General features: G+C 58.0%; 51 protein-coding genes and 5 pseudogenes (1 of these 56 running past the window's edge). 47 read left to right on the top strand and 9 right to left on the bottom strand.

The genetic code is table 11. The features are described from left to right. From AO268_RS28875 to AO268_RS28860, 5 genes and pseudogenes are all read right to left on the bottom strand, one after another. Window positions 1-8489 carry the 5' portion of a hemagglutinin repeat-containing protein gene (locus AO268_RS28875; protein WP_257154482.1) on the bottom strand. It extends 9013 nt beyond the left edge of the window, so the window shows 8489 of its 17502 coding nt (coding positions 1-8489); the start codon lies at window positions 8487-8489; its stop codon lies off the left edge, out of view. Then, complete coding sequence (locus AO268_RS28870) at window positions 8489-8788, bottom strand: two-partner secretion domain-containing protein (RefSeq protein ID WP_099170629.1); 300 nt, start codon at window positions 8786-8788, stop codon at window positions 8489-8491. Before AO268_RS28870 ends, AO268_RS28875 begins: the two co-directional genes overlap by 1 nt. A gap of 13 nt (window positions 8789-8801) precedes the next feature. Then, on the bottom strand, window positions 8802-8960 hold the full coding sequence (locus tag AO268_RS32815) for a hypothetical protein (protein ID WP_176561422.1): 159 nt from the start codon (window positions 8958-8960) through the stop codon (window positions 8802-8804). A 113-nt stretch (window positions 8961-9073) separates the two neighbouring features. Further along, a pseudogene (locus AO268_RS28865) lies at window positions 9074-9856 on the bottom strand (ShlB/FhaC/HecB family hemolysin secretion/activation protein); the annotation flags it as partial. Between the two features lie 15 nt (window positions 9857-9871). After that, window positions 9872-10966 (bottom strand): annotated as a pseudogene (locus tag AO268_RS28860) (ShlB/FhaC/HecB family hemolysin secretion/activation protein); the annotation flags it as partial. A gap of 284 nt (window positions 10967-11250) precedes the next feature. Between AO268_RS28860 and AO268_RS33395 the strand changes: the two are divergent. From AO268_RS33395 to AO268_RS28805, 12 genes and pseudogenes are all read left to right on the top strand, one after another. Beyond that, window positions 11251-11523: pseudogene (locus tag AO268_RS33395) on the top strand (tyrosine-type recombinase/integrase); the annotation flags it as partial. Window positions 11524-11723: 200 nt separating this feature from the next. After that, on the top strand, window positions 11724-12989 hold the full coding sequence (locus tag AO268_RS28850; protein WP_257154476.1) for a hypothetical protein: 1266 nt from the start codon (window positions 11724-11726) through the stop codon (window positions 12987-12989). Window positions 12990-13657: 668 nt separating this feature from the next. Beyond that, window positions 13658-14392 carry a hypothetical protein gene (locus AO268_RS28845; RefSeq protein WP_099170627.1) on the top strand — a complete coding sequence of 245 codons (735 nt, stop codon included), beginning with the start codon at window positions 13658-13660 and terminating at the stop codon, window positions 14390-14392. 114 nt (window positions 14393-14506) lie between these two features. Further along, complete coding sequence (locus AO268_RS28840; RefSeq protein WP_099170626.1) at window positions 14507-14722, top strand: AlpA family transcriptional regulator; 216 nt, start codon at window positions 14507-14509, stop codon at window positions 14720-14722. 12 nt (window positions 14723-14734) lie between these two features. Continuing rightward, entirely contained in the window at window positions 14735-15586 is an 852-nt protein-coding gene (locus tag AO268_RS28835; RefSeq protein WP_099170625.1) for a ParA family protein, read from the top strand. Further along, window positions 15576-15773, top strand: a complete 198-nt coding sequence (locus AO268_RS32535; protein WP_141562853.1) for a hypothetical protein — start codon at window positions 15576-15578, stop codon at window positions 15771-15773. The genes AO268_RS28835 and AO268_RS32535 overlap by 11 nt, the downstream gene beginning before the upstream one ends. Then, window positions 15766-17055, top strand: a complete 1290-nt coding sequence (locus tag AO268_RS28830) for a ParB family protein (protein ID WP_099170624.1) — start codon at window positions 15766-15768, stop codon at window positions 17053-17055. Before AO268_RS32535 ends, AO268_RS28830 begins: the two co-directional genes overlap by 8 nt. Further along, on the top strand, window positions 17052-17612 hold the full coding sequence (locus AO268_RS28825; protein WP_099170623.1) for a DUF2857 domain-containing protein: 561 nt from the start codon (window positions 17052-17054) through the stop codon (window positions 17610-17612). Before AO268_RS28830 ends, AO268_RS28825 begins: the two co-directional genes overlap by 4 nt. Before the next feature lie 3 nt (window positions 17613-17615). Beyond that, complete coding sequence (locus AO268_RS28820) at window positions 17616-18713, top strand: STY4528 family pathogenicity island replication protein (protein ID WP_099170622.1); 1098 nt, start codon at window positions 17616-17618, stop codon at window positions 18711-18713. 144 nt (window positions 18714-18857) lie between these two features. Then, on the top strand, window positions 18858-19592 hold the full coding sequence (locus tag AO268_RS28815) for a PFL_4669 family integrating conjugative element protein (protein ID WP_099170621.1): 735 nt from the start codon (window positions 18858-18860) through the stop codon (window positions 19590-19592). A 2-nt stretch (window positions 19593-19594) separates the two neighbouring features. After that, the gene (locus tag AO268_RS28810) at window positions 19595-20089 is read left to right on the top strand and encodes a DUF3158 family protein (protein ID WP_099170620.1); all 495 of its coding nucleotides are present in this window, start codon (window positions 19595-19597) and stop codon (window positions 20087-20089) included. Continuing rightward, window positions 20086-20487 carry a single-stranded DNA-binding protein gene (locus AO268_RS28805; protein WP_099170619.1) on the top strand — a complete coding sequence of 134 codons (402 nt, stop codon included), beginning with the start codon at window positions 20086-20088 and terminating at the stop codon, window positions 20485-20487. The genes AO268_RS28810 and AO268_RS28805 overlap by 4 nt, the downstream gene beginning before the upstream one ends. Before the next feature lie 112 nt (window positions 20488-20599). Here the strand turns inward: AO268_RS28805 and AO268_RS28800 are convergent, their stop codons facing one another. Beyond that, window positions 20600-21847 (bottom strand): DUF1173 family protein, encoded by a 1248-nt coding sequence (locus AO268_RS28800; RefSeq protein WP_099170618.1) that lies wholly within the window; start codon window positions 21845-21847, stop codon window positions 20600-20602. 389 nt (window positions 21848-22236) lie between these two features. On the opposite strand from AO268_RS28800, the gene AO268_RS28795 reads away from it, so the two are divergent. The 4 genes from AO268_RS28795 to AO268_RS28780 all read left to right on the top strand — a co-directional run bounded on the left by AO268_RS28795 (window position 22237) and on the right by AO268_RS28780 (window position 24570). Further along, on the top strand, window positions 22237-22629 hold the full coding sequence (locus tag AO268_RS28795) for a hypothetical protein (RefSeq protein WP_099170617.1): 393 nt from the start codon (window positions 22237-22239) through the stop codon (window positions 22627-22629). A 78-nt stretch (window positions 22630-22707) separates the two neighbouring features. After that, window positions 22708-23427 carry a DUF5983 family protein gene (locus AO268_RS28790; protein ID WP_099170616.1) on the top strand — a complete coding sequence of 240 codons (720 nt, stop codon included), beginning with the start codon at window positions 22708-22710 and terminating at the stop codon, window positions 23425-23427. 299 nt (window positions 23428-23726) lie between these two features. Beyond that, window positions 23727-24200 (top strand): STY4534 family ICE replication protein, encoded by a 474-nt coding sequence (locus tag AO268_RS28785; protein ID WP_099170615.1) that lies wholly within the window; start codon window positions 23727-23729, stop codon window positions 24198-24200. Between the two features lie 76 nt (window positions 24201-24276). Continuing rightward, window positions 24277-24570 (top strand): hypothetical protein, encoded by a 294-nt coding sequence (locus AO268_RS28780; protein ID WP_099170614.1) that lies wholly within the window; start codon window positions 24277-24279, stop codon window positions 24568-24570. A 46-nt stretch (window positions 24571-24616) separates the two neighbouring features. Here the strand turns inward: AO268_RS28780 and AO268_RS28775 are convergent, their stop codons facing one another. Beyond that, entirely contained in the window at window positions 24617-25258 is a 642-nt protein-coding gene (locus tag AO268_RS28775; RefSeq protein ID WP_099170613.1) for a glycoside hydrolase family 25 protein, read from the bottom strand. Between the two features lie 149 nt (window positions 25259-25407). On the opposite strand from AO268_RS28775, the gene pilL2 reads away from it, so the two are divergent. The 24 genes and pseudogenes from pilL2 to AO268_RS28655 all read left to right on the top strand — a co-directional run bounded on the left by pilL2 (window position 25408) and on the right by AO268_RS28655 (window position 47613). Further along, window positions 25408-25899 carry a PFGI-1 class ICE element type IV pilus protein PilL2 gene (pilL2, locus tag AO268_RS28770; protein ID WP_099170612.1) on the top strand — a complete coding sequence of 164 codons (492 nt, stop codon included), beginning with the start codon at window positions 25408-25410 and terminating at the stop codon, window positions 25897-25899. Then, window positions 25896-26531 (top strand): hypothetical protein, encoded by a 636-nt coding sequence (locus AO268_RS28765; protein WP_099170611.1) that lies wholly within the window; start codon window positions 25896-25898, stop codon window positions 26529-26531. The genes pilL2 and AO268_RS28765 overlap by 4 nt, the downstream gene beginning before the upstream one ends. 3 nt (window positions 26532-26534) lie before the next feature. Next, window positions 26535-27269, top strand: a complete 735-nt coding sequence (locus tag AO268_RS28760) for a TIGR03759 family integrating conjugative element protein (RefSeq protein WP_099170610.1) — start codon at window positions 26535-26537, stop codon at window positions 27267-27269. Continuing rightward, on the top strand, window positions 27254-27820 hold the full coding sequence (locus AO268_RS28755; RefSeq protein ID WP_099170609.1) for a transglycosylase SLT domain-containing protein: 567 nt from the start codon (window positions 27254-27256) through the stop codon (window positions 27818-27820). Before AO268_RS28760 ends, AO268_RS28755 begins: the two co-directional genes overlap by 16 nt. Beyond that, window positions 27817-28233: an integrating conjugative element protein gene (locus AO268_RS28750; protein ID WP_099170608.1), complete on the top strand. Its 417-nt coding sequence runs from the start codon at window positions 27817-27819 to the stop codon at window positions 28231-28233. The genes AO268_RS28755 and AO268_RS28750 overlap by 4 nt, the downstream gene beginning before the upstream one ends. A 1-nt stretch (window position 28234) precedes the next feature. Further along, window positions 28235-30280, top strand: a pseudogene (gene traD / locus AO268_RS28745) (type IV conjugative transfer system coupling protein TraD); the annotation flags it as partial. 10 nt (window positions 30281-30290) lie between these two features. Continuing rightward, window positions 30291-31034, top strand: a complete 744-nt coding sequence (locus AO268_RS28740) for a TIGR03747 family integrating conjugative element membrane protein (protein ID WP_099170606.1) — start codon at window positions 30291-30293, stop codon at window positions 31032-31034. A gap of 155 nt (window positions 31035-31189) precedes the next feature. Continuing rightward, complete coding sequence (locus tag AO268_RS28735; RefSeq protein ID WP_099170605.1) at window positions 31190-34135, top strand: DEAD/DEAH box helicase; 2946 nt, start codon at window positions 31190-31192, stop codon at window positions 34133-34135. A gap of 215 nt (window positions 34136-34350) precedes the next feature. Beyond that, complete coding sequence (locus AO268_RS28730) at window positions 34351-34695, top strand: integrative conjugative element protein, RAQPRD family (protein ID WP_099170604.1); 345 nt, start codon at window positions 34351-34353, stop codon at window positions 34693-34695. After that, window positions 34682-34921, top strand: coding sequence for a TIGR03758 family integrating conjugative element protein (locus AO268_RS28725; protein ID WP_099170603.1), 240 nt, complete (start codon window positions 34682-34684; stop codon window positions 34919-34921). The genes AO268_RS28730 and AO268_RS28725 overlap by 14 nt, the downstream gene beginning before the upstream one ends. Window positions 34922-34998: 77 nt before the next feature. Continuing rightward, a complete protein-coding gene (locus AO268_RS28720; protein WP_257154481.1) occupies window positions 34999-35298 on the top strand; it encodes a TIGR03745 family integrating conjugative element membrane protein in 300 nt (99 codons plus the stop codon). A gap of 13 nt (window positions 35299-35311) precedes the next feature. Then, on the top strand, window positions 35312-35704 hold the full coding sequence (locus tag AO268_RS28715) for a TIGR03750 family conjugal transfer protein (protein ID WP_099170601.1): 393 nt from the start codon (window positions 35312-35314) through the stop codon (window positions 35702-35704). Continuing rightward, window positions 35701-36360, top strand: a complete 660-nt coding sequence (locus AO268_RS28710; RefSeq protein WP_099170600.1) for a PFL_4703 family integrating conjugative element protein — start codon at window positions 35701-35703, stop codon at window positions 36358-36360. The genes AO268_RS28715 and AO268_RS28710 overlap by 4 nt, the downstream gene beginning before the upstream one ends. Next, window positions 36357-37196, top strand: a complete 840-nt coding sequence (locus AO268_RS28705; protein WP_099170599.1) for a TIGR03749 family integrating conjugative element protein — start codon at window positions 36357-36359, stop codon at window positions 37194-37196. Before AO268_RS28710 ends, AO268_RS28705 begins: the two co-directional genes overlap by 4 nt. Further along, entirely contained in the window at window positions 37186-38568 is a 1383-nt protein-coding gene (locus AO268_RS28700; protein WP_099170598.1) for a TIGR03752 family integrating conjugative element protein, read from the top strand. The genes AO268_RS28705 and AO268_RS28700 overlap by 11 nt, the downstream gene beginning before the upstream one ends. Then, window positions 38549-38959, top strand: coding sequence for a TIGR03751 family conjugal transfer lipoprotein (locus AO268_RS28695; RefSeq protein ID WP_099170597.1), 411 nt, complete (start codon window positions 38549-38551; stop codon window positions 38957-38959). The genes AO268_RS28700 and AO268_RS28695 overlap by 20 nt, the downstream gene beginning before the upstream one ends. Then, a complete protein-coding gene (locus tag AO268_RS28690; RefSeq protein WP_099170596.1) occupies window positions 38959-41787 on the top strand; it encodes a conjugative transfer ATPase in 2829 nt (942 codons plus the stop codon). The genes AO268_RS28695 and AO268_RS28690 overlap by 1 nt, the downstream gene beginning before the upstream one ends. A 65-nt stretch (window positions 41788-41852) precedes the next feature. Beyond that, the gene (locus tag AO268_RS28685; RefSeq protein ID WP_099170595.1) at window positions 41853-42164 is read left to right on the top strand and encodes a type II toxin-antitoxin system RelB/DinJ family antitoxin; all 312 of its coding nucleotides are present in this window, start codon (window positions 41853-41855) and stop codon (window positions 42162-42164) included. Further along, window positions 42161-42463 (top strand): type II toxin-antitoxin system RelE/ParE family toxin, encoded by a 303-nt coding sequence (locus tag AO268_RS28680; protein ID WP_099170594.1) that lies wholly within the window; start codon window positions 42161-42163, stop codon window positions 42461-42463. Before AO268_RS28685 ends, AO268_RS28680 begins: the two co-directional genes overlap by 4 nt. 446 nt (window positions 42464-42909) lie before the next feature. Next, the gene (locus AO268_RS28675) at window positions 42910-43155 is read left to right on the top strand and encodes a DUF6124 family protein (protein WP_099170593.1); all 246 of its coding nucleotides are present in this window, start codon (window positions 42910-42912) and stop codon (window positions 43153-43155) included. Between the two features lie 318 nt (window positions 43156-43473). After that, window positions 43474-44409 carry a TIGR03756 family integrating conjugative element protein gene (locus AO268_RS28670; protein ID WP_099170592.1) on the top strand — a complete coding sequence of 312 codons (936 nt, stop codon included), beginning with the start codon at window positions 43474-43476 and terminating at the stop codon, window positions 44407-44409. Between the two features lie 3 nt (window positions 44410-44412). Beyond that, window positions 44413-45768, top strand: a complete 1356-nt coding sequence (locus tag AO268_RS28665) for an integrating conjugative element protein (RefSeq protein WP_099170591.1) — start codon at window positions 44413-44415, stop codon at window positions 45766-45768. Window position 45769: 1 nt separating this feature from the next. Further along, window positions 45770-46111: a hypothetical protein gene (locus AO268_RS28660; RefSeq protein ID WP_099170590.1), complete on the top strand. Its 342-nt coding sequence runs from the start codon at window positions 45770-45772 to the stop codon at window positions 46109-46111. Next, complete coding sequence (locus AO268_RS28655; RefSeq protein ID WP_099170589.1) at window positions 46108-47613, top strand: conjugal transfer protein TraG N-terminal domain-containing protein; 1506 nt, start codon at window positions 46108-46110, stop codon at window positions 47611-47613. Before AO268_RS28660 ends, AO268_RS28655 begins: the two co-directional genes overlap by 4 nt. A 5-nt stretch (window positions 47614-47618) precedes the next feature. Here AO268_RS28655 and AO268_RS28650 read toward each other — a convergent pair whose 3' ends face one another. After that, the gene (locus AO268_RS28650; protein WP_099170588.1) at window positions 47619-47972 is read right to left on the bottom strand and encodes a DUF3742 family protein; all 354 of its coding nucleotides are present in this window, start codon (window positions 47970-47972) and stop codon (window positions 47619-47621) included. 222 nt (window positions 47973-48194) lie between these two features. On the opposite strand from AO268_RS28650, the gene mobH reads away from it, so the two are divergent. The 3 genes from mobH to AO268_RS28635 all read left to right on the top strand — a co-directional run bounded on the left by mobH (window position 48195) and on the right by AO268_RS28635 (window position 51080). Then, the gene (gene mobH / locus AO268_RS28645; RefSeq protein ID WP_099170587.1) at window positions 48195-49838 is read left to right on the top strand and encodes a MobH family relaxase; all 1644 of its coding nucleotides are present in this window, start codon (window positions 48195-48197) and stop codon (window positions 49836-49838) included. A 514-nt stretch (window positions 49839-50352) separates the two neighbouring features. Next, entirely contained in the window at window positions 50353-50601 is a 249-nt protein-coding gene (locus AO268_RS28640) for a DUF6124 family protein (RefSeq protein ID WP_099170586.1), read from the top strand. A 218-nt stretch (window positions 50602-50819) separates the two neighbouring features. After that, window positions 50820-51080, top strand: coding sequence for a hypothetical protein (locus AO268_RS28635; protein ID WP_099170585.1), 261 nt, complete (start codon window positions 50820-50822; stop codon window positions 51078-51080). 61 nt (window positions 51081-51141) lie between these two features. Here AO268_RS28635 and AO268_RS28630 read toward each other — a convergent pair whose 3' ends face one another. Further along, entirely contained in the window at window positions 51142-51633 is a 492-nt protein-coding gene (locus tag AO268_RS28630; protein ID WP_176561421.1) for a hypothetical protein, read from the bottom strand. Between the two features lie 270 nt (window positions 51634-51903). Between AO268_RS28630 and AO268_RS28625 the strand changes: the two genes are divergently transcribed. The 4 genes and pseudogenes from AO268_RS28625 to AO268_RS28610 form a co-directional block, all read left to right on the top strand. Then, window positions 51904-52098: a hypothetical protein gene (locus tag AO268_RS28625; protein WP_099170584.1), complete on the top strand. Its 195-nt coding sequence runs from the start codon at window positions 51904-51906 to the stop codon at window positions 52096-52098. 138 nt (window positions 52099-52236) lie between these two features. Beyond that, entirely contained in the window at window positions 52237-54657 is a 2421-nt protein-coding gene (locus AO268_RS28620; protein ID WP_099170583.1) for a TerB N-terminal domain-containing protein, read from the top strand. Further along, the gene (locus AO268_RS28615; RefSeq protein WP_099170582.1) at window positions 54654-55949 is read left to right on the top strand and encodes an ATP-binding protein; all 1296 of its coding nucleotides are present in this window, start codon (window positions 54654-54656) and stop codon (window positions 55947-55949) included. Before AO268_RS28620 ends, AO268_RS28615 begins: the two co-directional genes overlap by 4 nt. Continuing rightward, window positions 55924-57576: pseudogene (locus AO268_RS28610) on the top strand (DEAD/DEAH box helicase); the annotation flags it as partial. The gene AO268_RS28615 and the pseudogene AO268_RS28610, both read left to right, overlap by 26 nt. Window positions 57577-57671 lie beyond the last annotated feature (95 nt).

The raw sequence follows: 57671 nt of genomic DNA, 5'->3' as shown, positions 1-57671 counted from the left end.
TCACCTAACAGCTTGCCTCTACGCAGTTCCATCGCCGTGAGAGTCAGGTCCATGTCGCCCTTGGCTGAAACTTCACCACCCTCGCTGGCGTTCAGAGATTGGGCCGTCAACTCCAGGCGGCCCTGACTGTTGATCAGGCCTCCAGCACTGGTGTCCAGGGCCATGGCTTTGAGGGTCAAAGCGCTGGTGCCGAGCAAGCTGCCGCCTTGGTTGTTCAGATTGCCGGTGTTGACAGTCAACGCTTGCGTGGCATTGATCAGACCTTGTTGCTGGTTATTCAGCAGGCCTGCGCTAGTCACTTCAAGGTTGCTACGACTGGTTAAGGTGCCGCCGCTGTTATCAACAGAAGCGGCATTAGCGATGAGGCTGGCAGCGCCGATCATCCCCTTGACGTTGCTCAAAGCCTGGTCGATACGCAAGGACAGGCCTTGGTTGCTGAGGAGTCGGCCATTGCTGTTATCCAGGTTTCGAGCCGCTAGATTGAACGCCTGGGCACTGGAAATTTCGCCACCAGCATTGTTCACGCCATTAAGGTTTTTGAGTACAAGCGGCCCGGCCGCGTTGATCAGTCCACCTCGGTTGCTCAACTGACCGTTGTTCAAGTCCAGTGTCAGGCGAGTGTTGCTGAACAGCTTGCCATCCTGCTGGTCGAGACCATTGACGTTAGCGGTCAAAGCCTGGACGCTACCGATGCTACCGGCGCCGTTGTTCAGTCGATCAGCCTGCAGATCCAGGGTGTCACCGCTGTTGAGGCGCCCTTTGATATTGTCTATCACACCGGTTTGGATAGAGACCGCCGCTTTACCGCTGATCACCCCTTGCTGGTTGCCCAGGCTGGCACTGCGCAGATGTAGGGTACTATCGGTCACTACCTGGCCGCTCTGGTTATCCACCAAGCCTGTCAGGCCCAGCTCCAGCGCTTGTGCACTGGAAACACTGCCCTCCCGGTTGATCAAGCTGGCCGCATTGACACCCAGACGACCTTCACTGCTGAGCAGACCCTGGGTGTTGTTCAGCTCACCCTTGAGCTCAAGCTGTAGCAACTGCTGTGCGAGTATTTTACCGCCGCTGTTATCCAGGTTTTGCCCGCTGAACATCAAGCGCTGAACACTGAGCTGGCCCTGATTACGGTTAAGTAGCTTCTCAACGGTAAGATTCAGTGCCTGCCCAGCAGAAATCCGCCCGGCGTCGCTGTTATCCAGCGTTTGCCCCGTTATATTCAGTTCGGCAGTGCTCGCCAACTCGCCGCCTCGGTTGTCGACACTGCCCGTCTCAAGTTTCAGTGCTTTTGTTGCGCCTACCAGGCCTTTACGGTTATCCAGGGACGTAGCATGCACCTCAAGCGCTGTGGCGCTGATCAACTGCCCTTCCTGGTTATCTACGTTGTCGACAGTGGCGCTAACCAAAGCCTTGCCCTTCACTTCACCACCACGGTTATCCAACTTGGCAGATGACAGCAACAAACTGCCATCGGCGGTCAAGGTGCCCCGCTGGTTATCGATCAATTGGCGAGCGGAAAGCTCTAGGCGCCCACGACTGCTGAGCAGGCCATCGCTATTGTCCAAACGAGCACTGTCACTGTTAACCGTAGCGGCGCTGATCACCCCTTTAGCGTTGCCCAGGGCGTTATCCACCTGGAGGGACAACCCCTGATTACTGATCAACTTACCGCCGCCGTTATCCAGATTACGTGCCTTTAGGATAAGGGCTTGCTGACTGGAGATCTCACCGCGCTGATTGTTCACATCAACCAGGTTTTTCAACATCAACAACGGTGCGTTGATCAGACCGCCCAAGTTGTTTAACTGACCGTGATTAACGTCCAGATTGAGCTGCGTGTTGCTGAACAGCTCACCGCCCTGCTGGTCCAGACCAGCCAAATTAGCCATAAGATTTTTGGCGCTGGCGATACGCCCAGTGTTAGTCACTTGGGTGGCCGTCAGATCCAGGCTATCGGCACTGGTGACACGGCCATCGTTATTGAGCACACCGGTTTTCAGCGCTAGCGCACCTCGGCTGTTGAGAAGTCCCTTCAGGCCGTTGTCCAGTTGTGCACTACGCACGTCAAGGCGGCCATCGGTCTCCACAACACCGGCTTGGTTGGTAATAGCGCCGCTGGTCGTGAGCAATAGATCGGCCGCAGAAGAAACCGCCCCTGCGTTGTTGTTCAGGGTCGTGCTGACCAGTTGCAACGCACCTTCACTGCTGATCTGTCCAAGCTGGTTATCCACGCGCCCATCCAGCTCGGTGCCGGGGGCGGCAGTCAACGCGATATTCAGTGACTGTTGCCCGGCAAAGGTGCCTTGGGCATTGTCCAGGCGTGCCCCATTGAAGCGACTGTCCCGAGCGAACACCATGCCTTTGGCCTGGTTGATCACATGGGTCATGGCCAGTTCCAGAGTGGTGCCAGCCAAGAGTTTGCCGCCACTGTTATCAAGGCGTTGCCCCCTCAGATCAACGCTGCTCTGGCTAGAAATTTCGCCTGCTTGGTTGTCCACGCGGTCGATAGCTAGTGTCAGCGCTTTTGTAGCGCCTACCAAACCACCGTTTCGGTTATCCAGAGAGGTGGCGGTCAGACTCAAATCGCCCCTAGCCACCAATTCGCCGCCCTGTTGAGCCAGTACCTCAACAGTGGCCGTCAGATCACTTTCGCTAGCAATACGACCACTGGCGTTTTGCACCTCATCGGCGTTCAGTCGCAAGGGTCCTGTGGCACTGATCAAACCCTTTTGATTGGATAACTGTTGTCCGGTGTAACCCAGGCTTGACCTGCTGCTGAGCAGGCCTAACTGGTTGTCTAGCTGCCCCACGTTGAGTTGCAGGTCCTGCTGGGCAAGGATCGTTCCGCTGCGGTTATCCACGTTTGCACTGTGCAGAGTCAGCAAACCTTGCCCAGTCAGCCGTCCTTCGCGGTTATCCAGGCTACCTGTCCGCAGTTCCATAGCCCCCTTGGCAAGCACCCGGCCTTGAGTCTGATTGTCCAGTACCCCTTCAATATTCGCGTTCAGTTGGCCGTTACTGACCAAGCTTCCGGCGTGGCTGTTATCAAGGCTTGCAGATCTGACCTCTAATAGGCTTCCAGCGCCGAGGGTACCGCCCTGATTGCCCACGGCCCCTTTGATCCTCAAGTCCAGGCTGGTATCGCCCAACACTTGCCCCTTGGCATTGCTCAGACGGTCAGCTGTCAACTGAGTGCGCCCTTTGCTGACGATCTCACCTTGATCGTTAAGCAGGTCCTCTTTGAGGGTCAGCCGCGCATCCGAAGAGCTGCTGATGCCACCCTCACGGTTGTCCAAACGTGTCACATCGAGCTCAAGCCCTGCTGCCGATATCAGCCCTTTGACGTTCAGTAACGCCTTCTCAAGCTTGAGGGATAAAGCTTGATCACTGAGCAGATCGCCGCCGCTGTTATCCAGACTATTAGCGGTCAACGTGAATGCCTGTGCGCTGGAGATTTCACCATTGCGGTTGTCGACACTGCTCAGATTTTTCAGCAGCAACACCCCTGGGGAATTGATCAAGCCATCGGCGTTATTCAGCACCCCATGGTTCATGTCCAGGGTCAACGCGCTGTTACTGTAAAGCTCACCGGCACCGCGCTGGTCCAGGCCAGTGATGCTAGCTTTGAGGTCTTGGGCACTGGCGATACGGCCTTTGAACCGATTGTCCACAGTGGTCGCAGTCAGGTCCAGGCGGTCAGCACTGGTAACGCGACCCTGATGCTGGTTGAGCAAGACTCCGGTTGTCAGTTGCAACGCACCATCCGCTACGATCCGGCCCTGAGTATTGTCGACACTGGCCCCGGCCAATGTTGAGGTACCGGCGCTGAGCACGTCACCATTCTGATTGCTAATAGCGCCATCAGTTGTCAACAACAGTGGCCCACCACTGCTGATACGCCCGCCATCGTTAATCAGGCTAACGCCTTGCAATTGCAATGCTACGTCGCTACGTACGATGCCCTGAGTGTTATCCAAACTTCCGATGTGAGTCAGGTTGCGTTTGGCGTAGAGATTGCCCTGTGCGCCATTATTCAGCTCGCTGATTTTGAGCGTGACATCCTGCTGCCCGGAAATCAGGCCTTTGAGTTGGTTGTTCAGCCTGTCGAGGGTCAGTTGAATAGTGCCGTTGGCCAGTACACGACCGGCGCCGCTGTTATCCAACTGTCGTCCTGTCAGGTTCAGCTTCGTGACGCTGGAGACTTCACCACCACGGTTGTCCAGTTGGTCAATGGCCAGGTCCATGGCCTTGCCCGAATTGAGCAAACCGGCCTGACGGTTATCCAACTCGTCGCTCTTGACCTGCAACTGACCTATTGAGGTGATACTGCCACCTTGGTTATCGACTTTGCCCACGACCAACTGCACATCGGCTTTGCCAGTAATTCGTCCCTTGACCTGGTTATCCAGGCTCTCGGCCTTCAGCAGCAATGCACCATCGGCGGCTAGCAGCCCAGTCTGGTTGAGAAAGGCGCTCGCAACTTGTGCCGTCAGGGCACCATCGCTAGTGAGTTTCCCGTCGCTGTTGTCGAGGCTGTCGGCGTTAATGGTAAGGAGCTTTCCGGCAGCCAGTGCGCCATTGCGATTGCTGATGGCTCCCTGGCTGCTCACATCCAGCTGCTTATCACCCTGGATTCGACCCTGTTGGTTGTCCAGTGTGCCCACCGCCAGAATCGACTGCTGTCCAAGGAGTTCGCCGTGACGATTACTCAGTAAGCCATCGATGTTGAGGTTCAGGTCGGAGCTGGCGTTCAGCTTCCCGCCTTGATTGTCCAGGCTGCCGCTGTTCACCTGTACAGAGGCGGCCGATATCAACCCACGGGTGTTGTCCAGGGCTCGAGCAATACGCAAGGTGAGCGCCTGCTGACTGAGTACCTTGCCGTCCGTGGTATTCAGAGCCGCTGCCGACAGTTCAAAGGCACCGGCACTGGAAATTTCACCTTTCTGGTTATCGACTGTGGCGAGGTGCTTAAGCACTAATCGCCCAGGAGCATTGATCATCCCACTCTGGTTATTAAGATGGCCGTTTTGAAGGTCCAGGCTTACGTCCGCCTGACTGGAGACGTGCCCACCACCGCTGTTGTCCAGCGCCGTAACCTTCACCCCGAGATTGGCCGCACTGCTCAAACGACCACCTCGATTGCTCAAGGTGCCGGTGTTGATCTGCATTTCACCGATACTGGCCAAGGCCGCCCTATCGTTGGATAAACCGGCGGCATCAAGAACCAGTAGCCCATCACTTTTGAGTGAACCCTGGGTGTTATTCACCTCTCCGGCGAGCACCATCCCCAACTGGTGCTTGGCATAAAGGCTCCCCCCCGTACTGTTGTCCAGCGTCCTCCCGGCGAGTTGTAATTGCCGCTGAGCTGCGATGCTCCCCTTGAGCGAGTTTTTTAGCCGCATCACGGTCAGGTGTAAATCACCATCGGCCAGCAAACGCCCAGCGTTACTATTGTCCAACTGCCGCCCCGTCAGACTCAAGTTGCCGGCCGTTGAAAGCTCTCCGCCTTGGTTGTCCAGAGCATCGACATTCATATCCAACCCTTTGCCCGCGCTAAGCAGACCACCATCACGATTATCCAGGTGGGTAGCGTTGAGTTTGAGCACACCAACGGTGGCGACCCGACCGCTGCGGTTGTCTAGTTGGGCCGCGTTCAAAGTCAGATTAGTTTTACTGGTAATACGGCCCTGCGCCTGGTTGTCTAGGCTGTCAACAGCCAGGAGTAGATCCGTCCCAGCCCCCACCAACCCCGCTTGATTGAACATTTCCCCTGCAATACGCGCCGTCAGCGTCGCGTCACTGGTCAGTGTGCCGCCACGGTTGTCCAGGCTGGCACTGCCAACGCTCAGATTACGTCCGGCCGCGAGTAAACCTGCCTGGTTGCTGATTGCACCGCTTGTGCGCAGGTTGAGCGTCGAATCGCCCTGGACTTGACCCTGATCGTTACTCAGTGTGCCAAGGACTAGCCCCAGATCCTTGCCAAGCAACTTCCCACTACGGTTATCAACCTGCGCATCAACCTGCAGAGTTAGCCCCTCTGCCGCGCTGAAGGTTCCGGATTGGTTGTTCAGGCTACCGGCCCTAACATCTAGAATCTTGGCCGAAACCAAGCCTTTGGCGTTGTCCAATACACGAGCAATTCGCACGTTCAAGGCTTGCTCACTGAGCAACCGGCCTGCGCTATTGTCGATCTGATCAGCAACCAGCTCGAAGGCTCGGACACTGGAAATTTCACCGCCCTGGTTATCGACAGTGTTGAGTTGGGTCAGCAGCAATTTCCCTGGTGTACTAATCAAGCCTCCCAGGTTATTCAGGTGACCTCGGTTGAGGTTCAGGCTCAGATCGCCCTTGCTGGAGAGTTGACCGTTAGCACTGTTATTGAGGCTGCCCAGCGTCAACTGTGCATTTGAGTCGGCACTGACACGACCGCTTTGGTTATCAAGCAATCCCCCGACACGAGCGTTGAGGCGGTCGCGACTATGCACTTGGCCGCGCTGATTGTTGATCAGGCTGGCAACATCAATATCCAAGCCCGTAGAGGTAATCAGGCCTGTACCGTTATTTAAGGTCTGTGCGATGCGCAGCCCCAAAGCCTGATCACTGAGCAATCTGCCGCCACGGTTGTCCAGACTCTGTGCTGCCAGATCAAAACCGTGAGCACTGGAGATTTCACCACCACGATTATCGACACTGTTCAACTGAGTCAGCGCCAATTGGCCACTGGCATTGATCAAGCCACCGCTGCGGTTATCGAGGTGGCCATTGCTTAGATCCAGGCTTAGATCGCTGTTACTGTAGATTCGTCCCTGATCATGCTGATCAAGGCTGGTGACATGAGCACGTAGGGTACCGGCACTGGTAATCGCTCCTCCTTCGCGGTTATTGACCGCTCCGGCATTCAATTCAAGGGCCTGACTGCTGGTCAGTACGCCACCCTGCTGGTTGTCCAGCGCGCCGACTGAGATCCCTGTGGAACCGATGGCTTCGATTCGCCCCTGCTGCTGATTGGCGAGAGTACCGCTCAATGTGATTCCGAGTGTACCTTGACTGGTCAGCAATCCCTTTTGACTGTTATCCAGCGATCCGGCGTTCACGCTTACCGCTTGGTTTGCTGTAAGGCGACCGCCCTGGTTATTAATGTGTGCAGTTGCATTCAAGGTCAATGAATGCCCTGCTGACACCAGCCCCGCGACATTATCCAGGGTCGCCACCTGCAAACTAGCCAGACCGAGGCTCGACAGTTCGCCGTTGCGGTTATTCAACTGGCCAACGTTTGCGCTAAGAGCACCGTCGCTGGCGACCAGGCCGGTGGTGTTCAGCACTTGATCGGCTTTGAGGTCGAGGCTGTCTGTGCTCAACACACGGCCTTTGTTCTGGTTGTCCAGAGTGCCCGCATTAATGGTAACGAGTTGTTTTGCGCTGAGAGTGCCGCCCTGGTTGTTCAGGGTTTGTGCTGCGCTGACGTCCAGGTTACGGCTGGCGACCAGGCTGCTGCCGCTGTTGTTGATGGTTTGCGCGCTGAGCTTGAGATCACCGTTGGTATTACGGCTCAGATCCAGATTGACCCCAGCCTCGACAATCCCGCTGTTAGTCAACTGCCCGCCGCTAATCAACGTAATGCGATCACGGGCGCTCAGGTTGTTCTGGTTGTGCAGGTCACCGGCGCTTTGCACAGCCAGTGTGGTGGCGGCATGCACCGCGCCTTGGGTCTGTACACCGGCGGCCTTGATGTTGATCGCACCGTTTTCGGTTTTGGCCTGCGCCATCTTCAACTGGCCATTGGCATCCAGTTGGATATCACCGCCACTGGCAATCAAGCTGCCATCCAATTTCACCCCAACACCAGCCTCAGTCCCCAACAGCCTGATCGCGCCGGCATACATCCCACCCAACGCCGACGAGTCAATCGCCAGTTCCGGCTTGGCGCTGCCATCGTCAGCACGCGCCGTGGCAGCCAAGGTCTGTGCATTAACGTCATTGCGCCCGGCAATCACGGTCAGGTTGCGCGCATTGATCTGCGCATTGATCTTGGCCGAACGGGTGATGATCTCAAAGCGGTCAACGTTGTCGGCATTCAAGCCCTGGCCGTCGATGGTCACGGCGCCGCCATCGACCTGGTAGCGGTCCAGGCGGCCGTTATCGAGGATGGGTTTGCCGGTGGTCAGGGTCACGTTGGGGGTGTTGATAAAGCCGCAGCCGTTGCAGGTCACGCCATAGGGGTTGGCGACGATGACTGGTTTGCCGGTGGTCAGGGTCACGTTGGGGGTGTTGATAAAGCCGCAGCCGTTGCAGGTCACGCCATAGGGGTTGGCGACGATGACTTTGGCCGACTGGCCCGCCACTTCGGTGTAGCCGCGCAACTGGCTGGCGCTGCCGCCGTTGACCTCGTTGAGGATGATATTGGCGGCGCCGCCCTTGAGGTTGGGGTTGCCGAGGATGATGCCGCCCAGTTGGGTTTCTTGCGTGCGGCCTGTGGCGTTGTTGAGGATCAGGCCGTTGGCACCGACGTTGTAGTCCTTGAATGGATGATGCCGCCCAGTTGGGTTTCTTGCGTGCGGCCTGTGGCGTTGTTGAGGATCAGGCCGTTGGCACCGACGTTGTAGTCCTTGAACTGGTTGTGGGACAGGCCGCTGCCATTGGGCGTGGCAATGTTGACCACCGGTACGCCATTACCCGCCGCGCCCAGCGTCGTGCCCGGGCCGCTGACCACAATGCCCTCGGCCTGGACCAGCAGCGGCTGCCAGAACAGCGCGTTGGCCAGGATCAGCGCCAGGCCGCTTTTGGGCACGCCACAGAAGGTGTCACGGCGTTTTACGGCAGCGGACCAGCAGCGGCTGCCAGAACAGCGCGTTGGCCAGGATCAGCGCCAGGCCGCTTTTGGGCACGCCACAGAAGGTGTCACGGCGTTTTACGGCAGCGGACGGTTGGCGGGCGAGGAAAGCAAGCTGGCGAACATCCATATCAAATTCTCAATGCAGCGAGGCGTTGAATTACAGGTAGAAATCCATTCGGAAGTAGATCGGCGCTTCGCGCTCGCTCATCACCGCCGGACTCAATGCAGCGAGGCGTTGAATTACAGGTAGAAATCCATTCGGAAGTAGATCGGCGCTTCGCGCTCGCTCATCACCGCCGGACGTTCCAAAGAGTGGGCAAAGGTCACGCTGGTGCTGACATGTTTGCCACGGGCAAACAGCTCCACCGAGTTGCTGGACACCCGGCCGTGGGTGGTGCCGTTGTAGCGGTCGTTGCGAATCACGCCCTGGTCGTAGCCCAGACTCACGCCGTATTCGCCGAAGGCCGGGCGCAGCCAGTCCACCAGCACCGGGCGTGACCAACGCAGGTCGTTGCGCCAGTAGCCGCCGCTGTCACCGTTGAGCTGCTGGTCCTTGAAGCCACGCACCGAGGATGAGCCGCCAAGGCTCATGCGCTGCGGGCTGAACAGCATGTCTTCGCTGCGTTGGCCGGTGGCCAGGCTGGTAAAGCTGAACGACTCGCCCCACAGCGTGAACGGTTGCAGGTAGCTGACAGTGGCGGTGTATTTGCGGTAGCGGGCATTGGCCTGCCGATTGCCAAAGCGGTCGCGTTCGTCTTCAGCCTGAGCATCTAACAGGCCGATACCGCTTTGCATGCCCAGGTCGACGTTGACAAAGGCACTGCCGACCCGCCGGCCGTGGTTGATACCCCATTGCAGTTCACTGAGGCGATGGCTGCTGACATCCAGGCGGCTGCCGTCGATGTAGTTGTTGGTACGCAGGTGGGCCAGGCCGACGCTGAGCGAGGTCTTGCTCAGTGCATCGCGGTGCACCACGCGCTCGGCGCGCAGTTGGTGGTTTTGGCTGTCGCCGGTCTGCTTGAACTGAGGCGATGGCTGCTGACATCCAGGCGGCTGCCGTCGATGTAGTTGTTGGTACGCAGGTGGGCCAGGCCAACGCTGAGCGAGGTCTTGCTCAGTGCATCGCGGTGCACCACGCGCTCGGCGCGCAGTTGGTGGTTTTGGCTGTCGCCGGTCTGCTTGAAGTCAAAACTGTCGCCCTGGATCAGCGAGCGGCTATCGCTCTGGTTGTAGCTGTAGCTGAAGTTCCACCAGCCCCACGGCACGTTGTAATAGAGCATGGCGTTTTTCGAGGTTTTCTGATGGTCGCTGATTGCATCGTGGCCACCACGCAAAATCAGCTGGTCCGCCAGGCCCAGGGGGCTGTCCCACTCAAGGCCGGCGCCCCACTGCTGATGGCCACCACGCAAAATCAGCTGGTCCGCCAGGCCCAGGGGGCTGTCCCACTCAAGGCCGGCGCCCCACTGCTGCTCGCCGGTGCTTTTCTGCCCGTCGTTATTGCGCGACAGGCTGGCGCGCCAGGGCTTTTGCGGGGTGTTTTTCACCAGCACCGAACTGCCGCCGACGGCCTCGCCGGGGGCCAGTTCCATTTGTGCCCGGTTGGACGGCAAGCGGTTGAGCTGATCAATGGCCTGCTCGATTTCCCGCAGGTTGAGCAAGTCGCCGTTTTTGCCGGGAAAGGCCATGGCCAACTCACGGTCCGAGAGTTGGCTGTTATCGGCGCCTTTCAGGCCTTCGAGCTTGCCTTCGACCACCAGCACTTGCAGATGCCCTTTGGACAAATCCTGCTGCGGCAAGTAGGCACGGCTGGTGACCATGCCCTTGTCGATGTAGTGGTCGGTGACGGCCTTGAGCAGTTGATTGAGCTGGGAGACGCCCAGGCACTGGTCGATATAAGGTTTGATCAAACGCTCGCGATCAGCGGCNGGTGGGCGTTGCGGGTTTGACTTCCTTGCCGGGCAGGTTCTTGAGCTCTTCAAGGCGCCGCTGCTGCTCTTCCAGCAGGCGATTTTGCCGCTCGCGGATCAGGTCCTGATCACCTGGCAGCGTCGCCGCCAGTGTGCTATTTGAAGCAACGCACGTCAGTAAGCAGACGCCCAGCAGTAACCGGATCCTTGGCAGTAAAAAAGACATGTTCGATCCATCGAATATCAATAGATGGCAAAATAACATCAATTTTTTTTGACGCCAAGATTATGGCTTGAATTTCGTGAAACCCTTAAAATCAGCACAAACAACTGATAAATAAGCAAAAAATCTAGATATGAATGTATATCGATTGAAATTAAATCTCATATTCCGACAAACGGTATCGAAACTGACACATTTCCCGCCTCACTTTCTGGTGTATCACCGCCAAAACCACTGCAGAACTGAACCCTAGAGTAAGTACTTCTCTATCTATTCAGCGAGCAGGCAAGATCCGGGCATCCACTCGCCTGACCGTTATGCTCTCGTTGCATCTCTTCGTTCGCTTCAGCGAACTGCGCTTTGCCCGTTGGAACGAGTTCGATCTCAAGGGGGCTGTTTGGGGATGTTCCGGACACGAGGCCAGCCCTTGAGAGCGTCAGCTTTCAACTCAGGGTACAAAAATGGAGGGCGACATCCATTTAGTACCGTTATCCTCCCAAGCAATTGCACTACTCAAACGGTTTCGCCAATCGGTCCCGAGAATCGACTGCTATATAGCTTCGCAAAAACTGTAGCCGGTGCTCAACCAAGAGCTGAGTACTTCTCGGACTTCTGCGTGACCATCAAATCTGTGGTGTAACAATTGCCAAATATTAAAAAAGCAGACCACTCTGCATTTTTTATATAGCCTTGCCCAAAGGAACGTCGAGTAACTACATGACTCAGTGCTGTTTTGCCGGACACTTGAGTCACTTTTGTAATGGCTCACTCGCTCAAACGCTTCCCAGTGCAGACCAAACAATCGCTCATCAGCAAAGCTCTTGAATCAAAGAGGCTAATCGGTATGTACACATACATCAGTTTCTCCATTGCAGAGCTGTTCGACAAAGTCTGGGAAACACCGGTGTTACAGCTGGCCCAAGAGATCGGCGTATCTGACGTTGCGCTGGGCAAAGCGTGCCGTAAAGCAGGCATACCGTTACCTGGACGCGGCCATTGGGCAAAACAAGCAAACGTCCGCCCCCAAAAACCGAAACTGCCCAAAAACAACGGCACAGTCGAGTTCAAAGTACTCGACCGTTCTGCAATACCGCGCCCTTCACACAAACCTGTGACAATCGAGCAGACCATTCAAGTCCCTGACCAACTCAAAGAGCCTCACCCGTTAGTAATTCAATGGCTTAAGGTTGCAAGGTCCGCCAAAATCATTGATGGCTTTCTGGGTGCCAAAGGCCGGCGGGTATTGGACATAAAAATTTCAGCAGCCCCGATCGACCGTTGTGCGCGTTTCTTCGACACACTTATCAAGGCTGCTGAGCGTGAAGGCTATTCGTGGAAAATCACAGAGACAAATACAACCTCAGTCATCGTCAATAACGAAGCTGTCGCCGTCCGTCTTGTGGAGCGGGTCAAGAGACTACCCTCCCCGCCACAGCCTCCTCAACCGCGTCGGCCAGGCGGCGCCTGGACACCTGATTTCAGTCGCATGGTTTACCCACGGTACGAATGGATACCGACTGGTGAACTTACATTCCAAATTGATGAATACACCGATTACGGGGAACGCAAAAATTGGAAGGATACAAAGACGGGCCTCGTTGAAACAAAAATTGCTGACATTCTTGTCGGACTGTCTCGCATATCAGTGCTTCTGAAAAAGAAGAGAGAGCAGCGAGAAATACAGGCACGCGAATATGCGGCGGCGGAAGCTGTGCGGCTGGAACGGGTACGTAAAGCCGAAATTCAGCACCGATTGCAGCTCAAGCTGGTCAATCACACGGAAAAATGGGAACACGCTGAACGCCTGCGCAGCTTTATTGGCGCAGTCGCAAAGCGGGTCGAATGCGGACAGGCAGTAGATCCCACTGCTGCCAAAGCCTGGTTGGAATGGGCAAATCAGCAGGCCAATCTGCTAGATCCCACTGAAGGGGATCTTATGACGGTTATTTCTCTGGAGGTACAACTGGAGAACGGATTTAACACCTACAGCTATCGAAAGCCAGAAAAAAGCTGGTGGTCGGAATAGTCGCATCAACTTCTGAAAGATACGTAAGAAAAATCATCATTTACCAGCGGTAAAGGAGAGCATCAGCTCAGGAAAAACCCTGACATGCCAATGGGCATTTATTTGAACTGGCCACAACCAATCAATGTCACGCCGCCCTAATCAAGAACCAAGTCATTTACTTGATCGCCAAGCAAGGTAAACGCCACCCCAGCGGCCATAAAATTTGATTGCCTACACCCAAACTTAAACATCGATGTATATATGCTAGATGACTGGTAGGAGTTAGCCCACAACAAACTGGGCGGTTCTGCAGGTCATCTCGCCTAATTCAACACCTGATCAACTACCCAAACCTGAGCCTCTCCTGCTAAGTGCCCTCTATTCCTGCGCTGCTTCCAAAAAATCATAGACAAAAATGTAACTATTAGTATCAGCAGCATTTTTCCCGCAAACCCAGATGGCAGACATGCTAACTCAGTACTCCAGCCATCGCGCATGGGGAAAATTTGAATGTAAGTGTCAAACCACTTTCAAGTTGATTGCAATTGCCCCCCCCGAATCGACTCTATTTCATTAGATCATGTCAGCGACGGCTACCGGTATATGCCAGCGCATTCCTATCACCCCGATAGCCGCCCACCCAAGGAACCCATTGATGACTTCACCACTCATGCGAGATATCGATCATGCGACAGCTACCTACTTCGTTGATAAAAGCCTACTACCACCCGATTGAGGCAGCGATCCGCTGGAGTAATCTGCATCGCTTTGAAACCTCAATCCTGGACCAACTAGGCAAGCGTCTACGCCCGATGCAGGACGACTTTCCACGCTGGCCGAAGCTGTATTTGAACAGTGAGCGTATTTACTGCGCCCTTTGCAATGGCGATCTACCCTTCGGAAAAAACGGCGTCATCTGCCCGGACATAACTCTGCTTGATGATCCAGACCTGAGCATCTGTGAGCCGCATCTGAAAGCCTGGATGCAACGCGACTACCCGGAAGAAAAACCTAACTTTCTATACGGCCCAGCTGAACGCCGCGGTCTTAGCTGGGCGGCGTTGCAGGAGATGTCAGCCAACCATGCTGCGCTGAAAGTGCAGCTTGAGATGTGTGCACAGAAAGCTTCGCAATTACGAGAGCGCAACACCCTGCTAAAACGCGACCTGGCGGAATTCCAGCGCTTGTTGCCAACCGATGAAGACCTCAGTGATCGCGGTCGCTCAGCATTGTTAAACATTATCGGTGGCCTACTTACAGCCCTGCGCGGCATATCGCCCGGTGGCCAGCGATACAGCCAGTTCGACAGCGACGCGGCAATCATCCAAACGGTCATTTCCTACCATGGCGGACGGGTTGGGATCACCGAACGTACGATGCAAAAGCACTTCGCCGCTGCTCGCCGCAGCCTGAGCACTTAAGCCCCCTACATCGCACCGCAACTGCGGTCGTATACCCCGCAGTTGCGGTAGCCGTCGACAGAGATGGGCTATTGAATACCGATCACCCCAAACAAGCCTTCGGGAGTGATCACCATGACTGAGAACGCCTCCATAGACCTCCACGCCGAGCACCGTGTATTACGTCGGGTGGAAGTCGAGCACAAAACCGGCCTTAAGCGCGCTCATCTGTATGCATTGATGCGTGCTGGGCGTTTTCCCAAAAGCATTTCGCTCGGCACACGGGCAGTGGGCTGGGATTCGCTGGAAATCGAACAATGGATCGCTGAACGCCGTGCCGAGCGCGGCTGAAGGGAGACGACTATGCGAGTGGTATCCCTGATAGAGACCAAGGGCGGCGTCGGCAAAACTACCACGGCGGCAAACGTAGGCGGCTTTGTCGCCGATGCTGGGTTGCGCGTGCTGCTGCTGGATTTGGATGTGCAGCCCACGCTGTCCAGCTACTTCGAGTTAAATAAACTGGCGTCCGCCGGCAGCTACGAGTTGTTGGCGTTTAATGAGCGTGACCTTGAGCAACTGGTTTCGCACACCACCATCCCCAACCTGGATCTGATTGCCTCCAACGATGATCAAGGCCATTTGGGCCCCCTACTGCTGCAAACGCCCGATAGCCGATTGCGCCTGCGCAATCTGTTGCCAATGTTTCAGCAACACTACGACCTGCTCTTGATCGACACACCAGGCACACGCAGTGTGCTGCTGGAGATGGCCGTAATTGCCTCAGACCTGGTGGTGTCACCAGTCACCCCGGAGATTCTGGCCGCGCGTGAATTTCGCCGGGGTACGCTGCAGTTACTTCAAGATATCCCTCTCTATCGCAATCTGGGTATTCAACCACCGCCCCTGCATCTGCTGATCAACCGCGTGCATCCTGTATCCACCGATGCGCGGCAAATCCAGCAGGCACTGCGCCAGGTATTTGGCTGCGTCCGTGGGGTTCATGTGTTGTGTACTACCATCCCAGCGATCACTGCCTACCCTTGTGCCGCCACCCATCAATTACCAGTCCATCGATTTGAACGCCGCAAGCCCTCCCGACGAGTCGCCCCTGCGGGGCTGGAGACCATGCGCGCATTGGCCTGCGAACTCTTCCCGGACTGGACAGAGCGCTTTGCCAAGGTCAACGGGAGCGGAGAGCGCCAACATGATCGATAGTCGTGTACCGAGACGATTGCGGCGCCTGATTGTTCTGGCGCTGCAAGAAGGCTGGCGGGTCGAGATCAGTCCTGACGTGCAGCTGACTTTGCGCAAACCGGGTTTCACGCCGATTCAGACCGGCCCTCGTGCCAACGATGCCCGAGTGCTGCAGCGCTCAAACGGCGATAAGTCCGATAATGGCTAAGTCGCCCACCAGTGATGTGGCCGCCCATCTGCTCGCCGCATCGTTCAACCGCCGCGAGCAGAATACTTGTGATCCGCTGGTGGATACCCCAATGCAGGTGAACCTGGAACAATTACGCCCGTATCAATTGAACCCACGCCGCGCGCTGAACCCTCAGCATCAGGCAATCAAGGCCTCAATCCGCCAGCGCGGCCTGGATCAGCCACCGAATATCACCCGCCGTCCCGGCGAAGAACACTTCATCATCCGCAACGGCGGCAACACTCGCCTGGCGATCCTGAACGAGCTTTGGCAGGAAACCGGCGACGAACGTTTCCACCGTTTTTTGTGCCTATTTCGTCCCTGGACCGCACGCGGCGAGATTCTTGCCCTAACTGGCCACCTGGCCGAGAACGATCTGCGCAGCGGCCTCACCTATATTGAGCGCAGCCAGGCGGTCGAGCAGGCGCGTCAGTTGTACGAGCAAGAGTATGGGCAGCCTTTGAATCAACGCGAATTGGCTGAGCGATTAAGTGAAGACGGCTACCCAGTGGATCAGCCCACGATCAGCCGCATGGGCGATACCCTGACCTACCTACTACCGGCGATTCCCGAGGCGCTTTACAGTGGGCTGGGGCGCCCTCAGATCCGAAAGTTGCTGAGCCTGCGCAAAGCCGCGCAACGGACCTGGCAACGTCATGTGCCCGATGCTGAAGCAGACTTCAGCGCACTGTTTCAGCAGAGCCTGGCGCGCTGTGACGCCGAGACAAAGCAATTTTCGGTACCGCGCGTACGCGACGAACTGCTCGGTGATCTGGCTCAACAACTGACGCTGGACTACGGTGAATTGGCGCTGGATATTGGTGAGTCAGAAATACGCCGTGAAGTGTTGGGCCAATTGCTGGAACCGGAATTCCCGCTCCCGCTAGCAGAGCGGGGTCCACCATCAGAGCTATTCACCGCACCGCTCGACCAGGCCAAACCGCCTACCGCCGAGCAACTGCGCACACGCATTGCAGAACTGGCGCGGAGCCTGGTTGATCAGCCCACTGAGGTACGCCCACAGCCTGAACACCTGGGTTTTCTCTGTTTCTGCAGCAATGAACACGAACTTCCACCACCTCAGAAAGCGTTGATCGCGCTACTGCTTTCACTGACTGGGCAATCGCCAAACAACCGCCTAGGGCCACTGCTTTGCGGCACCGCCCACAGTGAGCCGGAACTGGACGACCCTGCATTTGCCCAGCTAATCCGCCTGATCAAACTGGCTCGCCAACTCCCTCACAGCGGTGAATCACAATGAACACACCTCAGCCGTTAAACCAGGCCGTGATTACCCAGATCCTGCATGACTTGCGCAACGGTCAACTGCGCCGCGGCTTGGCGATGGGTTTTACCGAGCAACAACTGGGCGCACTCAAACGCCCCGAGCTGCTCAGCGTACTGGCTAATGCGCCCGTTTGCTGGTGCACGGTGAAGGTCAACGCTGCGATGGTACAAAGGGTTCTCAGCCAAGCCAACGCGGTGAAGGAAGAAGTCAACACCATCGACCGTCTGCTGCGAGCCGGCGCCAGCACCGAGATGATGAGCTTGTATCACGGCCTAACTCATCAGGAGGTTGCCATGCGCCGTGACGTACTGGGTCTGCCCAAGCGCCGCGGACGACACCCGGCACTGGACGAGGCGCAGGACACCGAGCTGTGGAAGCGCTGGAAGCCGCAGTTGGATGCACGCCAGATCGATGTGAACGATGAACCGAAAATGCTCGAACTGGCCCTGGACGTTGCCGAAGACATGGCACTCCCCTTATCGGTGGTTTGGGCAATGATTCAGGACTGGATCAAACAGCGCTTGGTCTGAGCCATGGCTCATCCTCCGCTGCACTGTGATGATTTTGTCTACAGTGGCCAACTGCACGACAGTGTGCCCCGCGCTTTGTTGCTGGATCGGCGCCTTTCTCCACTGGAGCGCAATGCCTGGCAAGTCATTCGCCTGCTGCTCAACGGGGACGGCATGACCTCCATGCCTACCTACGAGCATCTGCGTCCCTATCTGGCAACCTCTCCCTGCGCCCTACAGGCGTCCACCGAAACCGTGGCTCGTGCACTCACCGTGCTGCGTTTATGTCGCTGGCTGAGCCTGGCGCGACGTCGACGCCCCGAAGGCAATGGGCGCTGGCAAGGCAATCTTTATGTACTGCACCAAGCGCCACTGACACCCAATGAAGCCCTACGCCTGGATGGCGAGTATCTGGAATTGCTCAGCCAATCACTGACCCATGCCAGCAAGGCCGTCCAGCGCGTGGCCTATGACGCCCTCCAGGCTCTGGCCGAAGATCCTCTGCTCACCACTCAGCCACTGCCCGAACACCTGAAACGGCTCGCTGAGTGGCTGGAAAACACCACCGGGATTACGGTTTCACCATGCCCCATCATCACAGACTTTAGCGCTGCACCTACTTCGGAATCCGAAGGCCGCCCTACTTCGGATTCCGAAATCAACCCACCTGCTTCGGCTTCCGAAGTAGGTCGCCAGCCCAGTAAATCCGCCAGCCTTCGGAATCCGAAGCAGGGCCCTAGTACTGTATTAAGTATTAGTAAAAGCTTTTGTATACCGCGCGCGCGAAAATCGAATGCGCCCCACCTGCCGACCGGTTTCGCTCAACTGCGCCCGGAGGAACAAAGCGCAGCGTTGGCCACCCTGCAGCGAATCGCGCCCGACCTGCGTCAGGCGGTGCTGAACGAATGGCAGGTACGTTGCGAAACCGGCGACGTGCAACGCCCGGCCAATTACCTGTTCGGCATTCTGCAAAAAGCCCTGCGCGGGGACTTTCATCCGTGGGCAGCACAATCGTTCCAACCGGCAGCGCCAACAACCGCGACACCCGAGCAGCAGGAAGCGCAACGCGCCCTCGCACACCAGCATCTGGCGCAACTGCGCAAACTACTCAAGATCCGCTGATCGTACCTAACCGACTTATGTCACTGACATAAATCCACAGCAGGTCGCCAACAAACCGGGATACGCCACCTACCCATTGTGCACAGACAGCGCCTAACCAACCCGTCAGCCTGAAACCTCAACTTGCCCTTAAGCCCTTTGCCCATGGCCACGATCGAAGACGCCCCGCTCGGCAGCCTGCGCAGCCAAATGCGCCTGACCTTGCATACACTTCATGCGATCCGTCTGTGGAACGGCCGACTGCCGTCCGCTGACGCACCACGCATCCGCGGCCTGAATGATTTCGTCACCCTGGTCAACCGTGTCTACCGTGACGCCGCACGCGACGATCCCTACGCCGACGCCCTGTTACTGCGTTTTGAAGCCAAGCTCGACAGCACCCGCACTGCCCTGCTCAACCTCCACGCACAACTCAACGCCGCCATGGCCCAGGCCCCCGCGGCCTTCAGCTTGGGTGACAACCTGAACGTGGAACCGGTCCAACTGCCAGTCACTTTCAACGCCCCATTGGGGTTTCTGGCGCTCTACCTGCTGGCTGACTACGACGAACTGGCCCGTCGCGCACTGCTGGCCCAACACACTGCCCTGATCGACCCACCCACCCTTGAATACTGGCTGGACGAGGGTGCCCACTGCTTGCGCAGCCTGTTCAGCCTGATCCAGACCTATCGTACCAGTGGTGCCTGTCGCGATGACTTCGCGGCCAACAATGCCAAAGCGCAACGGGCTCGCGAGCAGTTTGGTGAACTGCCGCAGAACATCCTCGATGGCAGCCTGCGTGCCAGACATGCGCCTGCCCTTCGACAGAGTGAGCCAGCCGCTCTCAACAGTGCTGGGCCAACCAGCAACAACACCCACGGACTGCCCGAGGACTCTTGACCATGCCCACACCGATTGCAGACGAGGTCACCATCCTGCTGGAACAGGCCACCTCCCTAAAGGGCCTTTTAAGGGCTTTTAAAGGTAAGGGGGAATTGACCACGCTGGTCGATAGCTGCATCGCACTGCGCGACGAACTGATCCAGCAGACCCTGCCACACAAAGTAGCGCGTGCCCGCGTCTCGCCACTGCATCTGCTGCCGGTGCAATTGAGCAGCCAGAGCACCGGCGCAGGCACCACGTTTCTGCGTTGGCGTCGCGTCGACCGTACCGCCATGGGCGTGGCGCAATGGCAGGCCCTGCTACTGGCGCCGAGTACACCGGATGCGCTAGTGCCAACGCTGTATCGACTGGAGCAGCAACGGGTGTTGCTCAACGCACAGATCAGCCTGATTCACGCCCTGATGCACCTGGCACGCACGACGACCGACAAATTGGCCGTGGCCGAGCGCACCTATGAACAACGCCTGCAATCCATCAGTAAGGAGGTCGTATGAGCACCTACTTTGTCGGCGAGGGGAATATCGGTACTGCACCGGAATACCGTGAGTTCCCACGGGACAATGCCGAACCGCGGCGATTGTTGCGGCTTAACGTTTACTTCGACAACCCGGTATTGATTAAGGACGGTTATGAGGATCGCGGTGGTTTTTGGGCGCCCGTGGAGCTGTGGCATTCCGAAGCGGAACAATGGCAGGCGCTGTATCAGAAAGGCATGCGTGTGCTGGTCGATGGCCGCACTGTGCGCGAGGAGTGGGAGGATCGGGAGGAGAATCTGCGCGTCACCTTCAAGGTCGAAGCGCGGCGGGTAGGAATTCTCCCTTATCGGATAACGCGGGTAGACATGCAGACCTCCTCTCACGCAGCAGTGGAGCAAGCTATACAGGCGTCTTGACCATACACAAAAGAGGTATAGGGAGCGGCGACCAACTCTGCTGATTAGTCGCCATGCTCTTTACCTTTCAGGGACAAACTGAAGAGGCATATCCTGCTTTTTTACGAAGAGGCTATCGTGTAGCTGGTGGTAAGTGGGGAATATTAGCCCCAGCGGGATCCTGATACGCGTCCCAATACCACCACCCCAAGCGCGCTTTATACTCGGCATCATAGAACGTGACCTTGTCGGCCTTGCGCAGCAAGTACTCCGGAGTGTTCATGCCGAACACTTCCATCGGATACTCATCATCCAGATCCTTCAACCAGAAATCAGGCAACGTTTTATCGTCGCCATCAAACCGAAGTGGCTTGGAGAACTTACGCTTTTGCTCGCGAAGCATGGCCTCTACAGTACCTTCCAAGCCAGAATCCAACGGGATCAGCATATCGCTCACGTGCATCAATGCCATGTCGAGAACATCGTAGTATCGACTGTTATGACGCTGGCCTATAAACGCGATAGATATAGTTTTGGCGCCCTGTCTCCAGGCTAAGATCTCTCGGGCGAAACTACGCTGTGCATCTGCCCAAACGTCGCTCTTGAGGTACAGGGTTGGCATACCTGCACTGTTCATCAATGACAGCGCCGACATCTCATCAACGCCGCCAGCATAAGGCTGCAGTACACCCACTGCAATTAACCGGTATTGGAGCGTTTTGGCCTTCTCCAAGACGGAAACGTTGCGGGTGGCCTCCTTTGAACCATTTCTCGCAGGGCTCAGCAACACTCGATCCAAGGTCATTCGGCAGGTTTTGATGTGTTCGGCTGTCTGTATTAGCAGCCATTGGAGGATCGTATCGCTACGCTTGCCTTCCATATTAGGCACCCAAGTATTCAGATCGCTCCGCGTCCACAGTAGATGCAGCAATCCTAAGAGGGTCATTGCGCGCTGCGTTCGCCCAGGTTTACGAGGGTCAAGTATGAGCTCCACTTGGGGTTCAACAGCGTCGTTCTTTTTTCTGAGCTTGATCGCTTGAGAGAGACGGACCTTTACGTCATCGTCATCACCTTCCACCACGACACCATCAACGTACGACTTCAATCCCGTCCGGCTTTCATCTTCACTAAAAAAACGACAATCGAATGCGTGTTCCGGGCCTGTATTTGCACATCTGGCAAGAACGTAGCGGTCGCTGTCTTTAAGGTGCCGAATACTGAGCCTTTTTAATCCAGGCCCCGTACACAGGCACGTGGCCTGACTACCATGTGCCTTTTTCAGCAACAGTTGCCAGACCTGGGCATGTCTAGATTGGGTTTGAAAATCCTTTGAAGACGGGTATTTCGCGCCCGGCACTGACACACTGTAAGTCTCTTTCATGTCATCCCTTTCTTGTTAATTCATCAAAATTGCTGCGGCGTAATCATCTCGCCAGAACGCTTAGAAAAAATCATACATCACTATGTTGGATGGCCCAGTTAGCCACATCAGCATACAAAACTCGCGTCACCATCAATACTCTTGATCCAGATATTCAGCACCCGCCTATAGCGGGCTGCGCCCGTTGCCGATTGACGCTGCCCCGCCACCCACCATCCTCTCCAGGCTAACGCCCAGCGCTGCCGACTCGCTCGGCACCCGCCCAGGTAGTCCAGATCTTCAAGGCTACGGCGCAGTACCCGCTGCGTTGGTCCAACAGCCTGTTGCATGTCACAGGCCATCGTCCTTTCCACGGCCGACTCAGGCCGTCATTGTCTGGAGATTCATCCATGAACCTACAGCCCACAAAACCCGAGGTCTCGGACCAGATGATCGCTGATCACCCCGAGGCCCCTGCAACCCAGCAGTTCTTCCAAACCTGGCAACACGCCGTCCGGCTCGCAGGCCCACGTTACTTCGGTATTGAGCATCACAACGACATCAATCTAGCCCTCAGTAAATGGGATCTGTGCCCCGATGTCCCACTGATTGACACGGCCATCGGCGCCATGAGTCATGGTGAGCAGGTGTTCCTTGCTGCGCTGGTCAGTTTTTACAACGATGAAACCGGGGGACGCCTGTTGCAACGGGTTGGCGTCCACGGACTGGCTGACTTTGGTCTGCTGGACTCCCGGCGACGCTACCTCATCGCCAACCTGATCATCCACTACAACGGCTGGTAATCCAGCAACTCAGGCACCCGACGGGACACCTCCCGTCGGGGGTGGTGTCCCTCCTCATTTGCTTATAGGAGAGTAGCCATGCCTATCGACAATCATCCATTCAACCCATTCGTCCGCGGCTTTAACGAACTGCGCATCCAGCGCCTGCTGGCCATCCTTTACGATGCCAAGGCGCCGCTGTGCTATCTGCCACCCCATCCTTCCCAGCAGCACCTGGATGACGAGCAACTCGAACGTCGGCCTTGTCTGTTCAATGACACCCATGCGCTGATCATTACCTCAAACGCTGCGTCGACGGTCGATGACGACAACCACCCAAATCCAGGAATCGTGGTGCAGGTGATCTACGGAGTATTTGCCCACGATCAATCACCGCCCCTCCTGGTGGGCGATCTCTATTCCCAGGCCCATGCCCAACAGAGAGTTCAGCAACTGACGTTTGAGACCGGCCACTACAGCCGTTGCTGGGAGGTCAACAGTGCCCACTTGCCGGAAACGGCCTGGAGCACGCTGGAAATGTTGACGTCTTTAAATGGCCTGCTGTTTGAGTCCTTTGTGCTACCGGCCAGCGATGCTATCGGTTTCAAACTGATTGCCACACCCTGGACCGATACGCATCTAAGCAAGGTCGGAAGCATCACAGCAGAACAGTTGCGCCAGGAACAACTCTGCAAAGGCATGCCCAGAGAACTGGTCGAGGTGCTGCATTTGGCGGCACAGGCTGATGTTCGGGTACTGATATTCGACCCAAATGCTGCGTGCCTGGCGGGATTACCTACCTACGAAGACTTGCAATGATCCCACCACTCAGAAGCCCCGTTCGCGGGGCTTCCTCATACCTGCAGCCGCGAATTCGGGTGTCCGTGCACGGCGTATTCATACATGCCACAGGCAAGCAACAGGATCACGCTGAAAGCATGTTCCGCCGACCCGTTCGGCAACATGCCCAGGTGGTCTCGGTCTTCAAGGCCACGGCGCTCAGGCGCTGATCCGCGTCACGCACATCACCAGTCCAACACTGGTAATCAACCCGTGGGACCACGTTCCGACGGGACGTCTCCCATGTTCATCTCCACTTTGAATGGAAGGAGACTGTCATGTCTCAATCGTCTTGCGTCTCTGAAGAGACGACCTACTTCGATCTGCACACCCAGGGCCTCGGTTACCTCAACCGAATTCGTGAGGTCACACCCAGCCGCGGCAAGTCATTCCTGGCCTGCACCATCGCCGCGCTCAATGGGCCCACACAGGCGCCTGAGTACCGCTACTTCGACGTCATTGTCTGCGGCGCTGAAGCGCAGCAATTGGTCAACCGCTACGCCAACGCCGTCAACCGGGGCCAAAAAGTCCTGATGGGCTTTCGTCTCGGCGATCTGTGGACCGATCTGTTCCGCTACAACCGTGGCGAAAAAGCCGGCAAAACCGGCGTCAGCTTGAAGGCGCGGTTGCTGTTTGTCAGTTGGGTCAAGGTCGACGGAAAGCTGGTCTACCAAGCCCGACCCAAGGTTGATTCCGAAGAGGCCGAAGCACCCCATCCTGCGGATGCACCGGCGACTGCCGAGTCCATTTAGAACCCGTGTTCCTTTCATCCATCCGACGGCGTCACGGCTTGCCGTGGCCTTGTCGTACGTTATGGAGGATTCCATCATGGAAACCGCATGCGTTAACGCCCCGCGCTTTTCGCCGGGCATGATCGTCGCTACGGCCGGGGTTCAAGCCCTGATCGAAAGCAGTTCTTTCCAGCCCCTGCCCTACCTGCTACGCCACCTCAACGGTGACTGGGGCGATATTTGTCCTGAAGACTGGGAGGAAAATCAGTCCGCGCTGGAGCTTGGCAACCGCCTGCTCTCGGTCTATCACGTCGCGCCGGAGCTGACATTGTGGATCATCACCGAGTGGGATCGGTCGGTGACGACGATGCTGCTGCCTGACGAGTATTGAGCCTGAAAAGCAACGGCCCCAATCGGGGCCGTTGTGCTGTTTGCCTTCAAGGCTTGACCCAATCCAGATCCACCGCGCCCTGGATACCCTCGACCTGGCCCTTGCTGCTGTGCTGCCACCACTGCCAGCTTTTGCCGTGTTTGCTCCAGGTTTCCGGCACGGTGGGCTCGGCGACGTCCCAATGGGCAATCCACAGCGGGCATTCGCTGAAGTCATACCTGCGCCAGGCCACACTGTTGCTCCAGATACTGGGCGAGGCATAAATATGCGGATACGCCCCCTCCAGCAGCGACACCCTGACCAGCGTCACCAGTTGGAACAAGGCATCAGCCATCTGATCCGGGGTAGCCCCTTCGTTGCGATGGGTCTCGACATCGATGGCTAGGATGTCCTGCCCGACCTTGAACCCCACCTCGGCGAGGCAGCCCTGGATATTGGCCAATTGCTCGCACGGCGTGCTGCTCAACGCACGGAAATAGTGGTACCCCCCGGCCTTCAGGCCGTTCGCCTTCATGCCTTGGAAGTTCTCGACGAATTTGGGATCGGTGTAGTCGCCGCCCTCCGTCATCTTTGCTATCGCATGGGTAACGCCCGCGCCGGCCACGCGCGCCCAGTCGATATCACCCTGCCAGCGCGACACGTCGATGCCGCGTGCATTTGCATCGTTGATCGGTCCTTCGCAACTCATCTGCTCTCCTACTGTGGATGTCTTGATGCTGCATCTTTTCATCGGCGACCGGCCGCCATGCACTATCGGGATACCGCACCTTGCCCATTCCAGATGGCAGCGGGCATATCAAAGCACGACGCTGCGCCATAACTGTCATGGAGCCCATCATGCTGATACGCCCAAATTGCTATCGCCCGATCATTGCCGCTTTGGCCGCGATGCTGGTCGGTGCATGTGCCTCAACCACAGAGGAAACAGCACTTTCCATCACACCGATGCCGGTGCCAACCGACGAGGATGCACGCGTGCTCCTGCGCCAAAGCCGCTACACCCTGGTTGAACTGCGCCCCGATGCCGGACAACAGAACCTGCTGCGGCAAATCATCGACCTGCGTATTCCAGCAACCCACGCAACCACCGTCGGCGACTCCATGCGCTATGTGCTGCGCCGCTCTGGCTACCAGCTGTGTGAGGGTGACCCGGTACTGGCGACCTTGTGGGATCTACCCTTGCCGGCGGCACATTTACGGCTTGGCCCGCTGCCGTTGAACCAGACCCTGCAACTGCTGGCCGGTGATGCCTGGCGCCTGTCGATAGATGAACGCGCACGACAGGTCTGCTTTATCACCACCCAATCCAATGGCGAGGCTCAGCCATGATTTCAACGCCCCTCAATAGTTCGCGCCTGATCCGCGTGGCAGTGGTCGTATGGTTGACACTGATCAGCGTCGGCTTGGTCGCGCTGGCACTCTCCCTGACCCGACTGGATGCACAACGCCGCCAGGGCGCACCTGATGCGCAGATTGCCGAACTGCAAACCCGCGCACTTGAACTGGAAGCGTTCCGGGCCTCGGTCGAGGCAGCACCGGCCACAGTCACGGAAAGCGATTTCCAGCTGATGCGCGACCACTGGCAGCAACAGTGGGACACCCTCGACCAGCGTCAGCAGGATCTCGCCAGTGCCACAGACCTGATCGCCCTGCAAAGCCGTCTCGACGCCTTGGTTCAACAGATCAACCCCGCCAAACCTATCGTAACCAAACCGCGCCCTCGCGCTGCCAAGCCACGCGCTGTTTCCACGGCCCCGACTTTCCAGTTACTGGGCATGGAGTTGCGTGGCGGCGAACCCTTCCTGGCAATCCAACCCAACGGCACCACTGGCTTGGCCACCGTTCGCCTGCTCCAGGTCGGCGATGCCGAAGGCCGCTGGCAGTTGGAGGCCCTGGAATCACGCAGCGCGCTGTTCCGGAATGGCCAACAGATGCAGCGCCTGCCGCTGCCCCAGGAGTAAGCCATGACCTCGCAACTGCTCCAGCCCGCACTGGCCGCCGCAGTACTGGCGGCCCTGCTGATCGGCCTGGCCTCTGCATTGGCTGGCGGTGAAGCCACCAGTGACACCCGCCTCAGCCAGCAACGTGACAGCCGCGAAACCCGCAGCGACGAACAACGGGCCGAAGATTGGGGCCTACTTGCCGAGGACTGGGCACGTTACCGGCAGTTGCAACAAGGCCCGCTGGGCGTCTACTCACCCAACCTTGACCCGTTGACTGCACTGGGTATCGAAGCCCGCAATGACGAAGAACGCCGACGCTTTGCCGAACTACAGGTACTGGCCGAGTCGGCCCGTGTCACCAAGGAACTGGCCTATCAACGTGCCTATGACCAGGCCTGGAAGCGGCTGTACCCGACCCTGCAAGTGGTCACCCTGACCGCCGCCAACAGCAGCCCGGCGCGCTTGCAAGGCAATGGCCGCCTGGCGCTGTTTATCGAGGACAATTGCACGGCCTGCAACCTGCAGGTCAAGAAGCTGCAAACCGCCGGCCGCGAGTTCGACCTGTACATGGTCGGTAGCGACAACGACGATGCCCGCCTGCGGCAATGGGCCCAGCGCATGGCACTGGACCCGCGCAGCGTGCGCGAGCGCCGGGTCACCCTTAATCACGACGCCGGGCGCTGGGCCAGCTTGGGCGTGGCCGGTGAGCTGCCGGCGCTGGTGCGCGAGGTGGGCGGGCAATGGCAACGTCAATGATCGGCCACTGCACGGCACTGCTGCTGGTCCCGACACTGCTCGATCCATCCGCACTCACCGCGCGGGAACTGCCACCGCCAGCCTATCAATTGGCAGCCGCACAGGCCCGGGTGCCGCCGAATCTGCTCTACGCAGTGGCCCTGCAAGAAAGCGGACGCAACCTGCGTGGGCGGACCGTGCCCTGGCCCTGGACGCTGAATGTCGCCGGCCAACCCCGCCGTTACGGCACCCGCCGCGAGGCCTGCGCCGATCTACGCCAGGTCTTGCAGCTCACCCCCGCCACACGGGTAGATGTAGGCCTGGGGCAACTCAATGCCGGTTATCAACGCCATCGCGTGCGGCAACCCTGCGAGCTGCTGGAGCCGTACCGCAACCTGCGCCTGGCCGCGACCATTCTGCGCGAGCAGTACAACCCCAACCAAAGCTGGTTGATGGCCGCCGGGCGTTATCATCGCCCCGCCGGCGGCGCACCGGCCGTTCGCTACCGACAGCAAGTGGGCCAGCACCTGGCAAGGCTGGAGGTCGCAGCTTCGCCCCGGAGAACGCCATGAAACACGTCGCCCTATTATTAGTGTTGTGGGTGCCCCGCCTTGTGCTGGGCGCAGCGTTCGATGACGCGCCAACGGCACCGTACAACGAAGCCGCGCTGCTACCGATCCGCTCACCCTCACTGCGCCCTGGCCCTGTAGAGCCGCGAGCGATCAGCCTACCCGGCATCACCGCGCTGTTTCTCATCGGTGACGACCCGCGCTCCCACGCCTGGCTGCAACAACGCCTACCCGACCTGCAACGCCTCGGCGCCGCCGGGCTGGTGGTCAATGTTGAGTCAGCCAAAGCACTGCAGGCCCTGCGCGAACGTGCCCCCGGCCTGAGCTTGACCCCAGTGCCCGGCGATGACCTGGCCCAGCGGCTGGGACTGAGCGGCTACCCGGTGCTGATCACCGCCACGGCCATCGAGCAATGACATGGCCCAGACCGTCGAAGTGCTGCTGCGCCCGGCGGTGGAGCTGTACACCGTGGCGATCTGCGCCGGCAGTGCGCTGCTGTGCCTGGCTGCTCCGTGGGCAGTGGCGCTCAGTCCGCCACTGGGGTTGGGGGCGGCATTGGGGTTTATCGTGTTCGGCGCGATTCGTCTCCAACAGGCCTGGGTAATCCTGCGCTACCGCCGCAACATCCGGCGCCTGCCCCGCTACGCCCTGCGCGACAGCCAAATCCCGGTCAGCCAGGAGCGGCTGTTTCTCGGCCGCGGCTTTCGTTGGGAACCGCACCATACCCACCGCCTGCTGCAAACCTACCGCCCGGAGTTCCGGCACTACGTCGAGCCCCCTTGGCGGCTGCGCTATGCGCGCCGCCTGGAACAGCGCCTGGAATTTGCCCCCCAGCCCTTGCCGCAACTGGCGCGCGTCACGCGTTGGGACCATCCACTGAATCCAGTGCGCCCCTTGCCTGCGGTGGGCGGCCTGGCCCGCCTGCACGGCGTCGAACCTCATGAGGTCGAAGTCAGCCTGCCGCTGCGCGAGCGGGTCGGCCACACCCTGGTGCTCGGCACAACCCGCGTCGGCAAGACCCGGCTGGCTGAACAACTGATCGCCCAGGACATCTGCCGTGGCGAGACCTGCATCGTGTTCGACCCCAAGGGTGATGCCGACCTGCTCAAGCGTGTGTACCTGGAATGCCTGCGCAGCGGCCGGCTGGATGCCTTCTACCTGTTCCATCTGGGTTGGCCCGACAGTTCCGCGCGCTACAACGCCGTCGGCCGTTTTGGTCGCATCACCGAGGTGGCCAGCCGCATCGCCGGGCAACTCTCCAATGAAGGCAACAGCGCCGCGTTCCGCGAATTCGCCTGGCGCTTCGTCAACATCATCGCCCGTGCCCTGGTCGAACTCGGCCACCGCCCCGACTACCTGCTGATCCAACGCCATGTGGTCAACATTGACACCCTGTTCATCGAATACGCCCAACACCTGTTCGCCAAGCGCGCGCCCAAAGCCTGGGAAGCCGTCGTGCAAATCGAAGGCGGCATCAACGAGCGCAATACCCCACGCCATATGCTCGGTCGCGACCGCCGGGTGGTGGCGATTGAGCAGTACCTGACCCAGGCGCCGCTGTTCGACCCGGTACTCGAAGGCCTGCGCAGCGCCGTGCGTTACGAACGTACCTTCTTCGACAAGATCGTCGCCTCGCTGCTGCCGCTGTTGGAAAAATTGACCAGTGGCCGTATTGCCCAGTTGCTGGCCCCGGACTACGCGGACCTGAATGACCCACGGCCGATCTTCGACTGGATGCAGGTGGTGCGCCAACGCGCGGTGGTCTATGTCGGCCTGGATGCCCTGTCCGACAGTGAGGTCGCTGCCGCCGTCGGCAACTCGATGTTCGCCGACCTAGTCTCCGTGGCCGGCCATCTGTACAAATTCGGCTTGGGCGACGGCCTGCCCGGCGCCGCAAACCAGCCGATGGCCCCGATCAACGTCCACGCCGACGAATTCAGCGAACTGATGGGCGACGAGTTCATCCCCATGGTCAACAAAGCCGGTGGCGCGGGCGTACAAGTCACCGCCTACACCCAGACCCTCAGCGACATCGAAGCGCGCCTGGGCAACCGCGCCAAGGCCGCCCAGGTGGTGGGCAACTTCAACAACCTGATCATGCTGCGCGTGCGCGAGACCGCCACGGCCGAACTGCTGACCCAGCAACTGCCCAAGGTCGATGTCGCCAGCGTCTCACCGCTCAGCGGCGCCACCGACAGCTCCGATCCCCACGGCCACACCGCCTTCACCTCCAGCAGCATGGACCGCATCACCACCACCAGCGTGCCGCTGCTGGAGCCGGCACATATCGTCGCCCTGCCCAAGGGCCAGGCCTTTGCCCTGCTCGAAGGCGGCACCCTGTGGAAACTGCGCATGCCGCTGCCGATCCACGAACCCAACACCGGCCTGCCCGACGACCTGCGCGCCCTGGCCGAACAAATGCGCCGCCAGTACAGCAATGACGCCCCGGCCTGGTACACACAAACCTGTGGCCATGCGTGATCCGGCCAGCGTCGCCCAACAACAGCAGGCGCGGCAGCATGGGCTGTTGGTGGGCCTTATCACCCTGCCGCTGCGGTTTATCGGGGTGATGCTGGGGTCACTGTTGCTGTGCCTGGTGATTGAGCTGGTCGGTATGCATCTGTTCTGGCCGGAGCAAGGTTGGCGGCATGCACAAGGGATGATGAACTTCGAGCTGCAACAGCTTTTGGCCCAGTTCACCCGCAGCGTGGTAGTGCAGGAGCCGGGGCGCAGCGCCTACTGGCTGGTGAGCTGGTTGCATCAGACCCTGCTGCTCGACAGTGGGCTGCTCGACTGGTTGAAAAGGATGAACGAACAGGCGAAAGCGGCTGATACCACGAGAGGGTTCAACGCTAGCCTGGCTCAGGCCGTGGTGTATCTGGAGCGGTATGTGCTGGCGGCGTTCTACACCACGGTGACCTTTGGGCTGCGATTGCTGGTGTTGGTCATTGCCTTGCCGTTGGTTGCGCTGGCGGCATTGACCGGGCTGGTGGATGGGCTGGTGCGGCGGGATCTGCGGCGGTTCTCTGCCGGACGGGAATCTGGATTCCTCTACCATAGGGCAAGAGCGGCGATTCTGCCGCTGGCAGTGTTGCCGTGGGTGACGTATTTGGCCTTACCGATCAGTGTTCATCCTTTATGGATCCTTTTGCCGGCAGCAGCGGCGTTGGGAATGGCGATGGATCTGACGGCAGGAAGCTTCAAAAAATATTTGTAAACAACTTCATCTGACAATCAAGCAATCAAGGTACTCCGACACTATTGTGCCACTACATCGAAGCGTGTAAGTTCCTTAGAAATCCTTACCTTTTGTAAGCCAAAGCTATCAACAACAATCAGATGTAACGCAACCACTTACTTGGAGATGGACTGATGCCGCTCGATGCAGGGATGTATAAAACGAATGATGCATACCGTAGCTGGATAGATAATCCATTTCGCTTTATAGAACCGAACTCAAGCAATGGAGATTTCGGGCTGCGCAAACCCCAGCTCGCTGCACTGCACATCACGCTGGGCCATCTAATCTCCACCCCGGATATTCCCGCTACTGTCGTGATGCCCACGGGAACAGGTAAAACCGACACAATTTTTTCGCTGATTTTGGCCGGCGCATTTCCAAGAACTCTGATTGTCGTACCCTCCGACGCACTGCGAGAGCAGACTGCCGAGAAAATTGTTGCCCTTAGGACTCTCCGCAACATGAAAGCGGTGGTCCCAGCGGTTTTGAGCCCTGCGATCTCAAAACTGAGCTCAAAACTCACCGTTAACGAAGTGGAGAAGCTGGAACAATTCAACGTTCTGATAGCCACTCCTCAAGCACTCCAGCATTTTAATGAGGAGGAGCTTGCTGCCCTGACAAAACTTTGTACTCATCTAGTTATAGATGAGGCGCACCACGTCGCTGCCAGCACATGGAATCGGATTCGCAAAGCGTTTGCGGGTAAGCCTTGCATCCAATTCACTGCGACGCCATTTCGTGAAGATAAAGAGGGATTGGATGGAAAAATAATATATAACTATCCACTCAAAGAAGCCCAGATCGATGGCTACTTCCAAGAAATAGAATTTCATCCAATTCGAGAGTACCAACCCAGTCTAGCTGATACAGCTATTGCAGAAAAAGCAATAGCCCTCCTCAGAACCGATCTAGATGAGGGTAAAGATCACTTAATGATGGTTAGGGCAAAAACGCAGAAGAAAGCAGAACTTCTTTTCGAAATTTACCGTAAATTTGAAGATCTAAAACCAGTACTCATACACAGCAAGTCAGCCAACAGAGCGGCAACTCTCGAAAATATAAAAAACAAAAAACACAAAGTTATTGTATGTGTCGACATGCTTGGAGAGGGCTTCGATCTTCCAGAGCTGAAAATCGCCGCTATACATGACCAGCACAGAAGCCCAGCCGTCACCCTGCAATTCATAGGTCGATTGACACGAGTAGATAAAAAACTCGGAAATGCAAAATTCGTCGCAAATATCGCCAACCAAAAAATGGACTCACAGATGTCTGCGCTTTACAAAGAAAGCGCAGACTGGAGTGCGGTAATCCGAGACGTCAGCGCAGAAAAAATCCACAGAGAAGTTCAGAGGGAGGAGCTAACCTCGCAGTTTTCTGACGACGAGGACGGAGAAAAAATTCTAGCCCTCAATCCAATACCGAAAATCAGCGCGATTGCGTACCACGTAAAAAAAGAAGATTGGACTCCCGAGAGAGCCGCGCACTTCAAGTCCAATAAAGAAAAGCTCCAGTATTCGTCCGTAAACGAGTCCGGGGATACGGTAATGTTAGTAACAAAAGCAGACGTATCCGTCGGCTGGGCTAATACTTTCGAAATCCACAACACTGAATGGTATTTGTACCTCGCATACTACCGCAAGGATGATCAAACACTTTTTATAAACTGCTCAGGAGACGAAGGTCAAGCATTGAAATTTCGGGACCTGGTTTCCTCTGACAGCACCAAAATAGCAGGTGAGAAAACCTTCCGAACATTACACAACATTACCTTCCTGAAGCTACAGAACGTTGGCCTATCACGCGCACAAAAAGATGTACGGTTCACGATGCATGTAGGTCGCGACATCAATGCAATTATGAGTGAACTCGAGAATGGAACAGCGGTGAAGTCCAACATCTTTGCAACGGGCTTTGAGGATGGTGATAAGACCACTGCTGGATGCTCCCATAAAGGTAAAATATGGGAAATGAACTCAGAATCCATCGACTATTGGGTACGTTGGTGCGATCAAGCAGCAGTGAAGCTCAATGATACAGATATCGACCCGCAGAACATCCTGAATAATGTAATGCGTTCTGAACAAATACGTGAAGCATGGCCGACTGGATTATTCTACGCAGACTGGCCGGATTCGATCGCTATCGAGACAGAGGGAAAAATATCAATAACGATAAATGGGTTATCCTACAATCTTTTGGATGTTTACCCAGGCCAACCGAAACGCACCTCGGATACCCTATTAGAAATACCACTCCTTACTGATTCTGATGAAGAACACCACCAACAAATCGCCATAGTTAAAATCAACCTATTAGAAGATGGATATAAAACTATCTGCGACGGTGCAAAAATCTCGCTGCAAAATGAGCGTCCGTTGGCAGAGTATTTGGATGACAACCCGTTTCGAATCCTTAAGCAGGATGGGTCATTCATATTCGGGAATTACAGATACTACTCCCCTGTGACACTAAATATTAAGATGCCATTAAAGCTCATCTCGGCGTGGGATTGGGGAGATACCCAGATTCAGAACGAATCGATGGGCAAAGACGAAAACTTAGACACCGTACAGGGTTTCACGTACAAAAAAATTGAAGACAAGTACCAGATTATCTTCAATGACGACGGTGCTGGCGAGATCGCCGACCTCATCGGGATAAACGAAAACGATGGCATCATCACTGTTGACTTCTATCACTGCAAGTATTGTGGATCTAAGGATGGAGTGGCGACGCCTGGTGCGAGAGTTACTGACACCTATGAAGTCACCGGTCAAACTTCTCGATCAGTAAAATGGCTACACTCTGGTGAAGCTCTCTTTTCACAGATGGTATCTCGCTTTTCAAAGTCCATTGACAAAGGCTTTAACAGAATACTAAAAGGCACCATTGACGAAGTTGATTTGCTTCGCTACAAATGCCGAGACAACGAACTATCAGTTGGCTTTTTTATAGTACAGCCAGCAATTTCAAAAGCTAAAATTTCGGACGAACAGCTCACAGTCCTGGGGACTAGCTACACATACATCAAAGGAATCTCCGGCTCAGATCTACAAGTAATTATTAATAACTGACATCCTGTTTTTTGGACGAAACGATGAGCCGTGCCGAATAAGCCGGCTTATCGTTTCGTTTATCCAACATACTCCGACCCATACACAAACTGGCTCCCAGTTTCAACTGCACAACACCTTTTGATAATACCGGATCAAGGCCCATTCCTATTTCGGGTGGCAGTGCACAAGCAACCTTAAGAACATCGATCTCCCATATATTAGAGTTGCGGTCGATGGATTGCCTTCACACCGTCAGCCGACAAGTGCTGATCATTATTGCTCTACTGCTAATATCCCCTCTTGCCTACCCTTCTGGCACGACGCCAGAAGCAACACGCATGATGGGATTACTGCGCCAACTCGACCTCATCGAACGCCAAGCCGAAGCCAGCGCCCGCCTCCCCCGCGACGACACCTCCCGCTACCACTTCGACTACACCCGTTTCCGCGATGACGTGCAGCGCATGCGCCAGGGCATCCGTGACCACCTGAGCCCGCAGCGTGCCCAGCCGCGCGATCCGCTGCCGTTGTCCGGCGACTACCGCCGTGAGACCGAGGCCAACCATGAGCCTGAGTAACGAGCAAAGCATCGCCTTCCTGGCCCACGGCGGGTTCACGCCGGGTGCCAGTGCGGCGCTGTTGATTGCAGTGGTATTCGCGGTACTGCTGATGTGGGGCGTATGGGCGTTGCGCACGGCCTATGTCGGCTGGGCCGAGCACAAGCTGAGCCAGCGTCAGTTGCTCGGGGTAGCGGTGCGTTTTGCCGCGATGTATGTGGTGTTGACCTATTTCCTGCTGTCATGAACGAGGTTGCCATGAAGCGTTGTCATCAGGCCTTTCCCGTTGCACTGGCCGTGGCGTTCGGCGGCTGGTCGGCGGCGATGCTGTTCTCACCGGCTCGGGCGCAGGGTGCGCTGCCCAGCCTGGAAGAGCCCTCGCGCGGGACCGGCGACGGCATTATCTCAACGATGCAGAACTACGGTTACGACATCGTGATGCTGGTGGCGTTGCTGGTGATCGCCTCGATGTTCATTGGCGTCTGCTACCACGCCTACACCACCTATTCGGAGATCCACGCCGGGCGCAAAACCTGGGGCCAGTTCGGGCTGACCGTGGCGGTGGGTGCGCTGTTGCTGGTGGTCGGCATCTGGTTGCTGACCCAGGCCACCGGGATCTTGTAGGGAGAAGGCCGCCATGCTGAGCACATCGCGATCCGATCAGACCCTGAGCTTTTTACCCCACCGCCTGAACCGCCAGCCGGTGGTGGTGCGCGGACTGACGGCCGATGAGCTATGGGCCTGCACCGGGATCAGCACCACGCTGGGGGCGCTCACCGGGCTGCCGTTGGCCTGGTTGAGCCGCAGCGTGGCGATGGTGCCCACGTTGATGCTGATCGCGGTGGTGTGCGGGGTGTTTTTCGGCGGTGGCTTGCTGCGCCGCCAGAAGCGCGGCCGGCCGGATGCCTGGCTGTATCGGCAGCTGCAATGGCTGCTGTGCCGACGCTATCCGCTGCTGGCCCGCTACGTCGGCGGTGAAGGTTTGATCCTGCACTCGGGCGCCTGGCGCACACGCCGGAGCCGAGCATGAGCCGCTTCAAGAACGAGGTCACGCACCTGCAGGCCCATGTGCGCACCCTGCGCCTGGGCGGGTTGGCGTTGCTGGGGCTGGCGGCACTACTGGCGGTCGGTTGGTGGAATGCACCGCGTGATCTGACGATCCACATTCCGCCGGATCTACGCTCGGGCAGTGTGCGCAAGTGGTGGGAGGTGCCGCCCGGTACGGTGTACAGCTTTGCCTTCTACATCTTCCAGCAGCTCCACCGTTGGCCCACCAATGGCGAAGACGACTACCCACGCAATATCCGCGCGCTTTCCTCTTACCTGACCCCGGCCTGCCGGGCGTTTCTGCTCGACGAAGCCGGGCGCCGGCGCGACAGCGGCGAGCTGCGCCAGCGGGTGCGGGGGGTCTACGAGATTCCCGGCCGCGGCTACGGCGACAACCCGATGATGCGGGTCAAGGCCCTTTCCGATGATGACTGGATCGTCACCCTGGACCTGAGCGCCGATGAGTATTACGGCGCCGAGCAGGTCAAGCGGGCGCTGGTGCGCTATTCGCTGAAGGTGGTGCGGCTGGACATAGATCCCGAGCGCAACCCCTTCGGTCTGGCGCTGGACTGCTACAGCGAAGCGCCGCAACGCATTGGTCGTAGCCCCGATGACAACGGCGAGGAGTCCGCACCATGAAACGATGGCTGTGCAGTGCCCTGATTTTGCTGGTTAGCCCACTGGCCACTGCGGTGGAGATCCTGCGTTGGGAGCGTTTGCCATTGGCGGTACCGTTGCAAGTCGGCCAGGAGCGGGTGGTGTTTATCGAACGCAATGTGCGGGTCGGCCTGCCTGCGTCACTGCAAGGCAAACTGCGCGTGCAAAGCGCCGGCGGCGCGCTGTACCTGCTGGCGAACGAAGCTATCGCGCCCAGCCGCCTACAGCTGCAGGACGCCGACGATGGCACGTTAATCCTGCTGGACATCGTTGCCGAGCCGGCCAAAGCCGGTGAGCCGCTACTGGAGGCGGTGCGTATTGTCGAGGCCGAACGGCTGGCCCCCCGCGACGAGGTGGGGGCTACCGTTGCACGCCCTGCCCCACCGACGCCGCTGCCGGTGGCGCTGACTCGCTATGCCGCACAAAGCCTGTATGCGCCGCTACGTACGCTCGAACCAGTACCCGGCGTGAGTACGGTGCCTCTGCGCGATGACCTGGTGCTGGACACCTTGATGCCGGAGCTGCCGCTGGCCTATCGCGCACTGGCGGCCTGGCGGCTGGAAGACTTGTGGGTCACTGCTGTGCGACTGCGCAACACCTCGCCGCGCTGGATTGAGCTGGATCCGCGCCGCCTGCAAGGGGATTTCGTCAGCGCAACCTTCCAGCATCTCGACCTTGGCCCCAAAGGCGACGCCACCGACACCAGCGTGGTGTATCTGGTCACCCGCAGCCACGGCTTGGCCGGATCGCTGCTGCCAAGTCTCAGCCCAGTGGATGCGGTTCTGAACCTGCCCCGGAGCCACGACAATGAAGAGTAACGGCCTGCTCAAGTGGCTGATGCTGCCGCTGATTTTGTTGCTGTTGTACGCCGGCGTGAAGTGGGCCGGATCGTCGCGGGATAACGCGGGCGACAGCAATAGCGTCGAGCCGCTAAGCCGCGATGAAATGCAGGCGCTGGGCATCGAAGGCGACACCCCGCGCGATACGGTGGCCACGCTGGTTGCCCAGGTCAAACAGCTGCGCGGCGAGCTGCTGGGTGCGCTGAAAAGCAATCAACAGGAAAAGGCCGAGAACGAACGGCTGCGTCAGCGCGAAGGCGCCATTGAGCAGCGCCTCCAGAGCGCCATGCAGGACGGGCGCGAGCAGTTGGCCGAAACGCAACGTCAGACCCGTGGCCTGATTGAGGAGCTGCAGCAGCGTCTGGAATCGCTGGGCAATACCGACCTGCCGGTTGGTCTGGGGCTGGAGGACAGCGATAACCAAGGTCTGATGCGTGATCAACTGATCTGGATCGAACCCGAGGATGGCCGCGCCCCAGCAAACAAGCCCTCCAAACCACTGACCTTTCCCACCTCATTCGGCCCCGCCCAAAAACCACTGGACGACACCTCCGCCCGCCTCGACAGCGCAAGCAAGGCGTTGCGTGAAAAAATCGCACTGCAACCGGTGTATACCGTGCCGGCCAATGCCACGTTGATGGGCTCAGTGGCGATGACTGCGTTGATCGGCCGCGTGCCGGTAGACGGCACTGTCAATGATCCCTATCCGTTCAAGGTACTGATCGGCCCGGACAACCTCACCGCCAACGGCATCGACCTGCCGGAAGTGGCCGGCGCTGTGGTCAGCGGCACGGCTTCAGGGGATTGGGCGCTGTCGTGTGTGCGTGGGCAAATTCGCTCACTGACCTTTGTGTTCCGTGACGGTACGGTGCGCACGGTGCCGTCGAAAGGCGCCAAACGCGAAAATGACAACGATGAGCAGAGTAGCGACACCCGCCAGGGGTTGGGCTGGATCAGCGATCCCTACGGCATCCCCTGCGTTGCCGGTGAGCGCCGCAGCAACGCCCAGCAGTACCTGGGCTCACAGGCGCTGATCACTGCCGCCGGAGCGGGCGCCGCCTCGCTGATTCAGGGCAACAACAGCATGACCTACACCAGCCCCGGCAATCCGCTGGGCACGGTGGGCATCACCACCAACGAGGCTTTGGGACGGATTCTGGCCGGTGGGGTGCAGGAGATGGCGCAGTGGGTCAACAAGCTCTACGGGCAGGCTTTCGCGGCGGTATACGTGCAACCTGGCGCCAAGGTTGCGGTACATATCGAGCGGGCGATCACGGTCGATTACAACCCCAGCGGGCGCCGTGTCGATCATAACCGAGGAGAGAGCGGCCATGTTGTTGAACTGGATTAAATCCGCGCTGTTGTCCGCCCTGGTGCTGCTGGGCGGCTGCGCCACCAACCCGGAGAAGATGCTGCCCCACGGCGATGCCACAATGCTGGATATCTGGAATCAGCAAACAGACGGCGACTCTTCGCTGCGTCGTCTGCTGGACGCCCGCCAAACGCTGCGCCGACCGTTGCAGCCGCCGGTGCCGATGGTCGATCAGAGCGGCTACACGCGCACCGCGCAAAACGAGATCTACCGCCAGTTCCAGCGCCTGCCCAACCCGGACCTGGTGATGTATATGTTCCCGCATTTGGCCGGCACAGAGTCGGTCCCGGTGCCCGGCTACAGCACGGTGTTCCCGCTGTATCAGCGGGTGCATTACGCCCTGCCCGGCGAGCGGGTCGAGGACTACTGATGAAACGCGTACAGCGTCGTCCGGGGAATGCCTGGCAACGCTATCTGGCTCGGCTGCGCGGCTTGGGCATCCCCGCACCGAGACGTGACGCCACTCGCCGTCCTGCGACCCGCGCCGACGAACAGCAGCTGTATGCCGCGCCGCCGTCCTTTGTCGATCTGCTGCCCTGGGTCGAGTACCTGCCCGACTCGCAGAGCCTGCTGCTGGATGACGGTCAATCGGTCGCGGCGTTCTTTGAACTAAGCGCTATCGGCACCGAGGGCCGCGAGGCCGAGTGGTTGTGCAGCGTGCGCGACGCGCTGGAAAACGCCTTGCAGGACAGTTTCGATGAACTGGACCAGCAGCCGTGGGTGGTGCAGCTCTACGCCCAGGACGAGACCGATTGGGACGACTACCTTTCAGGGCTGCGGGCTTATATGCAACCACGGGCGCAAGGCAACGCGTTCAGCGCGTTCTATTGGCGTTCCATGCAGCAACATCTGCAAGCCGTGACCAAACCCGGCGGTCTGTTCGAGGACACAACCGTCAGCCACCTGCCCTGGCGCGGTCAGCGCCGCCGCACGCGGCTGGTGGTGTACCGGCGCACGGCGCGCACCCCATCACGGCGTGGCCTGCCACCGGAAGCGGCGTTAACGGCCGTCTGTGAACGCCTACTCGGCGGGCTCGCCAATGCTGGCGTCCACGCCCGCCGTCTGGAGGCCGCCGCGATCCATGCCTGGTTGCTGCGCTGGTTCAATCCCGCCCCCGACTGGCTGGGTACAAACACCGAGGCGCGGCGGCATTTTTATCGACTGGCTGAGCTGCCCCCTACCCCGGATGCCGATGAACTGGAACTGGAACTGGCCTGCGGCAGCGACTTCGCCCAACGCCTGTTCTTTCGCCAACCGCGCTCGGATACGCGGCATGGCGTGTGGTGGTTCGATGAACAACCGCACCGCGTCGTTACCCTGGACCGGCTGCGCAGTCCGCCCGGTATCGGCCATCTCACCGGCGAGACTGCCAAAGGCGGCGATGCGCTCAACGCGGTATTCGACCAATTGCCGGAAGACACCGTGCTGTGCCTGACCCTGCTCATCACCCCGCAGGATCGGCTGGAAGCCCAGCTCAATCACCTGAGCCATAAATCCGTGGGCGACACCCTGGATTCGCAACAGACCCGCGAAGATGTCGAACAGGCGCGCAGTTTGGTTGGCCGCTCGCACAAGCTCTATCGCGGATCGCTGGCGTTCTACCTATGCGGTCGTGACCTGCCGGAGCTGGACGCGCGCGGCCTACAACTGGCCAACGCCCTGCTCAATGCGGGGTTGCAACCGGTGCGAGAAGAGGATGAGGTGGCACCGCTCAACAGCTACCTGCGCTGGCTGCCGTGTGTGTTCGATCCTGAACTGGACAAGCGCCAGTGGTACACCCAACTGATGTTCGCCCAGCATGCCGCCAACCTGGCGCCGGTCTGGGGCCGCAGCGAAGGCACCGGCCACCCCGGTATTACCTTGTTCAACCGGGGCGGCGGGCTGATCACCTTCGACCCGCTGAACCGATTGGATCGGCAGATGAACGCGCACCTGTTCCTGTTTGGCCCGACCGGCTCGGGCAAGTCGGCGACCTTGAACAATCTGCTCAACCAGATCACAGCGATCTACCGGCCGCGACTGTTTATCGTCGAAGCCGGCAACAGCTTTGGTCTGTTCGCCGATTTCGCCCAACGCCTGGGCCTGAGCGTGCATCGGCTCAAACTGGCCCCCGGTGCCGGGATCAGCCTGGCGCCGTTCGCCGATGCTCGCAGGCTCGTGGACAACCCCAACCAGGTCAAGACGCTGGATGCCGATGCCCTGGATGAGGACGGCTCCGAGCAGGAAGACGAGCGCGATGTGTTGGGCGAACTGGAAATTACCGCGCGGTTGATGATCACCGGCGGCGAGGACAAGGAAGAACAGCGCCTGACCCGCGCCGACCGCAGCCTGATCCGCCAGAGCATTCTGGACGCGGCCCGTCACTGCGCCAGCCAGCAACGCACGGTGCTGACCGAAGACGTGCGCGACGCCCTGCGCGCCATGGGCCAGGATCTTGCCTTACCCGAATCGCGGCGCGTGCGCCTGTTGGAAATGGCCGATGCCATGGACCTATTCTGCCAGGGCAGCGACGGCGAACTGTTCAACCGCGACGGCACACCCTGGCCCGAGGCCGATGTGACCCTGGTGGACCTGGCCACCTATGCGCGCGAGGGCTACAACGCGCAGTTGTCGATCGCCTATATCTCGCTGATCAACGCGGTGAACAACCTGGCCGAACGCGACCAGATGCTCGGCCGCCCGATCATCAATGTCACCGACGAGGGTCACATCATCACCAAGAACCCGTTGCTGGCGCCCTATGTGGTGAAGATCACCAAGATGTGGCGCAAGCTCGGCGCCTGGTTCTGGCTGGCCACGCAAAACCTCGACGACCTGCCCAAGGCTGCCGAACCAATGTTGAACATGATCGAGTGGTGGATCTGCCTGAGCATGCCGCCGGATGAGGTGAAGAAGATCGCGCGTTTTCGTGCACTGACCCCGGCTCAGAAAGCTCTGATGCGCAGTGCGCGCAAGGAGGCGGGCAAGTTCTCGGAGGGGGTCATCCTGTCCAAATCCATGGAGGTGCTGTTTCGTGCGGTGCCACCCAGCCTGTACTTGGCGATGGCGATGACCGAGCCGGAGGAAAAGCACCAGCGTCACCAGTTGATGCAGGCTCATGGCATTGATGAGCTGGCAGCGGCGTTCCGGGTGGCAGCCCAACTGGATGACATCCGAGGGATCGAACCGCTGGTCATCGATCTGCCGGAAATGGGCTGAACGGCATGGAAATTGTCATTCACTTGAATTACATTCTACCCAAGCCCACCCCAGGAACCTCAGCCATGGCCAGCAATGCCCTGATCCAGACCCGCATCGACCCGGACGTGAAAGACCGTGCCACGGCGGTCCTGCACAACCTCGGGCTGACGGTCTCCGACGCCGTGCGTATCCTGCTCACCCGCGTCGCCAATGAAGGCGCCCTGCCCTTTGGATTTGCCACCGACCCCGCCACCTATGACGCCTGGTTCCGCGCCAAAGTGCAGGAGGCACTGGACGACCCTCGCCCGGCGATTGCCGCCGAGGACGTCGAGGCTCACTTCGCCAAGCGCCGTGCCAAAGCCCAGCGCAAGCTGTCGGAAGGTGGTGAGGCGTGAAGTTGGAGTGGTCGCCTTGGGCTATGAAGGATCGCGATGCGATCTTCGATTTCATTGAGCAGGACAACCCGCGTGCCGCCATTGAGGTAGATAGCCGAATTGCCGAACAGACCCAGCGACTGGCTCAGTTTCCTGAGAGCGGTCGCCGTGGCCGTTGTCTAGGCACACGCGAGCTGGTGATCAATCGCACGCCTTACATCGTCGCCTACAGAATCCATGATGAGCGTGTGCGGATCTTGCGCGTATTGCATGAGGCTCAGAGCTGGCCGGAAGATTTACCCACGCTGGTTGGCCAATGATCTAAATTCTTGATAGCACACGCCTCTGCCATTCAATACCTAGTGTTGACTTACGATGACTCGGGAATAGGCTAACCGCGTCACAACGCTGTTGTGGCCGGGTGTCGCAACCTGCAATCGCACGAAGGCGCGGTTCAGCGCCATATGACAGTGGTCGACGCTTTTTCAAGCCGGCTCCTGTCCTTCTATGGCAGGCCGTGCGGGGCAGGCTTCGGCCTGGCCGGTTTGCCTTCGTGTGCCGGTTTGCGACCCTCGTACGGTCTGCCACCTTTTCCGTGTCGCAACGGCGGGTGGTAGTTCCTTAACCACACGTTGGAGATAAGGAGAATGGCCTATCCCCCTTTTACGCCAGGGCGCCGCCCGGTAAACATCGCAATCAGATCCAAACTGTCCCAAAGCAACCTTGCACAATGGTTTCGGGGTTCTGCACCAACGGAGGTTTTGTCATGAACAACGACCTCCCCATGAAGAGCACATCGTCCAATATTTTCAATGTCCGCCCTGGGCTTAGCCCAGAAGATGCCTTGACCAATGCCAGTGAACTACTGGCCTCCGCAGTCAGCATGGGCTATCACGGCGCCTTCGAGTTGGTGGGTGCCCAGCGCGACAAGGCGCTGGGCATACTGCAGCTCGTAGAGATGGCACAGATGCTGGTCGATCAGACCCTTGAGAAGCAATTTCCAGCGGCATGATTGCGTTACGCGAGCGCCAATGGCCGCTGCGGTACTTTCGCAGCGGCCTTATTGCTGCCTCTGCGCGATCGTAAAAATTTCCTACACGATTTTCAGAACACATCAAAAAATCGAATAGCCGACCCCGTGACCTGAAACCGCCGTATCAAACTATCTGCCTGGTAGGCCCACAGCCACCATGTTGCGCCACACCCAAATGTTCTATCGAATCTATGAACTGCCAACATAGTAGGGGTGTAAGCCGCCCCGCTTTTCCTCGCGACATCGCCGGTAGCCAGCGCTCAACTACCTTCTGATCGTTCAACCGGTAGTTGCCTGATGGACCCACGTCAACGCTTGCGGCACGGCTCGTTGAGCCTCGCCCTGCTGGCCACCGCCGGCAGCGCCACCGCCATCGATAGCGCCACCCTGATCAGCTCCAGTCTGTCCCCGGACTGCCTGGCCTACCGCGTTGTCGGCGTGTGCTACTGGCTGCGCTGCACGCCCTACGGCTGCAAGGTCAAAACCTCGGTGAAGGTGCGTCACTACGTGCCGGACGCGGTGGTGTCGAGCTATGCCGACACCGGCACCAACCCCTGGCGCGAAGTCGCGTTGATGAGCCCGGCCAATCCTTCGGCGCAGGGCGGCGGCGACAGCACCACCAATCAGTCCAACGAAAACGCACTACTCAAGTTCAAGAATGCGGACGTGATCGGCCATCCGGGCACGCTGCTGTTCAATCGCTTCGCCAGCCAGTTCGGCTACAGCTGCACTGGGGCAGGCGCCGCGTATAGGCCGTATCTGCTGAGCAGTTTCGACGTCCCCGCCTGGCGCTACAACGTTCCCGAGATGGTCTATCCAGAGGCATTGACACCCGGTCAGCGTGAGGTGGGTGTCACCGGGAATCTGTGGGGCAGCGTGTATCCGCGCGGTGGCTTCCTGCAGCAGGCCGACGACTACAAGGCAGCGGCCGTGGTCGCCCAGCGCGCAGGCGATGTTGTCACCCGCAGCGGTCAGCCACATCTGTATCAGTCCTTGCTGGCCCGGGCGCAACCGGGTTATTGGCCGGCCGGCGCACTGCGTGAGAACGATGCCGACAGCGGCAAGTGGCAGCGGCTGCAACCGGACCTGTCGATGAACTGCGCGGTGTTCCCCAATAGCGAGGCGTTGCCGCAGGCCGAGGACGGCGCGTATGCCTGGAGTTTGTGGCGCCCGTATAGCTGCTGCAAGCGCGAGGGCCAATTTTTTCTCGGCAGCACCGACACAGGGAGTTAAACAATGAAGACCCACTACCCCGCCGCCCTGCTGATCTTCGGGCTGCTGTGCTACCCGGCCTACGCCGACGATCCCAACTTCGGCGCCAGCGGCAGTGTGATCGGCGACGACGTGCTCTACAGCATCGGTGGCGGCCGCGCCGTGCCGATGGGCCCAGGGGCGAATATGCGCAGCCTCGGCGTCGGCGTGGGCTGGAGCAGCAATATGATCTGCGGTGACATGAGCCTGGAGACCACGTTGCAGAATCAGTTGAACGGCATCACCAACGGTTTCCAGTCGATCATGAGCAGCGTGATCCAGAACGCCACCAGCGCCGTCGCGTCCCTGCCCGCCCTGATCATCCAGCGTGCCAACCCCGGCCTGTACAACCTGTTGACCAACGGGATTTTGCAGGCGCGGCTGGACTTTGACCGCTCCAAGACCACGTGCCGGGCGATTGCCAACCGCATGGCCGATATCGCTGGCAACCAGTCTGGCTGGGAGCAACTGGCCGAAGGCATGGCGCTGAAAGAAACCACTAGCAAGACCGATGCCGTGGCTGCGATTGAACAGACCGAGGCCAAGCGCGGCAACCGTGGCGTGCCTTGGGTCGGCGGCGAGCAAGCCGGTGGCAGCGGACAGGCGCCGATCAAGGTGGTCGGTGATGTGACCCGCGCCGGCTACAACCTGCTCAACGGCCGCAGCGCCACCGACACCTCCTCGATTCCCAGCGCCAGTTGCGGCGGCCGCTTGAGCTGCCAGAGCTGGCCGTCACCCCAGGCCGCGGCCGACTGGGCCAACCGCGTGTTGGGCGAACAAGTACAGCGCACCTGCGACGATTGCAGCAAGACCGACAGCACGCCGGGCACCGGGCTGACCCCGTTGATTCAGGAAGAGTACGACGTCAAGCTCAAGTCGTTGTTGGATCTGGTCAGCAAGCGCGTGCCGACCACCCCGGCCAATCTGGATGCCGCCGGCAGCAATGCATTGCCGGTGACGCGCGGACTGGTCGAGGCGCTGCGCGAGGAATCGGACCAGGATCTGCTGGGCAAGCGCCTGGCCTCCGAAGTGGCGTTGTCCAGCGTGCTGGAAAAAGCCCTGCTGTTGCAGCGCACGCTGCTGACCGGGCGCCAGGAACCGAATGTGGCAGTCAACGAACTGGCGCAACAGGCAGTGGCCCAGGAGAGCGACATGCTGACCCTGGAAATCCAGAACCTGAAGACCGAACTGGAGCTGCGTCGCACCCTGGCGGCCAATGCAGCAAGCGAGATACTGCGGCGCAATCAACTGCGCATCGAAGGTTCGCGCGGCGTGTATCAGGGCGATCCGCAACGTAACCGCATCGAGCAGATCGAACGACCCACCGAGGGAGACCGCTGAGATGCGCTGGCCAGACGTCAAGTACCTGCGCTCGCTGGGTCGTGGTGCGGCGTGGGCCTTGGGCCTGGTCGTCGCGACCCTCCTGATCAACGTACTCGCCATCCGCCTGCTGGGCGATGTGCAAGCCTGGAGCAACTGGTTGCGCAATCACACACTGGGCTTGTTGCTCTGGCGCCTGGGCCTGTACGCGGCGCTGATCTACGGCTGGCACTGGATGCGCACTCGCCTGCTGCAACGCGAGCCAGACGCCGCCGCGCGTCTGCGCCGTGCCGAATGGGCGGGCGTGGCCGCACTGTTGCTGCTGGAAGTCAGCAATGTCCTCTCGGGACCGGAGGCCACATGACCCTGACCACCACTGACTACCTGGAGTATTACCTGACTTTGGTGGGCTGGATCGTCAACAATGGCCTATGGCAGGTGTTGGTGGCCAGCGGTGTATTTGCGCTGCCGTTTCTCGCGATCATCCTGCAGGAATGGCTGCGCGCCCGCGCCGAAGGTGCCGATGAAGGCAACAAGGGTGTGCTTTCGGCGATGCGTATCGAGAACCGGGTATGGGTAGCCATCGTGGTGATTCTGTTCGCGGCCATTCCGTTTATCCCAGTGGACCTGAGCACCCTGAAGTTCGATGGAAGCCGCTCGCAGCAATGCCAGGTACGTGTTGTCGCGCCCACGGAAACTGGTTGGGAAAGTGCCTTTACCACCCTCAACAATCAGAGCGCCGAAGTGCCGGTGTGGTGGTTTTTTATGCACTCGCTGTCCAAGGCAGTGACCGGCGCGGCAGTAGCTTCGATCCCCTGTGGCGCGGACCTGCGGCAGATGCGCATGGCCATCGACAGCGCGCGGATCGATGATCCGCTGCTGGCCCAGGAAGTCGCCGACTTCACCCGCGATTGCTACGCACGTGCCCGCGCACGGCTGTTCATGGACCGCCCGCAACTGAGCGACGAACAGATGAACGATGTGGGCTGGATCGGCTCACGCTACTTCCTCGACACCCCCGGTTTCTACGACCGCTACCGCTCCAACACCCCGCGCAGTACCTGGCCGTATGACGCCAACCGCGATGCCGGGCTGGCACAGGTGCCGGACGGTGGTGGTTATCCGGGTTGCCGGCAATGGTGGACAGATGCCGACAGCGGCTTACGCTCGCACCTGTTGCAGCAAGTGGATGCGAACCTGCTGACGCGCCTGTCGCGCTGGGCCAGTTTCATCCCCCGCGCGCAAGTCGATGACGCGGTGATCAGAGCAGTAGCCGCGCCTCGGCAGCAGGTGATGAACCAGGGCCAGGTGTACAACGACTATGGCGGACAGGTTGAAAAGAGCATCCCCAACCTCGTCACCCGCGCCACCGCCGACCTGGGCCTGACCGTGGGCTCGCTGGGCTTTTTCCCGGCGATGGATGTGGTGCGCCAGGCGCTGCCGATGGTGTTGTCATTCCTTAAGATGGCCTTGGTGATCTGTCTGCCGTTGGTGCTGGTGATCGGCACCTATGATCTGAAGACCTTGGTGACCGCCAGTTGCGTGCAGTTTGCGCTGTTCTTCGTGGATTTCTGGTTTCAGTTGGCACGCTGGATCGACAGCACAATTTTGGATGCGCTCTACGGCAGCGGCGCGCCGCAGAGCAACTTCAATGTGCTGTTTGGGTTGAACAATTCGTTTGGGGATATGTTGCTGAACTTTGTGATGGCGATGATGTTTTTGGTGCTGCCAACGCTTTGGGTCGCCGCGCTGTCCTGGACTGGCGTTCGCGCGGGAGGTGCCATGCAGGGACTTATGGACGGGACGAAAGGCGCTGGGCAGGCAACCTCTCAGGGAGCTGCAACTGCTGCAAGGGCTATAAAGTAGATCAGCTACTCACCATCAAAGCGCGGATCTGGATCATCGTTGTAGTTGATTGGATCATAGAAACCGCTGAGACGATGATCTTCCTCATGATCCCGAAACAACTGGACTTCTGGGACAGGAAGGCGAACAAAAATAGCCAAAGCAGCCGCAACCAAGAGGATCCAGAACGACATGTAGAGGAGAACAGCAATCAGCCCCAGACGAGCCGACCAACTAAGCACGAACACTACGGGCTTCGGTACTTGCTTGGTGCGCAGCCAATCCCACAGGCGACGCTCTTGTCGAAGCCCCCTGCTAAAGGCTCTACCCAGCCAGCGCCCGACACGCTTGGCTTTACTGTTTGTTGAATGACCGCTCATGGCATTCACCTCTACGACAATGGGCTTTTCAGCACTCCAGTTCGAGGACGGACGAGTAACAATGGATACCACAGCATTCCTGGGATGTGCGTGCCGCCCGTCAGCAAAAAATGGCTTGAAACGGCGGGCGCAAGGGACGCAAGGGAAGGGTTCATCAATGGCAAAGGCTCTATCCCAAAAAGGCAAAAGGCACTCCCGCCGTGCACACTTCGGAGTGTTGTCATGTTTCGATGGTTACGCCCCCGAAAAGGGGTAACTGAATCGTCCACTTCTGCTGACATCGAACTGCCCAGCGGCTGGCTGTATCCGCAGTCGGCAGCGGCATTGTTGGCCGCGCCCCATCGCCGAACACTGATGGAGCAAATCTGGCAACGCACCGCCGTCTCCCCAGCACAATTCGCCGTGTTGTACCGCGCCCCACTGGAGCGCTATGCCGAACTGGTCCAGCACTTCCCCGCCTCACAAAACCATCACCACGCCCATCCTGGCGGGCTGTTGGACCACGGCCTGGAAATCGTCGTATGCGCCCTGAAGCTGCGCCAGTCACATCTGTTGCCGCTGGACACACCTCCAGAAATTCAAACCCAGCAGGCCGAAGCCTGGACTGCCGGCATCGCCTATGCCGCCCTGCTGCACGACATCGGCAAGTTGATCACCGACCTGGTGGTGGAACACCAGGCCGGTCAACGCTGGCACCCGTGGCACGGCCCGCTGCGACAGCCCTATCGCTTCCGCCACAATCCGGATCGGCAGTATCGCCTGCACGGCGCCGCGACCGGGCTGCTGGCCAACGCCGTGCTTGGCCGCGAACCGCTGGATTGGCTCAGCGGCTTCCCGGAACTGTGGGCCGCCTTGCTGCACGCCTTGGCCGGGCAGTACGAACACGCCGGCATCTTGGGCGAACTAGTAATCCGCGCCGATCAGGCCTCCGTCGCCCGCGCCCTTGGTGGCGATCCGGTGCAGGCACTGGCCGCACCCCGCCACGCCCTGCAACGCAAGCTGATTGACGGCCTGCGTTACCTGCTGCACGACGTACTCAAACTCAACCAACCCGAAGCCTCCGACGGCTGGCTTACCGACGATGCACTCTGGCTGGTGAGCAAAACCGTTTCCGACAAGCTGCGCGCCCACCTGCTGTCCCAAGGCATCAGCGGCATTCCCGAGCGCAATACCACCCTGTTCAACATCCTGCAGGAACACAGCCTGGTGCTGGATAACCCGGACGGCAAAGCCATCTGGCGCGCCACCGTGCAAAGCGACAGCGGCTGGACGCAGACGTTTACGCTGCTCAAACTGTCCCCCGCGTTGATCTGGGAACCGGAGCAACGCCCAGCAGCCTTTGCCGGTCGGGTTCAGGTGGAGACGGCAGCGCACAACGACTCAAATGAACCAAACGATGTCCCTGACCTACCCAAGGGCGCAGCGCCGTTACCAGCGTCTGACGAAGCCACTCAACCGTCAGAAAATGCCCCAGCCCTGCCGTTCATGCAGTGGTTGCGCAATGGAATACGCGAGCAGCGCCTCGCCATGAACGACAGCAAAGCCCTGTTGCACACCGTTGACGGCACACTGTTCCTGGTTAGCCCCGGTATCTTTCACCGCTATCTGCAGGAACACCCGGAAATCGCCAACAATGCGCACAGCAACAACCCGCGTGACTGGTCATGGCTGCAGAAGCAGTTCGAACAACTGAAGCAACACCGCAAGCGTCCGAACGACCTCAATCTGTGGACCTGCGAAGTCTGCGGGCCTCGTCCAGGCAAACGCCTGCATGGGTATCTGTTGCTACGGCCGGAGTCGGTCTCGGCGCAGGTGTCGTTTGATAACCCCTATCTTCGTCTGATGACGAACGAACACACGGAATAGACCCGCTGATTGGCGGCAATGTTGGCTAGTAAATTCACGTAACGAGCGGATAAGAATGTAGTGTGGCCAGTCATTCTCAAACCGTCTTGATAGACGCTTTTCAGCACGGTAGGCTTTTCATGTCACAGCAGAGCTGTGACCGGGTGTCAGATCCCGACCAAACCAAGGCGCGGCCCCATGCGCCATAACTCAGCCGTTGGCGCTTTTCTCTGCCTTCTGCTGCTCCTTATGGCGGCCCGCGCGGGGCAGGCTTCGGCCTGGCCGGTCCCTTGGTTCCGGTATTCTGACCCCCGTGCGGTCCGCCACCCTATATCGGGTCAGAACGATGGGTGGTTGGTTCCTTAATCAAACCAAGGAGCTAAGGAGATGACTTACCCCCCTTTCACGCCAGGGCACCGCCCACTACGTCTAATCAATATATCGTTACACATATCGGAACTTTCCGTCAGCGCGCTCAGTTGGTCAGTTATCAATCCGCAGCTGTTCAAATACCCCCGCAAAGGGAGGTTTGCGAATGAATGACAACGATAACCACGCAGATGCATCTCAGGGCCTTTTCAACGTACGCCCAGACATCACCAACGAAAAAGCCTTGGTGCATGCCAGCGAGTTTCTTCAATCAGCTACCGCACTGGCTTATGACTACATCGCCAAACTCGATGACGCACAGCGTCAGAAAGCCTTTGGGGTTATTCAACTGATTGAGGATGCACAATTGCTGGTCGACATGGTGTTGGAGCGCGAAGCCCCATCTGCCAAATGAAAAATCAGCCCCGGATGGCCATTCCCACAAGGAGTGGCTATCCGCTTTGCCGATAGCGGACTACAGATCCCACACCTATCCGTTCGGACAGTAGCTCCTCGTATCGCTCTCCCGACACAATCACGCTATCGCCCAGGGTGGACTCGGAAAGCCGTCCATCTCACAGCACCGTTCACACCTTCCCGTATGGAATCGGCCTTTGCTATGTTGGAAGTCTTATGAAGCTCGAAATTGCGCTATACCAGGCGTTAGCCTCAATCAACGTTCCCGAGCAAAAGATCAATGCGGTCATTGATGCGATGGAGTCTGACTTGAATACCTATCTCGCGACAAAGGCTGATATTGCCAATGTAAAAACGGAGCTTGCGAGTTTTCATGGTGAGCTCTCGAAACTCGAAGCGCGACTTACGATTCGCATGGGTGTCATGCTATCGGCCGCCGTTGGTGTGCTGATCGCAGTCATGAAGCTGATGCAGTAAGCGTTCCCCAACTAGCTTCACTCCACATAACGCAACCATATTCGGGAACGCTGCCAATGCCTCATACGACTGCCGGACGGGCACCAGGAGTGCTAAGAGAGGTTGTTTGATCAGGGATGATCGGATTCTGCTGATATTCCGTCCATTCACTCAGCGCCTGCTGATCAAGGGTCAAACCATGTTCGCAAGCGTCTGCAAAGGATGTGTCAGTGACCAAGCCTATGAAGTTGCGAAAGCAAAACGCGAACTCTTCCTTTGTGGTGGGATAGCCCAGGTATTCACCGTTGTCGAAACACGTCGGCGGCAGCTGTGCGATGTCCTGCTCCGTGGCGTCGTCCATCCCTAAAGCATTGCGCGCATGCCCGGACGTATACCGGGCCTGTGACAGATCATCCAACGAGAACAACGGTTTAAACCCAGAATGAACCCCTACAAGTCTTCGATAGGCTTCGTTCAGGTCATCCATGCTGGCAACACCGTTCAAGCGGTATTCATCGCACGTACCGGCGGAGGGATTTTCATACGTACCATTGCCGCAAAACTGCATATCCATCAGACGCGTCTCTTCCATGAGTTTGTTGAAGCAAAGGAGGTATCCTACGCATTGGCGGCTCATCTTATGAGGGTTTTCTCTAGACCGACTACTGCTTATCGGCGCCGGCTTTCCGGCCTAAACTGCCCAAGACCCTCTGATTCTTAGCCTGCATTGCGCTCCGTCATTGTTCGGTTAATGAAACTGATTTCAAATTGACGCAAGTCTATGCCGCTATGCCTTCAGCGTTGCGCACCAGACCTATTCTCTGACCAAGCAAAAGGACGCGCTATGACCGATGCTCTCGACACACTGGCCTCCGATTTCCGGCTTCATGAACTTTTTGGTGACGACCAGCTCGCTACCGCCACCCTGATCTGGATTCTTGAAATCGAACGTGCAGCGTCCGCGGAACTGCGGTTCCTCTACGGCCGATCACTGCCGGGTAAATGCCGCGACGTTCAGATGAAATACGCTAAGCATTAAATCTCGAGCTGAAATGACTTTCCATCCAAGATCGTTCAACTTTCCGATCATCTGCTCAGCCAAGCCATTGGCTCAAGCGTGAGAAATATTGGATACTGCCATTGCGCCATCACCCATCTTTCAAGGTTGAAATGACACATGGCAAGGAAGAAAGCAAAAAACTCCGGTGGCACCGGTATACTTATTATTTTTGCTCTGGCATTCAGTGCTCTAGCTGCTATCCCCAAAAATGCCTGGATAGCGATCGGTGTCATAGCGGGTATCGGCACCATTATGTGGCTGCTGGCCGAACGCGGAAAACGCCGGCTCAATCAGCTTCAAGCATCGGCTGCCAAGAATGTACGCCCGCAAAAGCCACAAGGCTTGGGCGTAACGTTTTCCATGCGTGAAGTCTCGACGAGCAATAGGGACAATGAGGAAAGCCCCGAGTTTTATACGGTGCAACTTGGCTCTCCGCCTGCCAATACCTTTAAAATTCCAAGTATCAGCTCACAGAAGGCCGACGCCCGCTGGGTGCCTGCTGGCGAAATCATCGAAGTTGCCGGCTTCTCCCTGCCTCGCGGCATGTTTTATATCGGGAGCACACTCGATAGCAGACATGATGCTCAAGAGCCTTCACTGATCAACCCAAAGCTTCGGATTGCCAAGAACTACGTCGACCTCAACGAGCGACTGATGTCTTATTGGCCGAGTTTTCACTCTATTACACCGCAAGCGCGACGCGGATACCTGCAATGGCTCGCAGGTGGGCGTAGTGATCCGTTGGTGGATACCGGCTATGTATTTTTGTTTTTCTACGGTTTGGAACGTCGAGCCCTCATTGATCCCATTTACGATTCAAAGGTTATTAATGAGGTTCCTCTTATAGTCGACGAGGTCCGGCGCCTACTGAGTATTTATAGAGGAAATGGGTCATTCCGAGGCTATGCAGAAAGCTTCCTTGACTACTTGGGCAACCGCGCCGTTGACGCGAATCTCTACCTTGGCCTGCCGCCCAACGTGGCCGAGCACAGCTATGAAATGCCTCTGCCGCTGCGCATTGGTTTAGGTCAGCACGCGGCCAATAAGCATCCGCTGAATGCCGATTGGGCACTGGCATGGGCGTTGGCCGACCCCAACATCAGTAAACGTACGCCAGTCATACGCTGCAAAGATGTATTTTCACGCCTGTTCAAGCTCAAGTACGAAAACACTTATCCTGCTGGCCTGACACTGGCGCAGAACAAAACCAAGCTCAAGGCCAGCTATCGCCCTGCCTCTGCCGTAATTAAGGCCCCCACCCTTACCCTGGGGGATCTGCCTGACGTCATGGCAACCTCGGGCACACGTAAAATCTTGCAACTACTGGTCGAGCAATGCACCAGCGAAGTTGAGCCCTACAGCCGTTATTTGGGAAGAAACCCTGAAAGCGCAGAGGCACTTGAGGGGCTCCTGCAGCTTCCTGTCGCGCTCTGGCCGAAGGCAGCCCACAATGAATTGGATGAGCTGCAGTCCAGGATTGGTAACGACCTGGTCGTCATGAGTTTTGGAGAGCTCGCAGGGCGCTTTAAAAGCGCGGGCGCATTGTCTCGAGACAAAGTACTCGCTCTGGCCCGCGCATTGGAGTCGCTGCATATTGGAATGGAACCCGACGTACTGGGTGGTAGCAAGACGCCAAAAGCCGAGGACCGGATCGCGTTGTTTGTAACCCAGCCTGAAGATGGATCACTCCGTGCGTCTGCTGCATACAACGCTGCATCGGTAACCCTTGATTTGGCCAGTGCGGTGGCTTCGGCCGACGGTGATACCTCCAACGAAGAAATCACACTGCTTGCTCAGCATATCGATTCATGGAGTCACTTGAGCGGTGCCCATCACAAACGCCTCAAAGCACATCTGCAAATCCAACTCCAACAACCGCCCACGCTTGCTAGCCTTAAGAAAAAGCTCGACCCCTTGCCCGTCGATGCAAAACGCACCATTGCCGGCTTCCTCGCTCATCTGGCGCAAGCCGATGGCATCGTCAGCCCCGCAGAAGTGAAATTGCTGGAGCGTGTGTATAAGACACTGCAATTAGATAGCCAACTGCTTTACAGCGACCTCCATGGGGCGGCAGCCGGTGTGGGTATTGCCATGACGCCTGCCACCACTTACCCATCCGCCGAACCCGGCGCGCAGCCTGCCTCACCTTTGAAACAAGGTTTCGTCCTTGATCATGATCGGATTGCACAGCTTCAGCGGGAGACGGCGGAGGTCTCCGCCCTCCTCGCCAAGGTGTTCACTGAGGATCAGGTTGAGGAGGCGGAGCGGCCGACTGAAAGCGCTGAACCGAATTCCGAGTCGAGCGCGGACGTGCCTGGGCTTGACCTGGAACACTCGGCCTTCCTCCGCCTGTTGATCTCTCGCCCGGAATGGAGCCGCGCAGAACTGGAAATCGTTGCCAGCGACATGGAGCTGATGCTCGATGGCGCTCTGGAACAAATCAACGACATGGCTTTTGAACGATTCGACATGCCCGTCACAGAAGGCGACGACCCGGTCGAGATAAACACAGACATCCTGGAAGAATTAGCCCTATGAGCACTATCAGAGCCAAGGATCGCGATGCGGTCATTCAATCGTTACGCGCAGGCGTAGTGCCACGTGTTGGTCAGCACTTGATTCAGGTTGGCCGTGTAGGTGAGCTTGATGCTCTGATCAAGGATGTCGAACGTCTGGTGGAGAGCGGATCAGCGTTTCGTGTGGTGATAGGCGAGTATGGCGCAGGTAAAACGTTCTTTCTCAACCTGGTTCGTGCTATCGCCATGGAGCGAAAACTCGTGACCATGCATGCCGACTTGAACCCTGACCGCCGGTTGCACGCCACTGGGGGGCAAGCTCGCTCGCTTTACTCCGAACTAGCCAAGAACATGTCAACGCGCACAAAGCCTGACGGTGGTGCCATACAAGGCATCGTGGAGAAATTTATCTCCCTGGCCAAAACAGAAGCTAAGGCAGCGGGTACCGACAGCGAGACAGTTATTCGTAAGCACTTGGCCGAGTTGACCGAGATGGTCAATGGGTACGACTTTGCCGAGGTGATCGCTGCCTATTGCCGCGGTTTTGAGGAAGGCAATGAGCAACTGAAGGCCGACGCCATTCGTTGGCTGCGCGGAGAATTCACCACCAAAACCGATGCCCGCACAGCCTTGGGCGTGCGGACCATCATTGATGACGCCTCCGTCTACGACCAGCTCAAGTTGCTTTCCAGATTCGTCAGGCTCGCAGGGTTCGGTGGCCTGATGATCTGCCTCGACGAACTGGTTAACCTCTACAAACTGGCGAATACGCAGGCTCGTAATGCCAACTACGAACAGATCCTCCGCATCCTCAACGACTCATTGCAAGGGTCATCCGAAGGGTTGGGTTTCGTGCTGGGCGGCACGCCCGAGTTTTTGATGGACACCCGTCGAGGGTTATTCAGCTACCCTGCCCTGCAGTCGCGATTGGCTGAGAACTCGTTTGCCAAAACCGGACTGGTGGATCTCTCGGGGCCGGTCATTCGCCTTACCAGTCTTACCCCTGAAGACTTCTACGTACTGCTTCAAAAACTCCGCCACGTATATGCCGGCGGCGATGTTGAAAAGTATTTGCTGCCTGACGAGGCGCTTCCTCTGTTTATGGCTCACTGCAACCAACGCCTAGGGGAAGCCTACTTCCGCACACCGCGTACCACGATCACAGCGTTCATCAATCTACTGGCCATCCTGGAGCAAAACCCAAGGGCCGATTGGCGAACGCTGTTAGGGGCAGTCGAGGTCGCCAAGGATTCCGGCGGTGAAGATGATATGAAGGTCGATGCGGACGATGAACTTGCCACCTTCACACTCTGATTCATCAGGCTTTGAACAGCTAGAGCCCCGAATCCAGCGCTGGATTTGGGCTGAAGGTTGGACCTCCCTTCGCGACGCCCAGGAATGGGCCGTGCCTGTTCTGGTGCACGCCGATCAGGACGTCATCATCGCCGCAGCAACAGCCGCTGGCAAAACCGAAGCCGCCTTCTTGCCCATCCTGACGAATCTGCTCAATAACGATGATCCGCCTGGTGCGGTGCTGTATATCAGTCCACTCAAGGCCTTGATTAACGATCAATGGGACAGGTTAAGCCGACTCTGTGAGCAGCTTGAGATCCCTGTTGTCGCTTGGCACGGAGATGTTTCATCCAGCAAAAAACACCGTTTTCTCAAATCATCTGAGGGCGTGCTACTAATCACTCCCGAGTCTCTTGAGGCATTGTTCGTCAACCGTGGCTCAAGTCTCGGCGGGGTATTCCAACACCTGCGCTATATCGTCGTAGACGAGCTACACGCTTTCATCGGCAGTGAGCGAGGCAAACAACTTCAGTCATTGATGCACAGGGTTGAACTTGCTGCGGGGAGGCGCCTCCCCAGGGTTGGGCTTTCAGCCACTCTCGGCGATATGAAGATGGCGTCAGCGTTTTTGCGCCCAGCCAATGCCGATAACGTTACCGTTATTGAATCGAAAAACGCTAACCAGACACTTCAGGTGCAAGTTCGCGGCTACATTCAGCCGCCAATGAGCGAGCTTAAAAAGAAACCTGGGCAACCCAATGAGCAGGAGAGGAATGAAGACGAAACGGAAAATGAGGCAAGCCCCGACTTCGCGATTGCTGAGCATCTCTACCAGGTACTACGCGGTAGCAATAACTTGATATTCCCGAATAGTCGGTCCCAGGTTGAATGGTACGCAGACCAACTGCGCCGACGATGCGAGAAAGACGGCGTGCCCAACGAGTTCTGGCCTCATCACGGTAGTCTCTCGAAAGAACTGCGGGAGCAGGCTGAACATGCACTGAAAGCCGGCGACCGGCCAGCATCTGCGATTTGCACTACAACACTTGAACTCGGAATAGACATCGGCAGTATCAAAACGGTGGTGCAAATTGGTGCTCCACCTTCCGTGGCAAGTCTACGTCAACGTTTAGGGCGTTCCGGCAGACGCCCAGGAGAGAAAGCAACGTTACGCGTTTACTGTAAAGAATCACCGCTCACGGATAAATCTGGCTTATCTGATCAATTACGCCAAGGGTTGGTACAAACCATTGCCATGGTTCGACTGCTGACCAGAGGTTGGTTTGAACCTCCCAGAGCGCAGGGCATTCATGCCTCCACCTTGGTTCAACAATCCCTTTCCATCATTGCTCAATGCGGCGGCGCTTCGGCTGCCGACCTATGGAAAAACTTGATTGCTGAAGGCGCATTTCAAGGTATTGAAAAGCCAGACTTTGTGAAACTACTCAAATCTCTGGGTGAGCACGAATTGATTGTCCAGGACAGCTCAGGATTGTTGCTGCCTGGAACAGTTGGCGAGCGCATGATCAATCACTATGAGTTCTACAGCGCATTCACCAGCGATGAAGAATTCCGTCTGGTATGCGACGGTAAAGCCTTGGGCTCGGTCCCCGTTAGCCGTCCGCTGACCAAAGACCAACGTATTATCTGAATCGCCCCGGATTCTTTAGACACCTTGCAAGCTCATTGCGTAACGTTTTTCAAACTCTACCGGTGACAGCTGATTGTTGAAACCATGGCGGC

Origin of the sequence: Pseudomonas sp. ICMP 8385 (assembly GCF_002699915.1) — a bacterium.
Lineage (GTDB): Bacteria > Pseudomonadota > Gammaproteobacteria > Pseudomonadales > Pseudomonadaceae > Aquipseudomonas > Aquipseudomonas gessardii.
This window is presented reverse-complemented; position numbering and strand designations above follow the sequence as displayed.

What these genes read in the sequence shown, in the direction of transcription:
- AO268_RS28710 (WP_099170600.1), top strand. Translation starts at nt 35,701, where the DNA reads ATGAGCCGCTTCAAGAACGAGGTCACGCACCTGCAGGCCCATGTGCGC.
- AO268_RS28840 (WP_099170626.1), top strand. Translation starts at nt 14,507, where the DNA reads ATGACTGAGAACGCCTCCATAGACCTCCACGCCGAGCACCGTGTATTA.
- AO268_RS28790 (WP_099170616.1), top strand. Translation starts at nt 22,708, where the DNA reads ATGCCTATCGACAATCATCCATTCAACCCATTCGTCCGCGGCTTTAAC.
- AO268_RS28690 (WP_099170596.1), top strand. Translation starts at nt 38,959, where the DNA reads ATGAAACGCGTACAGCGTCGTCCGGGGAATGCCTGGCAACGCTATCTG.
- AO268_RS28630 (WP_176561421.1), bottom strand. Translation starts at nt 51,633, where the DNA reads ATGGATATGCAGTTTTGCGGCAATGGTACGTATGAAAATCCCTCCGCC.
- AO268_RS28765 (WP_099170611.1), top strand. Translation starts at nt 25,896, where the DNA reads ATGATTTCAACGCCCCTCAATAGTTCGCGCCTGATCCGCGTGGCAGTG.
- AO268_RS28640 (WP_099170586.1), top strand. Translation starts at nt 50,353, where the DNA reads ATGAATGACAACGATAACCACGCAGATGCATCTCAGGGCCTTTTCAAC.
- AO268_RS28845 (WP_099170627.1), top strand. Translation starts at nt 13,658, where the DNA reads ATGCGACAGCTACCTACTTCGTTGATAAAAGCCTACTACCACCCGATT.
- mobH (WP_099170587.1), top strand. Translation starts at nt 48,195, where the DNA reads ATGTTTCGATGGTTACGCCCCCGAAAAGGGGTAACTGAATCGTCCACT.
- pilL2 (WP_099170612.1), top strand. Translation starts at nt 25,408, where the DNA reads ATGCTGATACGCCCAAATTGCTATCGCCCGATCATTGCCGCTTTGGCC.
- AO268_RS28660 (WP_099170590.1), top strand. Translation starts at nt 45,770, where the DNA reads ATGCGCTGGCCAGACGTCAAGTACCTGCGCTCGCTGGGTCGTGGTGCG.
- AO268_RS28675 (WP_099170593.1), top strand. Translation starts at nt 42,910, where the DNA reads ATGAACAACGACCTCCCCATGAAGAGCACATCGTCCAATATTTTCAAT.
- AO268_RS28715 (WP_099170601.1), top strand. Translation starts at nt 35,312, where the DNA reads ATGCTGAGCACATCGCGATCCGATCAGACCCTGAGCTTTTTACCCCAC.
- AO268_RS28825 (WP_099170623.1), top strand. Translation starts at nt 17,052, where the DNA reads ATGAACACACCTCAGCCGTTAAACCAGGCCGTGATTACCCAGATCCTG.
- AO268_RS32535 (WP_141562853.1), top strand. Translation starts at nt 15,576, where the DNA reads ATGATCGATAGTCGTGTACCGAGACGATTGCGGCGCCTGATTGTTCTG.
- AO268_RS28670 (WP_099170592.1), top strand. Translation starts at nt 43,474, where the DNA reads ATGGACCCACGTCAACGCTTGCGGCACGGCTCGTTGAGCCTCGCCCTG.
- AO268_RS28720 (WP_257154481.1), top strand. Translation starts at nt 34,999, where the DNA reads ATGCTGTTCTCACCGGCTCGGGCGCAGGGTGCGCTGCCCAGCCTGGAA.
- AO268_RS28815 (WP_099170621.1), top strand. Translation starts at nt 18,858, where the DNA reads ATGGCCACGATCGAAGACGCCCCGCTCGGCAGCCTGCGCAGCCAAATG.
- AO268_RS28740 (WP_099170606.1), top strand. Translation starts at nt 30,291, where the DNA reads ATGCGTGATCCGGCCAGCGTCGCCCAACAACAGCAGGCGCGGCAGCAT.
- AO268_RS28730 (WP_099170604.1), top strand. Translation starts at nt 34,351, where the DNA reads ATGGATTGCCTTCACACCGTCAGCCGACAAGTGCTGATCATTATTGCT.
- AO268_RS28705 (WP_099170599.1), top strand. Translation starts at nt 36,357, where the DNA reads ATGAAACGATGGCTGTGCAGTGCCCTGATTTTGCTGGTTAGCCCACTG.
- AO268_RS28620 (WP_099170583.1), top strand. Translation starts at nt 52,237, where the DNA reads ATGGCAAGGAAGAAAGCAAAAAACTCCGGTGGCACCGGTATACTTATT.
- AO268_RS28615 (WP_099170582.1), top strand. Translation starts at nt 54,654, where the DNA reads ATGAGCACTATCAGAGCCAAGGATCGCGATGCGGTCATTCAATCGTTA.
- AO268_RS28665 (WP_099170591.1), top strand. Translation starts at nt 44,413, where the DNA reads ATGAAGACCCACTACCCCGCCGCCCTGCTGATCTTCGGGCTGCTGTGC.
- AO268_RS28700 (WP_099170598.1), top strand. Translation starts at nt 37,186, where the DNA reads ATGAAGAGTAACGGCCTGCTCAAGTGGCTGATGCTGCCGCTGATTTTG.
- AO268_RS28785 (WP_099170615.1), top strand. Translation starts at nt 23,727, where the DNA reads ATGTCTCAATCGTCTTGCGTCTCTGAAGAGACGACCTACTTCGATCTG.
- AO268_RS28650 (WP_099170588.1), bottom strand. Translation starts at nt 47,972, where the DNA reads ATGAGCGGTCATTCAACAAACAGTAAAGCCAAGCGTGTCGGGCGCTGG.
- AO268_RS28775 (WP_099170613.1), bottom strand. Translation starts at nt 25,258, where the DNA reads ATGAGTTGCGAAGGACCGATCAACGATGCAAATGCACGCGGCATCGAC.
- AO268_RS28695 (WP_099170597.1), top strand. Translation starts at nt 38,549, where the DNA reads ATGTTGTTGAACTGGATTAAATCCGCGCTGTTGTCCGCCCTGGTGCTG.
- AO268_RS28655 (WP_099170589.1), top strand. Translation starts at nt 46,108, where the DNA reads ATGACCCTGACCACCACTGACTACCTGGAGTATTACCTGACTTTGGTG.
- AO268_RS32815 (WP_176561422.1), bottom strand. Translation starts at nt 8,960, where the DNA reads ATGGATGTTCGCCAGCTTGCTTTCCTCGCCCGCCAACCGTCCGCTGCC.
- AO268_RS28755 (WP_099170609.1), top strand. Translation starts at nt 27,254, where the DNA reads ATGGCAACGTCAATGATCGGCCACTGCACGGCACTGCTGCTGGTCCCG.
- AO268_RS28625 (WP_099170584.1), top strand. Translation starts at nt 51,904, where the DNA reads ATGACCGATGCTCTCGACACACTGGCCTCCGATTTCCGGCTTCATGAA.
- AO268_RS28800 (WP_099170618.1), bottom strand. Translation starts at nt 21,847, where the DNA reads ATGAAAGAGACTTACAGTGTGTCAGTGCCGGGCGCGAAATACCCGTCT.
- AO268_RS28830 (WP_099170624.1), top strand. Translation starts at nt 15,766, where the DNA reads ATGGCTAAGTCGCCCACCAGTGATGTGGCCGCCCATCTGCTCGCCGCA.
- AO268_RS28780 (WP_099170614.1), top strand. Translation starts at nt 24,277, where the DNA reads ATGGAAACCGCATGCGTTAACGCCCCGCGCTTTTCGCCGGGCATGATC.
- AO268_RS28795 (WP_099170617.1), top strand. Translation starts at nt 22,237, where the DNA reads ATGAACCTACAGCCCACAAAACCCGAGGTCTCGGACCAGATGATCGCT.
- AO268_RS28835 (WP_099170625.1), top strand. Translation starts at nt 14,735, where the DNA reads ATGCGAGTGGTATCCCTGATAGAGACCAAGGGCGGCGTCGGCAAAACT.
- AO268_RS28735 (WP_099170605.1), top strand. Translation starts at nt 31,190, where the DNA reads ATGCCGCTCGATGCAGGGATGTATAAAACGAATGATGCATACCGTAGC.
- AO268_RS28725 (WP_099170603.1), top strand. Translation starts at nt 34,682, where the DNA reads ATGAGCCTGAGTAACGAGCAAAGCATCGCCTTCCTGGCCCACGGCGGG.
- AO268_RS28850 (WP_257154476.1), top strand. Translation starts at nt 11,724, where the DNA reads ATGGCTCACTCGCTCAAACGCTTCCCAGTGCAGACCAAACAATCGCTC.
- AO268_RS28760 (WP_099170610.1), top strand. Translation starts at nt 26,535, where the DNA reads ATGACCTCGCAACTGCTCCAGCCCGCACTGGCCGCCGCAGTACTGGCG.
- AO268_RS28685 (WP_099170595.1), top strand. Translation starts at nt 41,853, where the DNA reads ATGGCCAGCAATGCCCTGATCCAGACCCGCATCGACCCGGACGTGAAA.
- AO268_RS28750 (WP_099170608.1), top strand. Translation starts at nt 27,817, where the DNA reads ATGAAACACGTCGCCCTATTATTAGTGTTGTGGGTGCCCCGCCTTGTG.
- AO268_RS28635 (WP_099170585.1), top strand. Translation starts at nt 50,820, where the DNA reads ATGAAGCTCGAAATTGCGCTATACCAGGCGTTAGCCTCAATCAACGTT.
- AO268_RS28820 (WP_099170622.1), top strand. Translation starts at nt 17,616, where the DNA reads ATGGCTCATCCTCCGCTGCACTGTGATGATTTTGTCTACAGTGGCCAA.
- AO268_RS28810 (WP_099170620.1), top strand. Translation starts at nt 19,595, where the DNA reads ATGCCCACACCGATTGCAGACGAGGTCACCATCCTGCTGGAACAGGCC.
- AO268_RS28805 (WP_099170619.1), top strand. Translation starts at nt 20,086, where the DNA reads ATGAGCACCTACTTTGTCGGCGAGGGGAATATCGGTACTGCACCGGAA.